Source organism: Bradyrhizobium sp. CCBAU 25338 (assembly GCF_028128965.1).
Taxonomy (GTDB): Bacteria; Pseudomonadota; Alphaproteobacteria; order Rhizobiales; family Xanthobacteraceae; genus Bradyrhizobium; species Bradyrhizobium liaoningense.
Map to the genome: position 1 here is coordinate 278,621 of NZ_LFKY01000040.1, position 56,014 is coordinate 334,634.

Below are 56,014 nucleotides of genomic sequence, written 5' to 3' on the forward strand. Positions count from 1 at the left end.
GTGATGTCGCTGATCTCCTACACCGGCTTCCTGTTCGTGCCGCTCGGCCACGGCAGCGTGATCCAGCCCTCTTGCGCGACGCTGGGCGGACTGCTGCTTGCGGCGGTCGTGCTGAAGGAACGGATCTCCGCCTCGCGGCTTGCCGGCGCGCTCGTCATCGTCGGCGGCCTCGGCGTGATCGGCGCGGAATCGATCGGCCATATCGGGGCCGACGGCGTGCAGGGCGATCTGATCTTCGTGCTCACCGGGTTCATGTTCGCCGGCTTCGGCGCTGCTCTGCGCCGCTGGCGCGTCTCGGCCGTGTCGGCTGCCCTGGTGATCAACGTGCTGTCGCTGCTGCTGTTGCCGGTCTACATCGCGACCGTCGGCTTCGCCCATGTTGCGGCAATCGGCGTGACCGAGAACGCGATCCAGGCGCTGGCGCAGGGCGTGCTCGCCGGCCCCGCCGCGCTCTATCTCTACGCCGTCTCGGTCCAGCGCCTCGGCGTTGCCCGCGCCGCGGTGTTTCCGGCCTGCGTGCCGGCGCTGACGCTGCTCACCGGCTGGCTGCTGCTCGGCGAGCCGCCGACGATGTTGCAGACGGCAGGGCTCGTGACGGTGCTGTGCGGGTTCTATCTGGCACAGCGGCAAAGCTAGCCGACCTTACGCCTTCCGCACGAACTCCGATTTCAGATTCATCGCGCCGATGCCGTCGATCTTGCAGGCGATGTTGTGGCCGTCGCTGGCGTCCTGCAGGCGGATGTTGCGCACCTTGGTGCCGCCTTTGACGACCGAGGACGAGCCCTTGATCTTGAGATCCTTGATCACGATGACGCTGTCACCGTCGGCGAGCACGTTGCCGTTGGCATCGCGCACGCCGGCATCCTGCGCCGTGTCCGCGGCCGCTTCCGCCGTGCCGCTCCATTCATGGCCGCATTCCGGGCAAACCCAGAGATCGCGGTCCTGATAGGCGTGCTCGGAGTTGCAGGCCGGGCATTTCATCGTGTCGGTCATGTCTGTCTCGTCTCAACGGTTCGTTCGCGGCGCGACCCTAGAGGCGGGAACCGGGAAAGCAAGGAAAAGCTGCGAACCGCGCGGGCAGGGCTTCGCCTGCCGGTGCAATGTCACCGAAACAGCGCAACGAAGATCACGTAGAGCCAGCCCAGGATGCCGTGGATGATCGCCCACAGGATCGAATGGTTGTTGGTGTAGGAGATCGCGATGGCGAGCGCCGAGCCGAATCCCACGCCGTATTTCGCGCCCTCGACGCGGACCCCGTAATAGCGGTTGCCGTTCATGGTGATGCCTCCTGAACCGTTGGATGAGCGCCGAGCCTATGCGGTCGCCGTGATCCTGGCGAGCGGCATGATCAATGAGCCAACGTCGCCCGCGCAGGGTTGAGCTGCGTCAACGGCATTGCGTGTGAGGGGCGTATCCTTTTGATGAAATGACCACCGGAGGCGAGCGATGGACGACACTCTCAGACAGAAAATCCAGACCTTGCTGGACCAGCACCGCACGATGCGGATCGCAACCGTTCGCCCGGATGGCTGGCCGCAGGTGACGACCGTCGGCTACGCCAACGTAGGCTTCACCATCTACTTCCTCTGCGGCATCGACAGCCAGAAGGCGCAGAACCTGTCCCGCGACGACCGCGTCTCGCTGACGATCGACGACGATCCGGCGGAAGTGATGGAGATCACCGGCCTGTCCATGGCGGCGCGGGCAGTGGCCGTGACCGATCCGGCCGAAGCCGAGAAGGCGATCGCGCTGCTGATGGCGCGCTATCCCGAGCAGAAGGCCTCCGGCCTCAGCGTGCCGAAGCCTTCCGAGGTGCGGCTGATCCGCCTCACACCGACGGTGATCTCGCTGCTCGATTACTCCAAGGGCTTCGGTCACACCGATCTTGTGACGTGCTGAGGAGGCGGGGGCAAGCTTGCGAAGACGAGCGGTCATCCGCTCCTTCCTTGACGCAGATCAACTCGGCCTTTCCATGCAAATCTAGGCTTGATCGATGATTCAATCGCGGTGAGGTCTGGCCATGTCGCACACTGTTCGAATCTCCATCGGCATCGTCATCCTGATCGTCTTGTCGCTGCTGTTTCTCTTCAGCGTCGTCCACACCGCCGCGGGGGCCTCCAGGTCCAGCTCGCGCGCGATCGCGGAGGGACATCGCCTGGCGCGGGCCTGGTGCCAGACCTGTCACGCCGTCGAGCCGCACATGATCGGAGTGTTCGACGAGGCCCCGGGCTTCCAGGCCATCGCCGACCGGCAAGGCACCACCGCGCTGTCGCTCAAGGTGTTCTTGAGGACCAGCCACCAGAACATGCCGAACCTGGTGATCTCGCCGGAGCAGGCCGACGCGCTTTCGGCGTATATCCTGAGCCTGAGGGGCGATTGAGGACCCAGGCAGACAATATCTGCGAAAACAACCCCATGCACAGTAGACATCGCCATGGAATCGCTCGGGATTTGATTTTACTTCGGCGATACCGAATTTCGTTTGCGCTGTCGGGCAAAACAGGCGCATGATGTCACGGTGGAGTCCTCTCGACGTCCCGGCGCTTGATGCGTAGCTTCCGCTGATCCGGAAACCTCGCCGACGAGCCCGCCATGACCTTCCTCCTCAACATCGACGTCCCGGACGTCGGGACAGCCACGACCTTCTACACCGAAGCCTTCGGCCTGACGGTCGGCCGCCGCTTCGGCGCCGACTTCGTCGAGCTGCTCGGCTGGCCGGCGCCGGTGTATCTGTTGACCAAGCAGGCCGGCACGGTCGGCGCCGGCGGCGACCGCCGCCGTTACGAACGACACTGGACTCCCGTGCATATCGACGTCGTCGTTGATGACGTCGACACTGCCGTGGCGCGTGCGCTCCGTGCCGGTGCGATCCTGGAGGCGCCCGCGCGCGATGCGCCCTATGGCCGGATCGCGATGCTGGCCGATCCGTTCGGGCACGGGTTCTGCCTGCTGGCCTTCAGCGAGAAGGGGTATGACGCGTTGTTGGGGAGTTCGTAGTTCGCGACCGCGCTCGTAGCCCGGATGAGCGAAGCGACATCCGGGAAATACCTCGGCAGGATGAATCCCGGGTATCGCTGCGCTCACCCGGGCTACGGTCGCCAGCGGAAAGCGACGTCGAAAGCCGGAGCGACATGCCAAAGAAACTCAAGACCTACCAGACCTCGCTCGGCTTCTACGATCAGGCGATCGCCGCCCCCTCGATGAAGGCGGCGCTGCAGGCCTGGGGCGCCAGCTCCAACCTGTTCCATCAGGGCGCCGCAAAGGAGACCGACGATCCCGATATCGTCGCGGCGACCATGGCGAAGCCGGGTGTCGTGCTGAGGCGCCCGGTCGGCTCGGACGGTCCGTTCACCGAGAGCGCGGAGCTGCCGACCGATCTCGGCGATGGCGAGGGCAAGTCCGAACGCAAGCGCAAAAGCAGGTCGAAGAGCAACTCGCGATCGAACAAGCGCACCGTCAAGCCGGCACGGAAAGCATCGCGCAAGATCGACGATCAGGCCGCGCGCAAGGCCGCGGCGGCGTTCGAGAAGGAGGAACGGCGGCGCGAAGCCGAGCGCCGCAAGGAGGAGGCCGCCCGCGCCAGAGAGCGCGCGCGCCGCGACAAGGCGATCGCGACCGCGCAGTCGGCGCTCGACAGAGCGAGGCGGGAGCACGAAGCGCGCACCGAGGAGATCGAGGCGGAGCAGGCTGCGCTGGATGCGCGCGCCGAGGCCGAGCAGGGCCGCTGGGACAAGCAGCGCATGAAGCTGGAGCAGGCGCTACGTCGCGCGCGCGAGTAGGGCTCGCGCAAGGGCTGATCCACCGTGCATCGTTTCGCTCCGGCAGCGAGATCGTGGTTCCATCCCTATATGAGCTGACGTCCCATATAGGTCTGCCATGCCGGAAAAGCCGTCGAAATCCGCAAGTCTGAAATCTGCAAGTCCGAAATCTTCAAGTCCGATGATCGCCAGAGCGCGCAGCGCGGTGCCTGTGCAGCGGTGCGAAAAAATTCCGGTCCGTGCCCCGGACGCAGCGCAGCGCCTCTTCAGCGGTGCGCTGCGGAGCCGGGGCCCACGTTGCAGCGATCCGTGCGGCTTGCTGGGTCCCGGCTCTGCGCCGCATCGCTACGCGTTGCGGCGCGTCCGGGACACGAGAGAGCGTTGCCGCCGCATACGCCGTCATTGCGCCAATGGCGGCGAAAATCGACAAAGCCGGCATCGGTCATTCCCGCAAAGTTCGCGCGCAAATTCGCTTGCCTTGCCGCGCGTCCTTTTGCACTCTGGCGGCATGGAGACCAATGCAATGAAGAAACTGACCATCGCCTATGCGCTCGGAACGGCCCTGGTGCTGAGCCTCGCCACATCGGGTGCCGACGCAAAGCCGCGGAAGCAAGTGGTTCGCGCACCGCAGGAGCGGCTGATCGTCACGGCGCCGGTGCTGCGGCCGACGCCGTGGGATTACAACATCGTTCCCCGCTATCGCTATCGCCCGGAAGACGACAAGGTCGATCCCTACGGTCCGCCGCTGGTGCCGTCTTATGTTCAGTATGAGGGATGGCGGTGGCCGTATTGGTGGTAGAGCCGGCCACTCGCGTGGTCGCGTAGCCCGGATAAGCGAAGCGATATCCGGGGGGCTTCGGCAACAGTAGTCCCGGATGTCGATTCGCTCATCCGGGCTACGCCTATCCGCCCGCATTCGCGGCAAGCCGCAGAAACTGCCGCTTCATCGCGTTGACCCTGGCGAGGTAGCCCGCGACGAGGTGATCACCGCAGCGCTCGCCCGCGATCATCTGAAACTTGCGCCGCGCATAGGCCGCTGCGGGGCCCGCGCCGCAGAGATGGATGAAGGCGGCCAGATCCTGCTTCTGCTGCGCGCTCGCCTTCACATCGCCCGCGAGGGTGAGAACCATGGCCACCTGGCGGTCCAGATACACCGAGGCCAGCTCGGCGGCGTGGCTCGGGAGCGCGCGGATGTAGAGGCTCGTGAACCCGCAGCCGGTCTGCGTGACCGCATTGCCGCGGACACAGAACCGCGCGGCCTCCGCAAAGGCCGGATCGGTCATCTGGAACAGGCCGACGGCGCTGGAGGCGGGCCGGTAGATCGCAAGCGGATTGAAGCTCCATCGCCAGCGCCAATAGGTGCGCGCCACCGGATTCCCTGAAGTCTCGACCTGCGCCAGCGCAGCCAGCAATTCCGGCGTGATCGTCGCGGTGGAGTAGGCGCGGAAGAGGGGCCCGTATCTCGCCCAGGTCTCGGCCGGCTCCTTGTCGAGGGCGTGTCCGACGACGGCAAGGAGTTCGGTCGGCTTGCGGACGACGTGATAGGCGATGTTCAGGAGCGCGAGGGCTGCAAGCAGAATCGCCGCGATGGTCGCGATCCGAACCACCCGCGGCGCTCGGGCGAATGTCTTGCGCACCCAGCGAGCGCCCCGCCGGGCGTTGCGAAGGCTGGGCAGGAGGCTCTTGCTTTTCGTTGCCATGGCGTTGTGAGCGTGGAATTGCGGAAACTGTGGACTTGGTGGCCGCTGTCTACGAACGTGAACCGAAACCGTAGATTCCGCATTTTGAGAGCGGCTCCAGGGCCATCCTTCGGCGCCCGTTTTTGGGCGGGCTCTTCAGGACGAGGCTGTTCTAGAAGAAAACCCGCCGTCGCCGGCGGGTTTTTTGTTCTCTGCGAAAGAGCTCGTTGTGGAAGGGTATCGCTTCGCTTTGCCCCCGGAGCAACCCGCTCAGATGAGGAAGTCGGTCGGGTGCAGGCTCGCGGCCTGGACGCCGTCGAGCGTGATCGAATCGTTGGCCGAGAGATGGATCACGGCATCGCCGGCGGCATTGTCGCTGATCAGGCTCGACAGCGCCGTCCAGTCCGCAAACCCGTAGTCCTGCACATTGATCAGGTCGTGCTCGGTCGCGGTGCTGCCGACCGCCTTGTTGCCCTGGTCAAAGTCGGTGATCAGGTCGTTGCCGGAGCCGGTGTTGAAGACGAAGATGTCGCTGTTCCCTCCGCCCGAAAGCTGGTCGTCGCCGCCGCCGCCGTTGAGAATATCGCGGCCGCCGGTGATCGAGCCCGGCGTTGCGGGGGCATAGACCTTCGCATCGCCATACAGGAAATCACTGGTTGCCGTCCCGGTGAGAATATCGTTGCCGCCATGGGCATTGCCGGACATGGCCGGTGCATCGCCGTAGAGTGTTGGGTGCGTAAGGTGGAGGGTGTCGGGGCCATCGGCCTTGAGCGTTAGAATGTCATCTCCTCCCTGGGCATTGTCGGTCAGTGAGGTCGCCGAATCTCCGTACGCAAACCCGCCGGTCATGACAATTTCGCTGCCGAAGGTGATGGTGATGTTGTCGTTGCCGCCATGCGCATCGCCGCCGATGGAGCCGATGGCATCGCCGCTGGCGTTCGCTGAGCCCTCCCTTGTGTTCACACTGATGTCGAGCGCGTCATTGCCGCCCTGCGCCGTGCCGCTCATGGAACCGCCGGCATCGCCGGCGTAGACATTGTCGTAGCTTCGCCAGCCCACGGCACCGGTGATGGTGTCATTGCCACCATGCGAATTGCCCGACATGTCGCCGGCGACGTCGCCGAAAGCATGCACGTTGGTGTACAGCGAATCGGCCTCGACACTGATCGTGTCGTTGCCGCCCCTGGCGTCGTCGATCATCGCCTGGGCATCGCCGACCACGAGGGCTTCGTTCCAGCCGTAATTGAAATTGACCGTGAGCGTGTCGTTGCCGCCGTGGGACAGGCCATGCAGCGTCGTGTTGTCGTCGCCGAAGACCGTGACCTCCGCTTCGGGCTGGCTGATGGTCGCCGTGACGGTGTCGTTACCGCCCCAGGCGTCCGTGGTGGTCGGGAAGTTCGGATCTCCGTTGACGGTTTCGATTTGACCAAACTGGTCGAGCAGGACGTCGATGGTGTCGTTCGGCAGATGCTGCATGGCGTAACTCCCATTTCATTGTCGGAAGCGGGCCTGACGCCTGCAGAGTTTCTTGCAAGTCGCGTTGTTGACCACGCTTCAGGGAGCAATCTACCTTTGGTAGATGGCGGAGATTTGCAGAAATTCGGGAGAGACTTTGATTGCATGCGTGGAACTGCGGCGGCGATCTGCGAGATCGCCTCCGCAAGTTTGCGCATCCCCATGAAGGTTTGATGATCCACCTGTGACGCGCAGCGTAGGTGGAGTGAAGAAAACCCATCATTCTTCCTCGATCAGGTGATGATGGGTATCGTTTCGCTCCACCCTTCCTACGGGCGGTCACAGGAATTCCTGCTTCCCCGCATCCTCAGCCCGGCTTGCGTCCGCTGATCGCGTGGGCGCGGGCGCTGCAGGTGATGCGGCCGTCCACAGCAGTGGGGAGATGCGCCTTCACGCGCTGCATGAGCGCGGCGACGTCGGCCGCCGCCATGGCCGCGATCACCGGTGCGATGGAGGGGGACTTCGTCTCCACGTTCCAGAACTCGTCGAAATCGCGGAACGTGCGCTGCACGGTGATTTCGCGGGTCTCGATCTGCTGCAGCCCGGCCGCGCGCCAAAGGTCCTGAAGCGCAGCAAGGGTGGACACCTCCATATGCGGCGGACGCGTCGGCGACAGCCCCATCGCGTGCATCTCGTCGACGATCGGATCGAGCGGAAATCCGCCGCCCAGCATGTCCCACATGTAGGTCGCAACCAGGCCGCCGGGACGGACGACCCGCGCCAGTTCCGCGACAGCTTTCGACGGGTCCGGCACGAACACGAGAACCAGTGCCATCACCGCGGCATCGAAGCTCGCGGCGTCAAAGGGCAGTGCCATGGCGTCGCCCGTTTGAAACACGGCGCCGCGCGCACCGGGGCGGGTGCGTGCAAAGGCGAGCTGCCCCTCGGAGGGATCGATGCCCTGCACGTCGCTGGGGGCGCAGCGTGCCACGATGAGCTCGGTAAAGGCGCCGCTGCCGCAGCCGACATCGATCCACCGCAGCCCTTGTGCGGGCTTCAGCCAGTCGAGAAAGACCTCGCCGACCGAACGGCTCCAGACTCCCATCATCTGCTCATAGGCGGCGCCGTCATCGAAGCGAAGCTCGGCCATGGAACGGCTCCCTCGGAGTTTTCAACAGGTACTGCGCGGGCAGCGAGGTTAACACATTGGTCATTTCTTTGCGGTCATTTTCACGACCTCAGTCAGCAAAGAGGCACCATGTCCGACATCACCATTCCCGGCGGCAAGATCCGTTCCTTCGTCGAGCGGATCGAGAACCTCGACAGCGAAATGCAGGAGTTGAGCGAACAGAAGAAGGAAGTCTTCGCGGAAGCCAAGGGCGAGGGTTTTGATGTGAAGATCCTCAAGGAGATCATCAAGCTGCGCAAGGAAGACAAGAACGAGCGCGACGAGCGCGAAAGCCTGCTCGACCTCTACATGCGCGCGATGGAGACGGCCTCGCCGGAGCAGGCGAAGGCGGCTTGAGGGGATCGGGTTGATTGGGGAGGAGAGGTAGCCGCGATCGAAGGATTGCGGCTATCGCTTCGGCGCGACGAGGCGAGAGCGGCCTGGTCGATCGCCTCGGGCGGAACGACGAAAGGGCGGCTATGGGCCGCCCTTTCTGTTTGTGCGTGAGCCGTCGGACGGCGCTTAGCCCTCGATGATATAGACGATCTCGTGGGTGTGCGGACGAAGGATGACGTACCTGCCGTTGACCAGGATGAACTCGTATCCGCGCCACTCCGGATAGATTTCGACGATACGGCTCGGCAACGCATGATAACGGACGCTTGTCGGGACGACCGTGCCGATCGATACGTTGAAGTTCACGTTGGTGACTTCCTCGACCTTCTCCTGCTTGATGGCCGAAGTGATCTGGGTACGCTTTTCCGCCGGAGGCGCGGCGACTGCCCTGGTAGCGGCATTGCCGGTCGTCTTGCCTTCGGGCGCGGCAGACTTGCTATCGGCGGTCGGCGTCTTCAGGTCCTTCGATGTGGTAGCGGAATCGGTCGCCTTTGTCTTCCCATCGGCCTTCATCTCGCCAGTCGTCTTGCTGTCGGAGGTCGACTTGGTCTCGGAAGACGAATTCTTCACGTCCTTCGACGTGGTCGACGGGGCCATTCCTTCCGCGGCCTTCGGCCTGCCATCGGCCTTTGCGTCACCGAGGTGCTTTGCATCGGGCGCGCCCTTTGCTGCGGGCGCATTCATCGGTGCCGCGCTGTCAGCTTTCGGCGAAACGGCGGTGGGGGATTCCGAACCCTTTGCTCCGCCTTGAGCCATCGCAAGACCGGTCGCTGCAAACAAGGCCGCGACGGCGACAGAAGCCATCAAAGTATGTTTCATCTGATTTTTTCCAATTCAATTTGAATATTGATGCCGACGAAGGTCAGCCATGGAGAGCAAACGGTCCCGACCAGCTGAAGTTCCATTTCTATTTCTGGTTTAATCAGGACCGGTGCGTCGCTATCGGAAACGCCAGCAAAACCGGAAAAACCGTGGCGTTCGCGGTCTCGTTTCCGGCGCGGGCTTGGACGCAATCGACATATTCAAACATAAGTTGTGCGCGGAGGAACCGTTGGCGCTTGCACCTGTTGAGCCGATGATCCGGTGCGCAGCGGGATCGAACTTTCGATCCTGAATCCCTGCAGCGATAAAAAATCCGTATTCGCCTTGCTGGGGCCGCTCAGGCACCACGCCTTTATCCTCCGTGCGTGCCAACTGGAAACTGTCCGGACGGCGCGATGCGGCAATGCGATTCAGATCGGCCGCAGACCGGCTTGCGCAGACCCGCCGTCATTCGGACCAAACGATTGAGGTAGCAAAATGCACATGTCCACCGAAAGCCTGTTGGTCATCCTCTTTGTGGGCCTCGTCGCCGGCTGGCTGGCGGGCCAGATTGTCCGCGGCACCGGCTTTGGGATCGTCGGTGATATCATCGTCGGAATCCTCGGCGCGTTTGTCGGCAGCTGGTTGTTGCCTCAGCTCGGCGTGCATCTTGGCAGCGGCATCATCAGCGCGATCGTCAACGCCACCATCGGCGCGGTGCTGCTGCTCCTCCTGGTCCGGCTGCTCCGCGGTGGCGGTGGATGGGGAAGCAGCTGGCGCGGGAGCTGGGGGCGGCGCTGGTGACCCATGTTCACAGCGCCATCGCGTGCCGGCGATACGCGGGCGCGCGGTGACCTCCGGATTGGTGCCACCATGCTAGACTTTTCAAATGCATCATTTTCGCCTGAAACGATCGACGTCATGAAAGCTGCGCTGGAGGCGGCGGTGGCGTCTCTGCCTGCCCCGGTCGGCTCCGCGCATGTTCAGGCGATCGCGGAATCGATCCTCCGCACCGCGAAGGAGGGCGAGCGAGACCCCATGGTCCTGCAGCGCATGGCGTTGATGGAGCTTCAGATCTCGACGCGTTGTGATGCCGGTTCCCGAACTTGAGTGCTGGCACCAAGGGCGAGGGTTTTGACGTCAAGATCCTCAACGAGATCATCAAGCTGCGCAAGGAAGACAAGAACGAGCGCGAAAGCCTGCTCGACCTCTACATGCGCGCGATGGAGACGGCCTCGCCGGAGCAGGCGAAGGCGGCTTGAGACGGCCAGGTTGATCGGTGAGGGAGAGATGGCCGCGATCGAAGGGATTGCGGCCGTCATGCGGTGGCAACCACGCAAGATGGAGCGCAGCGGAACTCACCGTCATTCCGGGGCGCGCGAAGCGCGAGCCCGGAATCCATTGCGCCACGCGTCGTGCCGCCCGATGGATTCCGGGCTCGCGCCCAAGCGGGCGCGCCCCGGAATGACGGCGCAAAGGGTGTCTTCGTCGGAACGGCGGCGCGTAGGATGGGTTTGGCTCCGCTCTACCCATCACCCAACCGGAGCCCGCCATCAATAGCGGCCGCCGCTGCCCTTTTGCTGCGTGATCCAGTCCGACAATGTTTTCGGTGTCGATTTCACAGTCCGGCCCGTTGATGCCTTCGGATTGTCGCGGACGCCTTTCGCCGGACGGCTGCGCGGCGCTTGCGTTGCGCCAGCGCCCTTCAAGGCAGCCGTCGATGCCTCTGCGGCTTCCCTCTCGAGGCGCAGCTGTTTCAATCGCGCCATCTTGATGCGCTCGGCCTCGACCTCGGGTCGTTCGGACAACAGCGGCTTGTGTTGAGCAAGCTCGGCCGGGACCAGGACACCGAGAATGGTTGTCTCGCCGAGCGCCTTGCAGGCTTCGAGCCGATGCAGTCCCTCGACCAGAACGAGGCGGTCTCCCTCGGGCCGAACGGATATGGGGGTCTGTTGCCCGATCTCCAGAATACTTTCCGCGATGTCCCCGACGATCTCGGGCTTGAGGGCCTTCTTCAGTTTCGTGGGAACGAAAATCTTCTCGATCGAGAAGCTTTCCGGTTTGGGCATAACTTCACTCCGCTTCTACCGGGCCCGTCGGAACCGATGCCGGTGGGGTTGGGAGTTTAGGAGGGAAGGGCTCGACCGCAAAGGCAATTCGGCGGCGGGTATTGATGAGCATCGATGCCGGAACCAATCTGGATCACGGCGACTACGTTGACAGTCCACTTAATTCACGCCGTCCGCCAAACGCGAGCCGAAGCCGCAGATCGGAGCGAGTGAATTTAGGGCACTGTCACCGTAATTCCCGATGTCCAGAATACTTTCCGCAATCGTCTCCGACGATCTCGGGCTTGATGGCCTTCTTCATTTTCGTGGGAACGAAAATCTTCTCGATCGAGAAGCTTTCCGGTGTGGGCATAATCTGACTCCGCTTCTACCGGGTCCGTCGGAACTAATGCCGGCGGTGGTCGGAGTTTAGGAGGGAAGAGGCCGACCGCAAAGGCAATTTCGGCGGAGGGTATTGATGAGCATCGAAGCCAGAACTAGCCCTACGATGACGAAGCCGCTGAGGGCAAGATGGAGCGAATGATTTAGTGCAGTCCAGCACTGTCACCGTAAATCTAGCTAAATTCCGCACGTCACGATTGATGAGTGGCAGCAAACTCGTCCAGCGCAGCAAGTATGCGCCGCAGATCGCAGTCGTTTGGCAGAGACAAGGATCGAACGATCTGAGTTGGAGTAATCGACACTCCCATGACTTCTTGCAGGTGCGTGTTTAGCGAAGATAGAAGTTGCTTGCCAGGGACGACAGTTAGCTTGCTCGAAGTTGAAGTCCATTTGGCGTCCAGATACTCAATTGCTTCATTAAATACAGTCGATGGATCGCGACGGGTCCGTCCTTCGAAGAAGCGGGTACGGTTTCCTGCGAGCTGGCTCAAAACCATTGATTTCATGCCGTTCGCGATTTGATCTAAGATCTGCGTCGTCTCTTCAGCGGTTAGATCGGGGCGCGCGCGGTTTGACTGACCTGCCAAGCGCTCGTTTATCGCGCTTGCAATGGCGTGAGGCTCGATCAGATAATTTTCGATCTCCTTTCTCTCTAGAATGAAAAAGGCGGGTATCGATGCCGGAACTGAACGGGCGATCTCCTCGACTTCCTCGGCACAGCGGTAATCGCGATCGAGCAGCGCGGCAATGGATATTTCGGCGCGGAGAACCTTTTCGAAAGTCCAGGCTGCGTCGGCGATCTTTTGCTTGTGAGAGAAGCCACCTAAAGGCACGACTGTTATGCTGGTCTCATTTTCGAAGTTGCGATACCCAAACCGGGCTGCAAACTTCTTCATGAGCTTTATGTCGTCACCCTCGAAAAAGAGTATCTTGCGACCGCGTGAAAGACGGGCCAGATGTATGTTTTGGCCAGAGCCAATTGTGAAGAGCGCCTCTTGAAGGCCATCTATATCGCCAACTCGTTTGGCAGTCCGTCGAGTGCGGTTGATGAGGAGGATTTCGTCGTGCTCGGCCTCATTCACGATTTCCGAGGAGTGCGTGGCCACAAGCAGTTGCTTGTTCATGGATTTGAGCAGCAAAAAAAGACGGCGCTGCAAGTCCGGATGTAGGTATATCTCCGGCTCATCCACGATCATTGTGGTTGCGTCCCTTGCGGCCTGGAGATGGGTAAGCAGTTGAAGCCACACCTGAAAGCCGAAGCCAGCCCAGCATACCTCGCGAGTGACTCTGTTTTCGACGCAAAACATTGTGAGACGAGCGGGGTTAAATCCGTGTCGCTCAGGCGGCGATATTGTCATGCCGGGCCAAGTTTCCTCGACCAAAGACTTGAACTGATCAAAGTTCGATCTGTTCTGGTACCAGATGTTGCGAAAAAGTCGGTTTGATCGCCGCGTGGACTGCCAACGGCGAAGGTAGTCAGGATCGACGGGGCTTTCCTCTTCTTCGAGCGGACCGAGAGTCGGGAATATGGAGATTGTGAGCGGATAGTTCCGCTTGTACGAGGAAGTATTCTGAATTTGGCGTCCCAAATTATCGGCCACAAGAACGCAGCGCGAGTTTTCAAAGAACAAGAGTTGTAGCTTGTTGCCGTTCTCGATTTGGAACGTGACGGAAGTCTCGTGCTCAGAGTGGTAGTCTGTATGAATATTCTCAAGAGAGATAGGAAGTTGGGACTGAGGAATTTCATATCCCGAGATCGTGTCGCGCCCGATCGTTAATGGTGTAGGATTTCTGCGCATTGCGAACGTTTGCGCCGCACCGAGTACACGAAATGCATCTAAGATACTTGATTTACCCGCATTGTTGGGGCCGACCAAAATATTGGTTCGCTTCAAGTGGACAGTATAATCCCGGAGCGACTTGAAGTTGCGAAACTTGACACTGGTAAACATTGCGCGCTTCTTGAACTCGCTATCTTTCGATATTCCCAATTGTTAGAAGAACAGTGTTTCAGTGCAGCTTCTGTTTTATTCGGTGGAATTGAGTTGAGCCACGGCTTGCCGGATTGAATCCAGCGGCTTCTGCTGTCGTAGCTGAAATCTTATCTGAGTTGCCTGCACGCTGACTTTGCAGCACTTGGTCAATTAATTCAACAACACCTAACCTACGCCTTACGCATGCCCGGGATCGGCCGGGCATGCGCTCACTTTTTTGGTGCTCGATCACGAACACCCCGTCGTGCTTCCGCAGGTATCGCACTTCATGCAGGTGCCATTCCGCACCAGTGTGAAGTTGCCGCACTCCGAGCACATCTCGCCCTCGTAGCCCTTGGCCTTGGCTTCGGCGCGGCGCTCGGCCTTGGTGGGGACGAGGGTTTGCGCGGTGCCGGCCTTGCTCCACTGGAGCTGCTCGAGCTTCTCCGTGGGGGAGAGGTCGTGGCTTGCTTCCTGCTTCAGGGCGACTGCCCCTTCCAGGGCGTCGCCGACGCGGGCGCTCGCGCCGTGCGAGGCCATCGCCGTGACCTTGCTGCCACCGGCGGGGGCGCTGTCGTTGCCTTGGGAGACCGCGGTCGAGCCGCCGCGCATCACGAACAGGTTGTCGGTGCGGGAGCGGGTGAGGCCGCGCGAGACCAGCTTGGTTGCGTGGTGGCCGCCGCTTTCATCCGGCTCCTTGCCTTCCTCGACGCCCTTGCCGAGCGCGTCGAAACCCGTCTCGTTGGGATCGACGTGGGCGAGGTCGAAGCGGCTGAGGTAGCTCACCGCCAGCTCGCGGAAGACGTAGTCGAGGATCGAGGTCGCGTACTTGATGCTGTCGTTGCCCTGCACGGGGCCCGCCGGCTCGAAGCGGGTGAAGGTGAAGGCGTCGACATATTCGTCCAGCGGCACGCCGTATTGCAGGCCGAGCGACACCGCGATGGCGAAGTTGTTGATGAAGGAGCGGAGCGCCGCGCCTTCCTTGTGCATGTCGATGAAGATCTCGCCGAGACGGCCGTCGTCATACTCGCCGGTGCGCAAGTAGACCTTGTGGCCGCCGACGACCGCCTTCTGGGTGTAGCCCTTGCGGCGGTCCGGCATCTTCTCGCGCTCGCGCATCACGATGATGCGCTCGACCAGCTTCTCGACGATCTTCTCCGAGACCTGGGCGGCACGCGCCGCCATCGGCTTCTCGTAGAGGGTCTCGACCGCATCGTCCTCGTCCTCATCGTCGCTGATGAGCTGCGAGTTGAGCGGCTGGGAGAGTTTTGAGCCGTCGCGATAGAGCGCGTTGGCCTTCAAGGCGAGCTTCCACGACAGCATGTAGGCGGACTTGCAGTCCTCCACCGTGGCGTCGTTCGGCATGTTGATGGTCTTGGAGATCGCGCCCGAGATGAAGGGCTGCGCCGCCGCCATCATGCGGATGTGGCTCTCGACCGACAGGTAGCGCTTGCCGATCTTGCCGCAGGGATTGGCGCAGTCGAACACCGGATAGTGCTCGGCCTTGAGGTGCGGAGCACCTTCCACCGTCATCGCGCCGCAGATGTGGACGTTGGCCGCCTCGATCTCGCGCTTGGTGAAGCCGACGGCCTGGAGCAGGTCGAAGCCGGGGGCCGCGATCGCCTCGGCGCCGATGCCGAGCTGGTCGCGGATGAAGTCCTCGCCGAAGGTCCACTTGTTGAAGGCGAACTTGATGTCGAAGGCGGTCGGCAGGGCCTTCTCGACCTTGGCGATCGCCTCATCGGTGAAGCCCTTGGACTTCAGCGTGGTGACGTTGATGCCGGGGGCATTCGCCAGCGAGCCGTGGCCGACGGCGTAGGCCTCGATCTCGGCGATCTCGCTCTCGCGATAGCCGAGCGCGCGCAGCGCGGCGGGGACCGCGCGGTTGATGATCTTGAAGTAGCCGCCGCCGGCGAGCTTCTTGAACTTCACCAGCGCGAAGTCGGGCTCGATGCCGGTGGTGTCGCAATCCATGACGAGGCCGATCGTGCCGGTCGGCGCGATCACCGTGGTCTGGGCGTTGCGATAGCCGTGCGTCTCGCCGAGCTCGAGCGCCGCATCCCAGGCCGCCTGCGCGTGGCTGACGAGGTCTCCTTGCGGGCAGGAGACCAGGTCCATCGGCACCGGGTTGACGCTGAGCGCCTCGTAGCCGTTGGACTGGCCATGGGCGGCGCGGCGGTGGTTGCGGATCACGCGCAGCATGTGCGCCGCGTTCTTCTTGTAGCCGGGGAAGGTGCCGAGCTCGGCGGCCATCTCCGCCGAGGTCTTGTAGGTGATGCCGGTCATGATCGCGGTCAGCGCGCCGGCGATTGCACGGCCTTCCTTCGAGTCATAGGGCAGGCCCATGGTCATCAGGAGGCCGCCGATGTTGGCGTAGCCGAGGCCGAGCGTGCGGAACTCGTAGGAGAGCTCGGCGATCGCCTTGGACGGAAACTGCGCCATCATCACGGAGATTTCGAGCACGATGGTCCAGAGCCGGCAGAGGTGCTCGTAGCCCTCGACGTCGAACCGCTTGGTCTCGGTGTTGTAGAACGTCAGCAGGTTCGCCGAGGCGAGGTTGCACGCCGTGTCGTCCAGGAACATGTATTCCGAGCACGGATTGGACGCGCGGATGTCGCCGGACGCCTTGCAGGTGTGCCAGTCGTTCATCGTGGTGTTGAAGTGCAGGCCCGGATCGGCCGAGGCCCAGGCGGCGTAGCCAATTTTTTCCCAGAGGTCGCGCGCCTTCAGCGTCTTCGTCACCTTCTTGGAGGTGCGGGCGGTGAGATTCCAGTCGCCATCGGTTTCGACCGCGCGCAGGAAGTCGTCCCGCAGCGAGACCGAGTTGTTGGAGTTCTGGCCGGAGACCGTGAGATAGGCTTCGCTATCCCAGTCGGTGTCGTAGGTGTCGAACTGGATGTCCTTGTAGCCCTGCTTGGCGAACTGGATGACGCGCTTGATGTAATTGTCGGGCACGAGGCTGCGGCGGGCGAGCTTGATCTCGCGGCGGAGCGCTGGGTTCTTCTCGGGGTCGAAGCAGTCGTCGCCCGAGCCTTCGCAGTTCACGCAGGCCTTCAGCACCGCCTTCAGGTGCTTCTGGTTGATCTTGGATCCCGTGACGAGGGCGGCGACCTTCTGCTCCTCCTTCACCTTCCAGTCGATATAGGTCTCGATGTCGGGGTGATCGACGTCGACGACGACCATCTTGGCCGCGCGGCGCGTGGTGCCGCCGCTCTTGATCGCGCCCGCCGCGCGGTCGCCGATCTTGAGGAAGCTCATCAGGCCGGATGAGCGGCCGCCGCCGGAGAGCTTTTCGCCTTCGCCGCGCAGGCGGGAGAAGTTCGAGCCCGTGCCGGAGCCGTATTTGAACAGGCGCGCTTCGCGCACCCAGAGGTCCATGATGCCGCCTTCGTTGACGAGGTCGTCACCGACGCCCTGGATGAAGCAGGCGTGCGGCTGCGGATGCTCGTAGGCGGACTTCGACTTGGTCAGCTTGCCGGTGAAGGGATCGACGTAATAGTGGCCCTGGCCGGGGCCGTCGATGCCGTAGGCCCAGTGCAGGCCGGTGTTGAACCATTGCGGCGAGTTCGGCGCGACCATCTGCCTGGCGAGCATGTAGCGGAGCTCGTCGTAGAAGGTCTGGGCATCCTCGTCGGAGGAGAAATACTTGCCCTTCCAGCCCCAATAGGTCCAGCAGCCGGCGAGGCGGTCGAACACCTGCTTGGCGCTGAGCTCGCTGACATAGCGCTCCTTCTCGGGGAGTTGGCTGAGGGCATCGGTGTCGGGCACGGAGCGCCACAGGAAGGAGGGGACGGATTCCTCCTCGACCTTCTTCAGGCGCGCGGCAACGCCGGCCTTGCGGAAATATTTCTGGGCGAGCACGTCGGAGGCGACCTGCGACCACTCGGCCGGCACCTCGACATTCTCCAGCTTGAACACGACCGAGCCGTCGGGATTGCGAATCTCCGACGTGGTCAGGCGGAATTCGATTCCCGCATAAGGTGACTGTCCCGAAGTGGTGTGGCGCCGCTCAATCCGCATGGTCTTGCCCCGTCCTTAATCTTTGACCGGTCCCGCCCCCCCGTTGAGGGCGTGCCGGGTCGACATTTCGTTTCGCGGCGCCTTCCGGCCGTCCGGCCTTCGCGCACCGCAGTTCAGCCGGTGGATCCGGCCCTGTTTTTTCCCGGCGCGACGTCGATGCGTGCATCGATCATCCCGCCGGCACGTCCACGCCCATCCGCCCCCAAGGGGATGTGCGCGACATGCGTTCAACGCCCCACAACGCCGCAACTTCTCTCACTTCACGCAGGTGTCACTTCGAAACCGCCGTGAAGTCTGCCTTCCGAGCCTGTTGCCGGCCCGTTCTGGCGCCCCCGGGAGTCCGCATGTCGAGGGCAGACGAGCCCTCATGCCGCTGCCTTTGGCTGGCCGGCGGAGCTGAGATTTGCGAGACCCTTTGGGGGAGTGCCGGCGGGACGCAAACTCACTCGCGCCGAACGGACCGAAAGCTAGGACTCTCCGTTGCGCCCGTCAAGAACTAGTGCGAGTTCCTGAATCAAATACTAAATATGGTGGATTGTGGGGGATAACAGGGGTCTTCGCCGCGCCTGTTGTGGAGCCAAGTATCAGTGAGTCCTCAGGGATTCCCAACCGAAAAAATTCGTATCCGGTGAGCTGCGGAGGCTTCATCCCGCTGTTCACAGGGCAGGTATATTTTTCCGGACCGGGATTGCGCCAGGGGGACTCACGTAGCCCTACGGAAGGCGAGGGCAGGCATGCCCGCCGGGACGGTGGTTTGGCCGGCGAATCCGGGCCAAGCTGACCGCAAGATTTTGCCGGATTGCCCACATGCATGATTCGACCCGCCGGGATGCGCGAGCGCGCATCGCCCCGGCCGGCCTGATGTTCCTCGCGATCACCTCGATCGGCTGGGGCTTCAACTGGCCGGTGACGAAATTCCTGCTGGCCGAGCTGCCGCCGCTGACCCTGCGCGGGGTGACCGGCGTGCTCGGGGCAGTGCTGCTGGCGCTGCTCGCGATCATGCGCCGGCAAAGCTTGCGGGTGGAGGGCGCGATCTGGCCGCGCCTCCTGACCGCGGCCGTGCTCAACGTCACCGGCTGGATGGTGCTGATGGGGCTGGCGCTGCTCTGGCTGCCGGCGAGCGAGGCGGCGCTGATCGCCTACACCATGCCGGTCTGGGCCTCGATCATCGCCTGGCCGGTGCTGGGCGAACGGCCGACGGTCTTGCGCACGCTGGGGCTGGTGATGGCCTTTGCCGGCCTTGCCACGATCATGGGCGGCAACGGCATCGCCGCGAGCGCGGAGAAAGCGCCGGGAATCATCATGGCACTCGCCGGCGCGTTCGGCTTCGCCGTCGGCACGGTGTTCTCGAAGAAGTACCCGATCCATCTGCCGCCGATCACGGCTGCGGCCTGGCAGATCGGGATCGGCTGCCTGCCGATCTCGATCGTCGGCCTGCTGGTCGAGACCACGCATCTGTCGAAGGTGACGCCGCTCGGCTGGTGGCTGCTGGTCTATTCGACCGTGGTGCAGTTCTGCATCGCCTATGTCAGCTGGTTCGCGGCGCTGTCGCGCCTGCCGGCCTCGGTCGCCGCGATCGGGACCATGGCGGTGCCCGTCATCGGCGTCGTCGCCTCGGCGATCGCGCTGGGCGAGCCGCTCGGGGCAGGGCAGATCGCGGCGCTGATCTTCACGCTCGCCGCCGTGGTGCTGGCGACGCGCTAGCCTTCTTGTTTGAGCATGATCTTGTCGGAAAACCGCTGCACACTTTTCCGGATCATGCTTCCGCCCCGCCGCCCAGCGCCTTCCGGATCATCTCGGCGAGCTGGTTGCGGCGGTAGGGCTTGGTCAGCAGCATGACGCCGTCGTCGAGCTTGCCTTGATGGATGATCGCGTTGTCGGTGTAGCCGGAGGTGTAGAGCACCTTCACGCCCGGCCGGCGCCTGGCTACTTCTTCGGCGAGCTCGCGGCCGCTCATGCCGCCGGGGATGACGACGTCGGTAAACAAGAGATCGAACTTCTGGCCGGCCCCGATCAATTCCAGCGCGGCTTTGCTGTCCGGCGCGGCCACCGTCTTGTAGCCGAGGCTCTGGAGCTGGGTGGTGACGAAGTTGCGCACCAGCGGGTCGTCCTCGACCACGAAGATGGTCTCGGCGCCGCCTTCGGCCTGCGGCGCGATGCTGGCTGCCACCTCCGCCGTGCCTTCGCCCGGCGGCAGATAGAGCTTGATCGTGGTGCCGTGGCCTTCCTCGCTGTAGATCTTGATGTGGCCGCCGGATTGCTTGACGAAGCCGTAGACCATGGAGAGGCCGAGGCCGGATCCCTTGCCGACCTCCTTGGTGGTGAAGAAGGGTTCGAACGCCTTCTGCTGAATCTCCACCGACATGCCGGTGCCGGTATCGCTGACCGCGAGCATGATATAGGGGCCGGGCGCCACGTCGGCATTGGCTTGCGCATAGGCCTCGTCCAGCACGACGCGGTGCGTTTCCAGCAGCAGCTTGCCGCCGTTCGGCATGGCGTCGCGGGCGTTGATCGCCATGTTGAGCACCGCATTGGTCAGCCTGGACGGATCGATATGCGTCGTCATCGCCCCCTGTTCCAGCACGGTCTCGATCTGGATCTGCTCGCCGAGGGTGGGGCGCAGAAGCTTTGCGATGTCCGCTATCGCGGCGTTGATCTCGACGTTGCGCGGCTCGAGCGGCTGCCGGCGCGCAAACGCCAAGAGATGCTGGATCAGCTCGGCGCAGCGCTCGGCGGCGTCGTCGATCAGCCGTGCCGTGCGCTGAAGCTCGGGCTGGTCCTTCAGGCTCTCCACCAGCGTCTCGGTGTTGCCGGAGATGACGGTCAGCATGTTGTTGAAGTCGTGCGCGACGCCGCCGGTCAGCTTGCCGATCGCATCCAGCTTCTGTGACTGGTGCAGCTGCCGCTCGGTCTCGCGCGAGGTGGTGGCATCGTGATAGACCAGCACCGCGCCCGAGACATTGCCTTGCCCGTCCCGCATCGGCCGGCCGCTGATCATGAGATGGCGGGGAGTATTGCCGCTGTGCGGGCGGACGATCATCTCCAGCTCTTCGAACTGCTCGCCGCGCAGCACGCGCGCCGATGGCAGCTCGTCGGCCTCGAGCGGCGTGACGCCGTCGCCGTGAAACACATCGGACAGCGCGCGCAGATTGCCCAAATTCATGCCGGCGCGATGCAACAGCATGCGCTCGGCGGCCGGATTGGACAGAAGGACATTGCCCTCGGCGTCGATGACCAGCACCGCCTCCGCCATGCTGCGAAACGTGCTCTGGAGCACGTTGACGGACAGGCGCAGCTCGTCATGTGCGGTGACCAGGTGCTCGGTCCGCTCCGCCACCGCTTCCTCGAGCGCCGCCTTGGCGGCCTGTGTTTGCTCGAGCGAGCTCTGGAGCTCACCCGTGGCGCGCCGGCTTTCGCGCATCACCAGCGCGACCAGGAGCAGGATCAGCACGGCGCCGGCGACGTCGATACCGAGCAGTGCGATGCCTGTGCGGCGCGAATCCCGGGATCGCTCGGCGAGCAGGCGCTCTTCCTCGGCGCTCAGATGGTCGAGATTGGCCATCACCGTGTCCATGAGGCCGCGGCCCTCGGCCTTGCTGTTGAGCGCGGCAATACCGGCCTGGTCGTTCTCGGCACGGAGGCGCATCGCTGTGGCGGCGATCTCCATCCGGCGCAGCGCCAGCGGCTCGGTGCCCTCCAGCAGCGCGACCTGATCGGGACTGTCGCGCACGTCGCGCTTGAGGTCGGCGAGGGCCGGCGCGATGCTGGCTTGCACCGCCCGGAACTCATCGCGGAAGCCCGGCGTGCGATAGAGCTCGTAGCCGCGCGCAGCGCTCTCGGCACGGCGCAGCAGCACGCGCAGATCGGAGATCTTCTTCTGGACCTGGACGGTATGGTTGACCCATGCCGCGTCGGAACGCGACTTGACGTCGAGGGCGATCGAGGCCGCGGCGATGATCAGGAGGATGGCAAGTCCAACACCGAAAATGACGCGCTGCGTTGGAATCAAGGGGCTTCTTTCTTGTCCTTCGGCTGCGCGCTCTCGCCCGCGCCGGCGAGGCATTCCCGGATCGTGGTCATCAGCGCTTCCGGCGTGAACGGCTTGCGCAGGCAGCGCGTTGCGCCAAGCTCCAGCGCCATGCGGAGAAAATCGGGAGAGGGCGAGGCGGATGAGGCGAAGGCGTAGCCCGACATCGCGATCAGCGGAGTGGTCGGCGCGCGCTCGTGAAAGATGCGGATGGATTCGAAGCCGCGCATATGCGGCATGAAGATGTCAACCAGCATCACGTCGAAGGCCTGCGATTCCAGCGCAGCCAGTCCTGTTTCGCCGCCGTCGGCCAGCGTGACGTCGAAGCCCTGACGTTGCAGGAGGACCTCGATGGTCGCGCCGACCATCGGATCGTCATCAACCACGAGAATGCGCGGCATGACACTTCCCAGGTGATCGAAGTCCCCACTGCATTTGGTGATATCCGCGAATCGTGTGTCCGGTCAATTTTGGATTGGACCCCCAGGGATATGCACGGCGCAGTGCATATAGGTCCGCTTGCCTCTGACCGTCGGTGTCCCCGGGCGGGCGAGCAGGACGGAAATCGAAGCGGGTGAGAGGATACGCCGGCCGCGAGAAAGGCGCCGCATCGCTGCGGCGCCTTCAACCTCACGCCTTGGCGGTTTGCTTACGGGCAGGGATGCCGCCGGCCGTCGTAACCGAGATAGGTTCCGGAAGCCGGGTCGTACGATTTGAAGCGCTGCGCGCAATAGGCCGCGGAATCGCCGCCGCCGTCCTGCACCACCGCAACCGACGGTTCGTCATAATAGCTGCCGTAATAGTAGGGATCATCGTAATAGCCGTAGCCGCCGCCGTAGCCGCCGTAATAGGCGTACGAGCCGAGGCCGCCGATTGCGGCGCCGGTCGCGAAGCCCGGCCAGAAGCCGCCGCGACGATGATGCCCGTGACGGCCGCTCCAGTTGCTTCCGCCGTGCCAGTTGCCCGCGGTTGCGACGCTACGGGTGCCACCGAAGGCCTGCCGGGGCGTTGCGCCGGCTACGAAGCTGCCGCCGCTCGGACGCATCGCAGTGCGGGCCGCGAAGCTGCCGCCGCTCGGACGCATCGCAGCCCCGGCTGCGAAGCCGCCTCCGCTCGGACGTACCGCGGCACCGGCGCCGAAATTGCCGCCACCGCCACGGAACGCAGCGCCGCCGCCACCGCCGCCGCCACCCATGCGCGCGCCGCCACCGAAGCCGCCGCCACCGCCGCCGACATGGGCGCCACCGCCCCCGCCCACTCCGGGACGCTGGGCAAAGCTCGGTGTCGCAAAGGGAAGAACCAGCGCCACCGCTGCGGCGGCACTCAAGATTTTCAGACTGTTCATAGTTAAACTCCTTTCCCGGAAAGCAAACCCTATGAAAGCGCGGGGGTTCCTTGGGATCACGCCGGTTTGCGCGCAAATGGAGCCTCACGCGCGGCCGCTGTACCGGGCATGAATGAATCGCGACCGCTTTGCGGCAGGGTCCTGCTCGGTACCCGGATTGCGGAGGGAGACCCGCGCACCTGCCGAACTGGACATTTCGCCGCCCGGATGGCATCAGGACCCAACGAAGCAGGGCCCTTGCCGCATGAAACAATTCTTCCTCAAGTTCTTCACCTGGTGGAATGGCCAGACTTTTGGCACCCAGCTCTGGACCAAGCGGTACGGGGAGCTGGTCGGCCAGGACGAGCAGGGCAACCGTTACTACCGCACCCGCGGCGGGGCGATCGATCCGGCCCTCGGTTTCGAGCGGCGCTGGGTCATTTATAACGGCTACGCGGAAGCGAGCCGGATCCCGCCGTCCTGGCATGGCTGGATTCATCACGTCGTCGACGCGCCGCCGACCGAGGCCAATTACCAGCCGCGCGAGTGGGAAAAGCCGCACCAGCCGAATCTCACCGGCACGGCGAAGGCGTATCGTCCCTCCGGCTCGACGCTTGCCAGCGGGCGGCGTCCGAAGGCGACCGGCGACTACCAGCCCTGGACGCCCGGTTAACCTTTTCACCGGCGAACTGCCGTCGTTCGAAGCGGATGCACATGCATCCGCTTCGCACTGCTGTGGACAACGGGAACAGCGGGGATGCCGCTTGCGCCGGCGTTGCATTGACGCGGGCGATGCGGCTCAATGATCCCATCTTACGGTGATGGGAGACCATCGCGTTCGGTTCGGGCAACAGTTCGCGACTGTCCCGAGATGCAGCGGCCGCCGACCAGGACTCGATCGGGAGATAGGCCCCCGGTCTGGAAGCTCCGAAATCGCCCGATGTGAATGTGCAGCCGCCGTAAGACAGGAAGGGCCGCTTGGGAAACCGAGCGGCCTTTTTCTTTGGCGCATTCTTCTCCTCGCGTGTCCCGGACGCGGTGTGTAACGCTGCGCCGCTGAGCCGAGAACCCAGAAGGCCACGCAACCCGCTGATTGGTGGGCCCCGGCTCTGCAGCGCACCGCCGAAGAGGCGCTGCGCTGCGTCCGGGGCACGAGAGCTGAGACCGCTCTACATCACCCTTTCAGCCGCACGCTTCACCGCTTCCAGGCGCCGCGCCTGGTTCTGTGCGCCGCGCTCCTTCAGCAACGCCTTTACCTCGGCAGAAGCGCTGTCGGGCGAGCCGGAATTGAACGGCGGGGCCGGATTGTATTCCATCTGGAGCTGGATCGCTTCCGCCGTCCTGCGGTCGACCATGATCGATACCAGCGTCAGCGCGAAATCGATGCCGGCGGTGACGCCGCCGCCGGTGATGCGGTTGCGATCGATGCAGACGCGCGTCTTTGTCGGCGTCGCGCCGAACTGGGCGAGCATGTCCATCGCGCTCCAATGGGTGGCGGCGCGGTAGCCCTTCAACAGGCCTGCGGCGCCAAGCGCCAGCGATCCCGTGCAGACCGAGGTGACGTATTTGGCGCCGTCGGCCTGTCTGCGCAGGAAGTCGAGCACCTCCTCGTCGTTGAGCAGGTCGTTGGTGCCGGCGCCGCCGGGCACGCAGATCACGTCGAGTTGAGGGCAGTCCGCAAACGTCGTGGTCGGCGTCAGCGTCATCACGGAATCGCTCGGCACCGGTTCGATCCGCTTCCAGATCAGGTGCAGTTTTACGCCGGGGACCATGGCGAACACCTGCAGGGGACCGGTGAAGTCCAGCTGGGTGACGCGCGGAAACACCAAGAGACCAATCTGGAGCGGTGACGACATCGGCAGATCCTCCAATTGCGAGCTTGACGCCGGCACGATGTCATGGTGCCCTCTCGTCCGAAATGGCTTAATTCCCTCACTTTCGGACATTTCGATAAGGAGTTGGCCCATGATCGGCATCCTGATCTTCCCGGATTTCCAGCTGCTCGATGCGGCAGGCCCGATCTCGGCGTTCGAGATCGCAGCGCGCTGTACCGGCAAGACGCCGGCTATCCGCGTGCTGGCAGTCAAGCCGGGGCTCGTGCGGAGCTCATCGGGGGTCGAGATGATGGCGCGCGACTTCAAGGCGGCGAACGCGATCACGACGCTGGTGGTGGCCGGCGGCGTGGGCGTTGCCGATGCTGCGCGCTGCGAGGTCACGCGGGCCTTCTTGCAGCGGCTGGCAAAGCGCGGCGTTCGGGTCGCGAGCGTTTGCTCGGGCGCCTATGTGCTCGCCGAAGCGGGACTTCTCGACGGCCGCCGCGCCACCACGCATTGGGGGCGGACGCGCGATTTCGTCGCGCGCTTTCCCAAGGTGAAATTCGAACCGGACCAGATCTTCACGCGGGACGACAATGTCTGGACCTCGGCAGGCATCTCCGCGGGCATCGATCTCGCGCTCGCGATGATCACCGAGGACCACGGCGAGGAGATCGCACGACAGACCGCACGCCAGCTCGTGCTCTATCACCGCCGCAGCGGCGGCCAGTCGCAATTCTCCTCGCTGCTGGAACTGAAGACGCCGAACGGGCGGTTCGGCGCACTGCTGTCCTGGGCGCGTGAAAATCTCGACGCGCCGCTGACGGTGGAAGATCTCGCCGATCGCGCCGGCATGAGCGCGCGGCATTTTGCCCGTGCCTTTGCCGCCGAGACCGGCACGACGCCATCCAAGGCGATCGAGCGCCTGCGGCTGGAAGTTGCGCGCGAGCGCGTTCAGTCCTCGCGCGAGGCGATCGAGCTCGTTGCGGAGACGACTGGATTCCGCGATCCCGAGCGAATGCGGCGCGCCTTCATCCGCGCCTTCGGCCAGCCGCCGCAGGCCCTGCGGCGCGCGGCGCGGGTGGGGTAGGCGCGCTACGGACCTCGTTCGCGACTGGCCTTGGGAGTTCGGTGGGACCGGTCAGATCGCACAAATGTTAGCTCATGCGCGACATCCCATTGCGCAATCGGCTGGCCGGGGCCTGCTGTAGTCAGATCGGGACAAATCGATTTCATCGATTAGTTAGGCCAGAACAATTTGTTGGATCAATTTATTGGATTCTCTGATCCTCGCTGCGTCAGCGTCGATACCCAGAGATACGCCAATGACCATCGTTCAGAATTCGCGCCCATACCCCGCCACGCGTGCCATGCGCGACAACATCCTGTCATATCGGGAAATCGTCCCCGGCGTCGCGCTGGCCGCGACCATTGCCGTGGTCGCCAACACGATGCGCAGTATTCCTGCCGTCGCGACGTTCAGTCCCATGATCCTGGCGATCGCGATCGGAATGGCCGTGCGCAACCTCGCCGGAACGCCAGCTCTCGCCCGCGCTGGAATCAGCTTCAGCATGCGCCGGCTGCTTCGGCTCGCGATCGTGCTCCTGGGCTTCCAGATCACGCTGACCCAGCTTGCCAGCGTCGGCCCCAAGGGGATCCTCATCGTCGCCAGCACGCTCGTTGCCACGTTCGGATTCACGCTCGCAGCCGGGCGTGCGCTGGGCGTCGAACGCAAGCTCGCTCAACTGATCGCCGCGGGCACCTCGATCTGCGGCGCGTCAGCCGTCGTCGCGACCAACAGCATCACCGAAGCCTCCGATGAGGACGTCGCATATGCGATCGCGTGCGTCACGGTCTTCGGCTCGATCGCGATGTTCGTCTATCCCATGCTGCCTCGCCTCCTGCATCTCGATGCCGACGCGTACGGCCTCTGGAGCGGCGCATCCATCCACGAGATCGCCCAGGTGGCTGCCGCCTCCCAGAACAGCCAGCGCGCGGGTGAAATGGCAACCGTTGCCAAGCTTGCCCGTGTCATGCTGCTCGCGCCGGTCGTGCTGACCCTGAGCGTCGTCACCCGGGCTTCGGCGCAGCCGGCCGGCGGCAAGTCGGCAAGGCCTCCTGTCCCCCGGTTCGCGATCGGCTTTGTCGCGATAGCCGCACTCAACAGCGTCGTGTGCATTCCGGCGGGCCTCAGGAGCGCGACGATCACGCTCTCGACGTTCCTGCTCACGATGGCGCTCGCGGCCATGGGTCTTGAGACCGACGTCTCGAAATTGTACGCGAAGGGGCTGCGTCCGGCTATGCTGGGCGGGCTCGCGTTTGTCTTCATCGCAGGCTTCAGCCTGATCCTCATCAAACTCGTTGGATGACCATGACGCTCGAACAGCTCCGGATCTTCGCCGCTGTCGCCGACAAGCAGCACGTCACCCAGGCCGCCCACGAATTGAATTTGACACAATCGGCCACGAGCGCGGCAATCGCCGCGCTCGAAGGGCGCTACGGGGTCAAGCTGTTCGATCGGGTGGGACGCGGCATCGTTCTGACGCATATGGGCCGCACGTTTCTCGGGGAAGCGCGTGCGGTGCTGGCGCGTGCGCACGCCGCCGAGCAGGTCCTGCGCGATTTTGCCGGCCTCAAGGCCGGCCGAGTGGTGATCGCGGCAAGCCAGACGGTCGGGAGCTACTGGCTTCCGATGAGATTGCTGGCGTTTCAGGCCGTCCATCCCGGCATCGAAATCAACGTCAGGATCGCCAACAGCGAGCAGGTCGCAACCGACGTTCGCGACGGCATGGCGGATGTCGGCTTCGTCGAGGGCGACATTGACGACGCCGCATTGTCCGCCCGCCGGGTCGACGGCGATGCGCTGGTCGCCGTCGTGGGTGCGCGGCACCCTCTGGCGAGCCAAAAGAAGCTGCCCGCCGACTGGATCACCAGGACACCGTGGATCCTTCGCGAGCCGGGGTCCGGAACGCGGGCCATGTTCGAGCGTGCCCTGAAGAAGCGCGGGGTGCGCCTTGCCGACCTGACGGTGCAGCTCGAGCTGGCCTCGAACGAGGCGATCCGAACTGCGGTCGAAGCTGGCAGTTGCGCTGCAGCCGTCTCCGATCTCGTGGTCGAAAAGGCGATAACGGCAAAACGGCTCGTCCGGCTCGAGGACGAATTGGCCAAGCGTTCGTTCTACGCGCTCCGTCACAAGGAGCGGCATATCAGCAAGGCGGAAGCCGCCCTGATGTCCAGCATCGCTGCCGGCGCCGCACCGTAGCCAGAGCTGCGCCCGCCCGCAGCACCTATTCCGCAACGATCGAACCCACGTCCGGCCGGCGAGGGCGCCGACGCGCGCGTGCAAGCGCCTGCGGGATTCGATCGCGGTCGACGATCAGAACGATCTGATCATCGCGTTGGATCGCCGATGCGCCGAGGTCTACCTCTTTGGACACAGGCAGGCACTTCGAGCATTGCGTGCCGGAAATACAGAGATGGAGAACGACAATGACTCATTCACGTCGCGCTTTCCTTGCGATCGCCATTTTCGTCGCCGCCGCGTCCACGCTTGGTGCGCCGTCTGCGCTTGCCGGCAGCCCGGTGCACGTGCCGGATCCCAGAGTTGCCGTTCACCCGGAACGAGGCTTTCGCCAGGTCGACAGGCATCTTCCGACCATCCGGCAGGCGCAACCTCGCCAGCCCGTCGAAGATCCGCTCGCGGACTTGCTCCTCGGATGAGCCGCGGGACTGAACCAGCACAAATCCATTCCTGAGGAGCCTTCGATGTCCCAACATTTCGACCATGCACGCTTTCCGGCATTGTCCCGCCGCGCCATGCTTCAAGCCCTCGGGGTTGCCGGCCTCACGCTCGCCGGATCATCGGTCCGCGCCGATCAATCGATCCGGCTGCCGATCGCGGGCGAGCCGCGTGATCGGCCGATCACGCATGACTTTCCGCAAAAGGGGAGCATGATCCTGCAGCGCACGCGACCGCCGCTGCTTGAGACCCCGATGGAGGTGTTCGACCGCGGCGTGTTCACCCCCAACGACCAGTTCTATGTGCGCTGGCACTGGGCGGTGATACCGACCTCGGTGGATGCGGACGCCTTCAGACTGTCCGTGCGCGGTCACGTCAACCAGACCCTCTCGTTGTCCATCGGCGACCTGCTCAAGTTGCCCCGTGTCGAGCTTGCCGCCGTCAACCAATGCTCGGGCAATTCGCGAGGGTTCTTCCTGCCTCGTGTGCCGGGCGCGCAATGGGCGCATGGCGCGATGGGCAATGCGCGGTGGACGGGAGTCCTGCTCAAGGACGTGCTGGACCGCGCCGGCGTCAAGCCGGGCGCAGTTCAGGTCCGCTTCAACGGACTGGACGAGCCGGTCGTGCCCGACGCACCGGACTTTCGCAAGTCGCTCGATATCGATCACGCCCGTGACGGCGAGGTCATGATCGCCTATGCCATGAACGGCGAGCAACTGCCGCTCCTCAACGGCTTCCCGCTGCGGCTGATCGTGCCGGGATGGTACTCGACCTATTGGGTCAAGATGCTCAGCGACATCGAGATTCTCGATCGCCGGGACGATAGTTACTGGATGGCGACTGCCTACACCGTCCCGGATACGCCGCATGCCAACATCAAGCCGGGCCAGACCGGCGTAAAGATGGTTCCGATCAGCCGCATGGTGCCACGGTCATTCTTCACGAACGTCGCGGACGGCGCATCGCTTCCGGCGGGCGTAGTCGCAACAATCCGCGGCATCGCGTTCGGTGGTGATGCCGGCGTCGCCAAGGTCGAGCTATCGATGGATGATGGCCGGACGTGGCAACCCGCGACGCTTGGCGAGGACCACGGCAAGTACAGCTTCCGCCGCTGGCAGGTCGACATTCCACAGCTGATGAAGGGCGGCCATTCGTTGATGGTCCGCTGCACGAACACCGCCGGCGACATTCAGCCGGCAGCATCGAACTGGAACACCAGTGGCTTCATGCGCAACGTCGTCGAGACGGTCCAACTCACCGCGATCTAGGAGCAACACCATGCGTCACCTCATCTTCGTCCTTGGCACCTCGTTCGCCGCTCTGCTGGCATCCGCGCCCGCGTGGCCGGCCCCCGCAATCACCTCCACGACCGTGGAGCTCCCGGCGGGCGACGCGCTTTTTCCCGGCGGACCCGAAGCGGATGCCATCAACAACAACTGCCTGGCCTGCCATTCGGCAGACATGGTGCTGAACCAGCCGGCCTTGCCCAGGTCCACCTGGGAATCCGAGGTGCACAAGATGATCAAGGTCTATGGAGCTCCCCTCGAGGACAGCGACGTGCCCGCGATCGTCGACTATCTTGCCAAGGTCAAAGGAAGCGGCCAGTGAAGCTCGGCGCCGCTGACAAGCGCTGCTGAATGGATGAGATCAGGACGTTCTTCCAAAGCGACCACCGCTGAATCTCCCGCCTGAGAAGCGGAGTTCGGCGATGCTCATCGATCGGGCTTCTCGCGCACGATCGCGCCAGTCTTGGGGTCGGCATGGAATTCCATCTTCTGTCCGTTCTTGACGCCTTCGCCCTCCCACTGGCCATCGTCGGCCTCAAGCTTGGTGACCTCCGAATAGCCCGACTCCATGACTTTGGCTTTCACTTGCTCCATCGGCATCCAGTCGGGTCCGGGTTCATCGGCTCTCGCTGCCGAGCCCACGGCGAGCGAGCCGAGAACCAGAATTGTGGCAAACTTCATCGCGAACCTCCTTTTCGATGAGAGGCTTCAACGGGGGCCATGAATTGATGTTCCTCCACTGCGTCGGTGCGACGCAAACGAGTGAACATCAGCCTTGTTTTCCCCGCTGGACGCATCTGCCCGTGCCGTCAAGCGCCGCGCGATCGGCATCAGCATGTATGGCGCAAGATGAATCGGGAACTGCGTCATCGCGAAATAGAGCCAGGTGGTCGGCGGCAGCGCACCGGCCGTCGCCGCCAGCATCAGGCCGAGATTGCGCTGTGACACCATCAGCCCGAGCGCCAGCGCGCGCTCATAGCCGATGCGACGGAACAGCAGCGTGGTGATGGCGAGCAGTGTAAAATAGATCGCGAAGGACAGCAGCGCGAGGCCGATGGTGAACACCGGCTGGCTCACCAGCTCGCTCGCGACATCTCCCATGACTGCGGACGCGAACACAAACAGGATGATGATGTTGAAGCCATCGATCGGCCGCTTCCGGCGCTGGATCGCCTTCGCGCCGAAGATCCAGCGGATGACGGTCGCGGCCAGCAGCGATGCGGCGAGAATGCCAAGCAGCTTCAGGCCGAGTGCAAGCGGCGAGATGCTGAGCATTCCGTCGAGGAACAGGCCTGCGAACATCGACGCCGTGAAGGGAACGAGCGCGGTCGAGGTCACCAGCGTGACCAGCACCAAGGTGGCATCGAGCCCCATCAGCGCGGCGAGTGCGGGCGAGGCCATCATCGGCGAGGCCATGCCCTGGAGCATCAGCGCGAGAGCAAGGCCGGGCGAGTGGCTCGTCAGTCCCGTTGCATGGGCGACCAATCCGACGATCAGCGGCACGCCGATCGTGGTCCAGGCCGTGGCCGCCGCGACCAACGCCGGCCTGCGGAGATGGCTGTAGAGCGCCGCCAGATCGACCCGCATGAAGGAGATGCAGAGCAGAAGGAAAATCGCCTCGGTGACATAGGGGCGCAGCAGCGCGCCGAGCGGCGGCACCGCGACCGCGATGAAGACGACGGCGGCGACTGCGCGGGTGCCCTGGCTGCCGAGCCATGTCAGTCCGCGCAGGGGGAGAGCGAAGATGGGTTGAAGAACGGAAGGCATGCAGGAGGGGTCAGCCCAATCCCTTCAACCAGACGCCGATCTCGCTCACCGCGACGTTCGCCTGTCGCAACAGCCTTCCCATGGTGAAGAAGCCGTGGAACTGGCCGGGGAAGTGCTTGTAGGTCACGGGCACGCCGGCCTGCCTGAGGCGCTCGGCATATTCGTCGCCCTCGTCGCGCAGGGGATCGGCGCCGGCGGTCAGCACATAGGCCGGCGGCAGGCCGGCAAGGTTTTGCGCGCGCGCCGGCGAGGCGCGCCAGTCGTGGATGTCGGCGGCGCCATTGAGGTAGTGGTCGCGGAACCAGCGGATCACCGAATGCGTCAGCAGCACGCTGGTCTCGGGCTCGCCATGGGAGCCGTGCGTCATGGCGAAATCGGTCGCCGGATAGATCAACACCTGACCCGCGAGCGCGGGGCCGCCAGCGTCACGCGCAGCGAGCGCCACGACCGCGGCGAGATTGCCGCCGGCGCTGTCGCCGCCAATGGACAGGCGCGAGGCGTCGACGCCGAGATCGCGCGCATGCGCGGCGATCCATTTGGTCGCGGCGATCGCGTCGTCGGCGGCGGCAGGAAACTTGTGCTCGGGCGCGAGGCGGTAGTCGACCGAGATCACGATCAGCGCGCCTTCGGCCGCGAGCTGGCGGCAGACGACGTCGTGGGAATCGAGATCGCCGATCACCCAGCCGCCGCCATGGAAGAACACCAGCGCCGGCGACAGGCCGTCGTGCTGGCGCGGTTCCTTGGGCAGGTAGAGGCGGGCTGGGATCGTCCCGTGCGGTGCCGGTATCGCCAGCGGCGCGACGCGCGCGAGCTCCGGCGCGTCAGGGTTGGTGGCAAACCGCGCCTGCGAATAATAGGCGCGTGCTTCGTCCGCGGTCAGGGTCTCGTAGGCGGGGCGGCCGGCCTCCTGGAAGGCCTTGTAGACGGCGACGGCGTCGGGATCGAGCACAACGGGCATGAAAGGGGACCTTGGAGTTTCCTGTGATCGTTGGATGTCATTTCGGCGCAACGCCCGCCTTTGGCCCCGGGGAGGGGCCATGACTATCCCAAAACTATTCTATGACTATCCCATCCGGGAGCTGGCCTGGCCAGAGCGCGCCGGGAAGGGCAGGGATGCCGCCCTTCCCCCGCCGTATTCCCCGTGTTAACCGGAGGCCTGCGAGCGGCGGTATCCCCTGTAAAATGTCCAACGAGCCCGATTCGCTGTTGAAGCCGCGCGAGATGTTCAAAACCTTTTCCCTGACAGGCCTTGCGGCACTGCTGGCCGCCACCGTGCTGACCGTCGCGACGCCGGCCCAGGCGCAGATCGGCACGATCTTTTCGGATCCGCCGCCGCTGCGGCCGCCCGGCAGCATTCCGCGCGGCCAGCCGCAACCGCAGGTCCCCGAGGACGACGAAGAGGTACCGGAGCTGCCGCCGCAGGGCCGCGTGCTGCCGTCTCGCCCGATGCCGCCGCCGCAGGGCCGCCAAGGTAACGTGATGCCGGGGCCGGTCGAGAGCCAGCCGCTGGCGCCACCGCCGGGCTCGACCGTCGCGCCGCCAAGCCAGCTGCCGTCCACGGCGATCGCGCCGCCCAGTCCGCAAGGTGCGCCTGGTCAGCGCCAGCCCCAGCAGAAGGGTGCGCCGGGCACGGTCCCGCAGACCCCTGCGAGCCTCCAGCCGGGCGACGAGGTCGTCACCGAGCCGCCGGCCCAGAAGATCGTGAACAAGAAGGCGACCTTCTCCGGCCTCGACAAGATCACCGGGCGCATCATCAATTTCGACGAGGAGATCGGCGAGACCGTCCAATTCGGTGCGCTGAGGGTCAAGACCGACGCCTGCTATACGCGGCCGGCGACGGAGGCCACCAACACCGACGCCTTCGTCGAGGTCGACGAGATCACCTTGCAGGGCGAGGTGAAGCGCATCTTCTCGGGCTGGATGTATGCGGCAAGCCCGGGCCTGCACGGCGTCGAGCATCCGATCTACGACATCTGGCTGACCGACTGCAAAGAGCCGCAGCAGACCATTGCGACCGCGGCACCGGATCCCGCGACCAAGCCGGCAGCTGCGCCGCCCACGCAGAAGAAGGCTGCGCCCAAGCAGGCCGTGCAGCAGCGTCCGCCGCAGCCCTTGCCGCCACCGCCGCAGCAGCAACCGGCTCCGCCACCCCCGCCGCCGGAGCAGCGGCCAGGTCTGTTCGGTATCCCCGGGTTCGGCCGCTAAAATCGAGCCCGGCTGTCGATCATTGCCGCGAGGCGATGATCTCGAGCGCGCGTGCGCCGGGGATCGCTTCGCCTTCGGAGAGCCTCAGGAAATCGCCCGGCTCGCCTGCCAGCGCCTTGTCGAGCAGCGCCGTATAGCGTCGCCGCGAAATCTCAACCGCGCCGAAGCTCTTCAGATGCTCGGTGACATATTGGGTGTCGAGCAGCTCGAAGCCGCCATAGATGAGCCGCGCGACCAGATGCACCAGCGCGACCTTCGAGGCATCGCGCGCGGTGTGGAACATGCTCTCGCCGAAGAAGGCCCGTCCGAGACTCACGCCGTACAGCCCGCCGACGAGGTCGTCGCCCTGCCAGGCCTCGACGCTGTGGCAGTGGCCGAGCTCGAAGAGGCCGCCATAGAGGTCGCGGATGCGCTTGTTGATCCAGGTGTCCTCGCGTCCGGCCTGCGGCGCGGCGCAGCCGGCGATCGTCGCCTTGAACGCGGTGTTGACGGTCACGCGAAAGGCGTCGGACCGTACGGTACGCGCAAGCCGCGAGGCGACGCGAAATCCGTCGAGCGGGATGACGCCGCGCAATTCCGGCTCGACCCAGAACAGGGTCGGATCGTCGGCGCTTTCCGCCATCGGGAAGATGCCGCAGGCATAAGCGCGCAGCAGCACGGCCGGCGTGATTTCAGACGGGGCAGAGTCGCGCGAAGTCATGGTTTGCCATCATAGCAGGATCGCAATGCGGTTGCGATGGGTGGCGCAATCGGGCGCGAGGTCAGCTCGCGGCGGCGGTGCTGGTCTTGCCGGGGGCTGCGGGCATGCGGCCGAACTTCAGCACGACCCGGGTTCCGGAGTGCGCGGGATCGCGCTCGACCGAGGCGTCGAGCTTGGAGGCCATTGCGGCGACGATGCGCTGGCCCATGCCGGTGGAGCGCGGATCGGCCTTGACGTTGTCGCCGACGCCATCGTCGGTGATCGAGAGCAGGAGATCGTCGCCCATCGAGACCAGCTCGACATGGATCGGGCCGGCGCCGTCGGGATAGGCGTATTTCACCGCGTTCATCACCAGCTCGTTGACGATGATACCGACCGCGACCGCACGGTCCGGATCGATCTCGATCGGCTCGGCCTTCAGCGTCAGGCGCGACATCCGGTTGCCTTCGGCCGAGCGGCGGAGATCCTCGAGCAGCGAGTCCAGATACTGGTTCAGGACCACGCTTTTCAGGTCCTGCGAGGTGTAGAGGCGGCGGTGCACCTGCGCGACCGCGGCGACGCGGCCCATCGCATTGGTCAGTGCCGCCTTGACCTCGTCCTGCGCGGCGGAGCTCGCCTGAAGGTGCAGCAACGAGGCGATGATCTGGAGCGAATTGCCGACACGGTGGTTGACCTCGCGCAGCAGGAGCTCGCGTTCGGCGGCGAGCGCCGCGTAGCGGTCGCGCGAGGCGTGGATCTCGGCTTCGGCTTCCTCGCGCGCCCTCTGCAAGGCGGCCTGGCGCAGCGCGCCCTCGGCGGCGACATGGAGGAGCGGGATGAAGTCGCCCTGGACGTCCTTCACCAGATAGTCGGCCGCACCCGCCTTCAGCGCGGTGACCGCGATGCTCGAATCCTGCGAGGCGGTGACGAATACGACCGGCGGCGCGTCCGGGATCGCCATGATCTGCTCGAGCGTCTCCAGCCCGTCGAGGCCCGGCATGTACTGGTCAAGTGCAACGACGTCGATGCCGCCTTCGGCGCTGGCGCGGCGGATGCGCTCGAGACCTTCCTCGCCGCTCGCGGCATGAACGACCCTGTAGCCGCGCCGCGTCAGGCCGCGGTCGACCAGGCGCGCCAGCGCGTCGTCGTCGTCGATGTAGAGCAGTGTCGGCGTGCGCTGGTTCATGTGGCGGCGGGCGGGACCTGGATGACCGAGAAGAACAGCCCGAGCTGCCGGATGGCATTGGCGAAATTCTCGTAGTTGACGGGCTTGGTGATGTAGACGTTGCAGCCGAGCTCATAGCAGCGCTTGATTTCCTGGGAATCGTCGGTGGTGGTCAGCACCACCACGGGCGAGGCCTTCAGATATTTGTTCTCCTTGATCTGCTTCAGGATGTCGATCCCGGTCATGTCGGGGAGGTTGAGGTCGAGCAGGATTAGGAGCGCGTTGCCCTTCTGCACGAGCCCGGAGCCGTCGGCGCCGAACAGGTGCTTCATCGCGTCGGTGCCGTTGGCAAACGAGACGATCTCGTTGTTGACGCCCGAGCGGCGGATGTTGCGTTCGATCAGGCGGGCGTGGCCCTCGTCGTCCTCGATCATGATGATGGTGACAGGCTGGGTCATCGATCTGTGTTCCGGTTGCTCACATTCCAGGCGATCGGCAGCGTGATCGTGAAGGTGCTGCCCGCGTTCAGTTCCGATGATACCGACATGGTGCCGCCGAGGCGACGCACAAGTGCACGGACATGCGCAAGACCGATGCCCTGGCCGGGCTTGTCCTGGGTTCCCGCGCGGCGGAACAGGTCGAATATCCGCTGGTGATCCTTCGGATCGATCCCGCGGCCGTTGTCGCTGATCTCGAAGATAGCGTAGCCGAGCTTGGTGCGCCCGCGGATTCTGATCTCGCCGGGCACGCCGGGCTTGAGATATTTGATCGCATTGTCGATCAGGTTCGAGAAGATCTGCTCGAGTGCGAGACGGTCGCTCACGAGGTCCGGCAGGGGCTCGAGGTGGATCTCGGCCTGCGCCTCGGCCGCCTGGTGCGCCAGCGTCGAGGCGATGGCCTCGATCAGCTCGCGCGTGTCGATCTTCACCGGCTGGAATTCGCGCCGGCCCTCGCGCGTGAGGTTGAGGATGGCCGAGATCAGCCGGTCCATCTTGGCGATCGACGTCTTGATGAAGACGAGCGCTTCGGAAAAATCCTCCGAGAGCTGCTTGTCGGCGCCTTCGAGCGCGATCTCGCCCGACCCGGCGGGGGCCAGCGGTGCGCCCTCAGCAGAGACATGAGCGAGGCTGCTGATGCGGCGGAAGATGTCGCCGCCGAGCTCCTCAAGTTCGCTGGTGAAGCCCATGATGTTGACGAGCGGCGAGCGCAGATCGTGGCTGACGATATAGGCAAAGCGCTGGATCTCGTCGTTGGCTTCGCGCAGGTCTGCCGTGCGTTCGTCGACGACGGCCTCCAGATTGACGTTGGCATCGCGCAGGCGCGATTCTGCTTCGTCCCGGGCGCGGGCCGACCGCCGCACCAGCCAGATCGAGAGCATCGCCAGCACGACCACGAGGCCGGAGCCGATGCCGGTCATCGACGCGGCGAGGGTCTGGCTGCGGTCGGCGTTGGCGGTGCGGAGGCGGAACAGGCGCTCCTCCTCCTGGATCATCGCGGTGGCTATCTTGGCGATTGCGGCTGTAGCGTCGGTGGACACGACTTCGCGGATGAGCGCGGCGGCCTTATCCGGCTGGCCTTGACGGATGAAGTCCATCTCCTGCACGAACTGGCCGAGTCGTGTCTCGATCGCGGCGCTCAGCTTTTCGACGTTCTCGCGTTGCCCTGGATTGTCGCCGCTCAGGCGCGTGAGCTTGTCGAGGGCGGGGATGATTGCCGCCACGGCCTTTTCGTGGTCGTCCCTGAAGTTCTCCCCCTGCGTCAGGAGAAATCCGCGAGCGCTGCTCTCGGCGCGCCGGACTTCGAGCAGCAGGGCGTTGATCTGGTTCTCCACCTCGATGGTGTGAACCACCCATTTGCTGTCTTCCCGCGCCTTGTTGACGAGGTAGACGGAGCCGGCACTGATCACGGTCAGCACCAAAAGGCCCGCCGCGAACAGCAGGATCTGCCAGAATGCGCGCCGTCGCTGGCCTTCAGCCGTCACGACGGTTCACCTGTCTGCGTTCAATGGAGTTCAAGACGCCCCCTTGGAACTAGCCCCAACCGTCCAGAACGCGATTGGGGCCAAAGGGTTCCACAAGGAGAAGATTATCTCGCTTCGGGTTCCGGCTTGCCGGCGAGGTACTGCTCCAGCCAGTGGATGTGGTAGTCGCCGTTGATGATGTCGTCTTCGCGCACCAGCGCCCGGAACAGCGGCAGCGTGGTCTCGATGCCTTCGACCACCATCTCATCCAGCGCCCGGCGCAGCCGCATCAGGCATTCGGCGCGGGTCTTGCCGTGCACGATCAGCTTGCCGACCAGCGAATCATAATAGGGCGGGATCGTGTAGCCCTGATAGACGGCGGAATCGATCCGGACGCCGAGGCCGCCGGGCGGATGATATTGCAGGATCCGGCCGGGCGAGGGGCGGAAGGTCTGCGGATTCTCGGCGTTGATGCGGCACTCGATCGCGTGGCCGATGACCTGGATTTCGTCCTGCCTGGCGGGCAGGTCGCCGCCGGCGGCGATGCGGATCTGCTCCAGCACGAGGTCGATGTCGGTGATGCTCTCGGTGACGGGATGCTCGACCTGGATGCGGGTGTTCATCTCGATGAAGTAGAACTCGCCGTCCTCGTACAGGAACTCGATGGTGCCGACGCCGAGATATTTCATCTCGCGCATCGCTTTCGCGCAGGTCTCGCCGATCTTGGCCCGCGCCGCGGCGGACAGCACGGGCGAGGGGCCTTCCTCCCAGACCTTCTGGTGCCGGCGCTGCAGCGAGCAGTCGCGCTCGCCGAGGTGGATCGCGCCGCCGCGGCCGTCGCCGAGGATCTGGATCTCGATGTGGCGCGGCTTCTGGAGGTATTTTTCCAGATAGACGGAAGCATCGCCAAAGGCGGACCTGGCCTCGTTGGCCGCGGTCGACAGCGCCAGCTGGAGGTCGGCCTCGCCGTGCGCGACCTTCATGCCGCGGCCGCCACCGCCGGCCGCCGCCTTCACCAGCACCGGGAAGCCGATCTTCCTGGCGATCGCCATCGCGTCGTCATCGGGACCGACCGCACCGTCGGAGCCGGGCACCACGGGAATGCCGAGGCGCTTCGCCGTCTTCTTGGCTTCGATCTTGTCGCCCATCAGGCGGATGTGCTCGGCCTTCGGGCCGATGAAATGCAGATTGTGCTCGGCGAGGATTTCCGCAAAGCGCGCGTTCTCGGAGAGGAAGCCGTAACCGGGATGCACGGCATCGGCGCCCGTGATCTCGCAGGCCGCGAGCAGCGCGGGCACGTTGAGATAGCTGTCCTTGGACGACGGCGGCCCGATGCACACGCTCTCGTCCGACAGCCGCACATGCATGGCATCGGCGTCGGCCGTGGAGTGCACGGCGACGGTCGCGATCCCGAGCTCCTTGCAGGCCCTGAGGATGCGAAGGGCGATCTCGCCGCGATTGGCTATGAGGATCTTGTCGAACATGGTGCCTCAGGGGCGAATGGGGAATAGCGAATGGCGAATAGGGAGGAGTGGCTGTGCGCCACTCGCTCTTCGCCACTCCCTCACTCGATGATGACGAGCGGCTCGCCGTACTCGACCGGCTGGCCATCCTCGACCAGGATCTGCGTCACCGTGCCGGCGCGCGGCGAAGGAATCTGGTTCATCGTCTTCATGGCCTCGATGATCAGCAGCGTCTGGCCGACCGAGACCTTGGTGCCGACCTCGATGAACGGCTTTGCGCCCGGCTCCGGCGCCCAATAGGCGGTGCCGACCATCGGCGAGGTCACGGCGCCGGGATGCTTCGACAGATCGGAAGCGGCAGTGGCGGTCGCGCTTGCAGCCGCCGTCATGGCGGCAGGAGCGGCCGCCATCGGCATCGGCATGGTCGCGGCCACGCTGATGTTGCGGGCGACGCGCAGGCGCAGCCCCGCCCGCTCGATCTCGATCTCGGTAAGGCTGGTCTCATCGAGCAGCAAGGCAAGCTCGCGGATGAGCGCCGAATCCTCGCTGGAAAACTTTGCGGCTGCTTTGTCGTCTGGCTGGCGCGCCATGTTGTTTGATCCGAATGTTCTGTTGGAAGGGAGCGTCAGGCGTTGGGCTTGATGCCGAGCTTGGCGGCAAGGCCCTGAATGGCGAGGCGGTAGCCCTCGATGCCGAAACCGCAGAGCGAGGCGAAGGCCGCGCGTGCGGTGTAGGAATGGTGACGAAAGCTCTCGCGGGCATGGATGTTGGTCACGTGCACCTCGACCGTCGGGATCTGCACCGCGAGCAGTGCGTCGTGCAGCGCGATGGAGGTGTGGGAATAGCCGCCGGCATTGATGACGATGCCCTTCATCTTGCGCCGGTGCGCCTCATGGATGAAGTCGATCAGCTCGCCTTCGCGGTTGGACTGCCGGCAGTCGGCCTTCAGGCCGAAGGTCGCCGCTGTCTCCCGGCACAGCGCCTCGACGTCGGCCAGCGTCGCATGACCATACTTTTCGGGCTCGCGCGTCCCCAGCATGTTGAGGTTCGGCCCGTTCAGGACGAGGATCGTGTCGGTTGCAGGTTCGGCCATTCCAATCCCGGAAGAGGTGCTTCGGCGTGGCGGGGTTATAGGTAACAAAGCGCGTGAGGGGAAGCCTCGAAGGGCCTCAGGGGCGGGTTCAGGCACCTCACCCAGTGCGCAAAAATCTGTGCGGAAACTACGGAAATTGCTTGTTAACCAGTCCGAAGCGTGGCTGCGGGCCGAATGCAAAGGGGGCGGGCATTGCTGCCCGCCCCCGAAGTTGCCGCTGTCCTGCCTTAGACGTTCAGGACCGCGACGATCTCGTAGGTGTCCGGATCGATGATCACGATCTCATCGCGGACCAGGACGTACCTGTAGGACCGCCACTCCGGATAAATGGTCACGACCCGCGACGGCAGGGCGTGCAGCGTAATGCCCTCCCGCGGGATGCGGGTGCCGACCGAGATCGAGAAGTTCACGTTCGTTACCGGAGCGACGCGCTGCTCGCGGATCACCGACGTGATCTGCGTCCGCTGCTCAGTCGAAAGCTTTGCAGCGGCACCGGCCTGGCCGACCGTGGTCGAACTCTGGCCCTGCGCGTTCTGGGTCGTGCTGGTGCCGGTGCCCGGCCGGTTCTCGGCGTTGTTGGTCGAGGTGCCGCTCTTGCTGCCCTCAGCCTTCATGTCCTTCTGGTCCTTGCTGCCGGACTTGCTGGTGTCCTGGCTCATGCTCTTGGACTTGTCCTGCTGGGACTTGTCCATTTGACCCTGCGCGCGATCATCGGTGCGCTGGCCCTTGGTGGCGCCGGCCTTGTCCTCGGCCGCGTTCTTGTTCATCGCGCCGCCCGGGCGCTCTTCCTTCATCGCACCGGACTTGTCTTCGGAGGCGCGATCGGACTTCATCGTGCTGGAGCCGCCGGCCTGGCCGACAGTACCCTTGTCATGGCTCATGGAATCGCGACCCATCGAGCCACCGCGCTCTGCGGCGCCGCCGGAAGGCTGCGATTGCTGCATCTGCTGCGAGCCACCGGCGCTGCCGCCGCTGTCGCGGCCCATGGTGCCCTGTGCGTTTGCCAGACCGGTCCCCGCGACGAGTGCGACTGCGGCAACCGAGATCATAAAGCGGTTCAACATCGAAATTCTCCTCACGTGTCTCTTGCGTCATTGCCCGCGCCGACAACGAAAGGAGATTTGAGTTGTTCCGGAACTTCGTCTGTTCCGCGTCATTTGTTTGTTGAACGCCAGATGAACGACTTCGCACGAAGACGCCAACGTTTGGCGCGCGAAAGAAAAGGCCGGCTCTTCAGCCGGCCCTTTGCATGCACGAGTTGTGCAAGGCGCGATCAGCAAGTCGCCTCTAGCAAGTCGCCTTGCCGCAGCGGGCAATGCCGATCTTTTCCCTGAGGCCTTCGACGCCGACGGCGCCGATCACGATCTGCTTGCCGATGACGTAGCTCGGCGTGCCGTTCATGCCCATCGCTTCGGCAAGCTTGAAGTTCTCCTCGATGGTGGCGCGCACCTCGGGGCTGGCGATGTCCTTCTCGATTCGAGCCGTGTCGAGGCCGGCTTCCTTCGCCGCCTGAATCGCGCGCGCCTTGTCGGCGGCGCCCCGGCCGCCGAGCAGTCTCTGGTGGAAGTCGAGATATTTCTTGCCCGAGGGATCCTGCATCCGCACCGCGACTGCGACCTGGGCCGCTTCGACCGAACCCTGGCTCAGCACCGGAAACTCCTTCAGCACGACCTTCAGCTTCGGATCGCTCTTCATGAGAGTGAGCATGTCGTCCATGGCGCGCTTGCAGTAGCCGCAATTGTAGTCGAAGAACTCGACGAAGGTGACGTCGCCGTCCTTGTTGCCGAGCACGACCTGGCGCGGCGAGTTGAAGATCGCTTCGGCATTCTGCGCAATGCTGGCTTCGTGCTTCTGCGTTTCGGCCGCGGCCTGGCGCTTGCTGAGCTCGGCCATGGCCTCCTCGAGCACCTCGGGATGGCTGACGAGGTACTTCTTGATGATGGCCTCGATGTCGGTGCGCTGGGCATCGGAGAAGCTGTCGGCCGACGCGGGCACGGCTGCGCCGAACATGGCGAGCGCGAACAATGCGGGAGCAAGCAGGCGCAACGAAGGCATAGGTAAATCCTCTTATCCAAAGCAGGTTTCGATGAACGTCCCGGCGGACTTAAGCTCGGTGTCGTGACGTCGTGGTATCGGGCGTCGTTCGAGTTGCGTCAGTTGCGCGGCGGCTTCGCCGCCACGATGTCGTCGGCCTTGACCCATCCGGGCGTGCCGATGGCGAAACGGGTTTTCGCGCGCGTTGCAAGCTCGCGGGCGGTCTTGTTGTCGCCGCGCAAGTAAGCGGCCTGGGCCGAGGCGAGATCTGCCTCGGCGTAGTCTCCCTTCCGGCCATAGGCCATTGCGAGCTGGGTATAACCGAGCGCCGCCTCGGGCTCTCGAGCCACCGCAGCGCGGAGAATCCGAACGGCGTCGTCGGTGTAGGCCTTATTATCTGCTCCAACCAGAGCCTGCCCAAGTAACATCTCGATGAGGGGGGCGTTGTTCGAGAGCTGCGCTGCCTTGCGCAGGGGAGCGATCGCTTCGGCCGGCTTGCCGCTCTCCAAAAGCGCCTGGCCGCGCACTTCGTAGAAGTACGGGTTGTTCGGCTGAACCTGGATCAGCGCATCGATCTGGGTGAGCGCGCTGCGCAAATCCCCATGCAGATAGGTGCTGATGGCGCGGGCATAGCGCGCCGGCAGGCTGTCGTTGGTCTGGGGATAGCGGCGGTACACCGTCTCCGGCCGCTCCATGAAGGCTGATATCTTGGCGCGGACCATGTCGTGCCGGAGCTGAAGCGCGGGATCGTCCTTCTTGTTCCAGTATGGGCTGGTGCCTGCGAATTCCTGGAGTGCGGCGACGCGCTCGGCCGGCATCGGATGCGACTGGAGATAGGGATCGGCGCCGCGCGACGCGAACAGGCTCTCGCTGGTGAAGCGCTTGAAGGTCTCGTACATGCCCTTCGGCGATTGCTGGGTCGCCGTCAGGAATTTCACGCCGGCGCGGTCGGCGTTCTCCTCCTGCTGGCGCTGGTAGGATAGCAGCGTACGGCGGATCATCTCCTGCGGAGCGGCGATCGCGGCTGCGCCGGCATTGGCCAGCCCGTTGTTGCCGGCGCTCGAGCTGCGGGTGCTGCCGGCGGCGATCGCGCCGGCGCCGAGCAGCATCGCGATGATCATCTGGGTCTGGGCCGTGGCGAGCTGCTCGCGCAGCTTGGACAGGTGACCGCCGGCCAGATGTCCGGTCTCGTGCGCGAGCACGCCGATGATCTGGTTCGGCGTCTCCGACTGGAGGATCGCGCCCCAATTGACGAAGATGCGGCGGCCGTCCGCGACGAACGCGTTGAACGAGCCGTCGTTGATGATCACCATCTGGATGTTCTGCTTCTCCAGACCCGCGACGCGCAGGATCGGGCGGGTGTATTCGCGCAGCAGCTGCTCGGTCTCGGTGTCGCGCAGGACCGGCGGCCCCTTGGCCTGTGCCCGCGCGGCCGAGAACGGCGTCAGCGCGATGGCCGCGGCCGTGACGAGGGCGGTGAGAGCGGAGGCCTTCTGGCGCAATGCGATCCTGAGCAACATCGAGCGGTCTGGGTCAAACGGTCTTGGTCAGCAGTTTCGTGATTGGTTTGGCGATTGGCGGCGGACCGGATCCGCGATATGCCCCTTGTGAGCCGTGCCCTTTATGAGCCGTACAATACGGCCAGTCTGGGGCGCAAGCGCCCTGTTTTCCGGACCGGACGGATCCGGTCGGCCAGCGAAATAGCAGAAATCGATGCAGGATGCGACATTGAGGAACCGGTTGGGGCAGTGGCTCGAGCCCTCCCGCCGCAGCGATGTTCCCCCGTTCATGGTGATGGACGTCATGGCGGCGGCGGCCCGAATCGAGGCCGCCGGCGGTCATGTCATCCATATGGAGGTCGGCCAGCCCGCGGCCGGCGCGCCCAGGACCGCGATCGCAGCCGCTCATGCGGCGCTGGAGGCCGGTCGGATCGACTATACCTCCGCGCTCGGCATCCCCAGCCTGCGGGAGCGCATCGCGCGCCATTATCGCGACACCTATGGCTGCGACGTCAGCCCCGAGCGGATCGTGGTGACCACAGGCTCCTCCGGCGGCTTCATCCTGGCTTTCCTGTCGATGTTCGAGCCCGGCGATCGCGTCGCCGTGACCGTGCCGGGCTATCCACCGTACCGTCACATCCTCACCGCGCTCGGCTGCGAGCCGGTGCTGATCGAGACCACGAACGAGACGCGCCACGCGCTCACCGGTGAGGCGCTCATCGCCGCCCACGGCAAGGCGCCGCTGAAGGGCGTGCTGGTCGGCAGTCCCGCCAATCCGACGGGCACGATGATGTCCCGCGAAGCGCTCGCCGGTCTCATCGCGGCCGCGGAAGACGCTGGCATCCGCTTCATCTCGGATGAGATCTATCACGGGCTCGATTACGCGTTTCCGGCCGTGACGGCGGCGGCACTGTCCGAGCACGCACTCGTGATCAACTCGTTCTCGAAGTATTTTTGCATGACGGGCTGGCGCGTCGGCTGGATGGTCGTGCCAGAGATCCTGGTGCGGCCGATCGAGCGGCTCCAGCAGAACCTCTCGATCTCGGTGCCGTCGCTGTCGCAGATCGCGGCAGAGGCTGCCTTCGACGGCGCGGCAGAGATGGAGGAGATCAAGCACGGCTATCAGGAAAACCGGCGTATCCTGATCGATGGATTGCCCAAGGCCGGACTGACGAGATTCCTGCCGGCCGATGGCGCCTTCTATCTTTACGCCGACGTCTCGGATTTCACCTCGGACAGTTTCGAGTTCGCCAAGCAGATGCTGGAGCAGGCGCGCGTGGCGGCAACGCCCGGCCTCGATTTCGATCCGATCCATGGCCGTTCATTCGTACGGTTTTCCTATGCCCGCTCGCCCGATGAGATGCGCGAGGCAGTTGACCGGATTGCTGAGTGGCTTAAATAACTGCGCCAGTTTTCTTCAGCTTTCCGGAGTTCAACTTGTCAGACCGATCCGTCCCGTCCGCCGCTGCGCCACATTCCTCTCTCGCCGCTTTGATGTGGCCGACCCGGCCGGGCGAAGCCGTCGGCGCGCTGCGTGCCGTCGTGCTGATTGCGCTCGGCACCGCGCTGATGGCGCTGTCAGCCAAGGTGAACCTGCCGCTGCCCTATGTGCCGATGACCCTGCAGACGCTGGTGGTGCTGATGATCGGCGCCGCCTATGGCTGGCGCCTTGGCAGCGCAACCATGATTGCCTACCTCGCCGAGGGCGCGATCGGGCTGCCGGTGTTCGCCGGTCCCGTGGGTGGGATTGCGCCGCTGGTCGGCCCGACCGCGGGCTATCTGTTCGGTTTCGTGCTGGCCGCCTTCGTGACCGGCTGGCTCGCCGAGCGCGGCTGGGATCGCAGCGTGATGCTGCTGTTTGCGGCGATGGCCGTTGGCCATATCGTCATTCTGGCCACCGGCTTCGGCTGGCTGGCTTTTGGCCTGGGTCTCGGCGCCGCCAAGGCCTGGCAGGTCGGCATCGTGCCGTTCATTGCGGCCTCGCTGGTCAAGAATGCGCTCGGCGCGGCCCTGATGCCGGCGGCACGCCGGATCGTCGAGCGCCGCGGGTAAGGCGCGCTACAACCAGCAGTTCCAATTGACAGGGCCGGCCAAGTTGATCTTGGCTGGCCAGATGTTTTGAGGGGGAGTGAAACCATGACGACGACAACGATGGCGGGAGCGCCGGTCGCGCCGCCCGTCGCCAAGCCGTGGTACAAGGTCCTCTACGTCCAGGTGCTGATCGCGATCGTGCTCGGCGCCATCGTCGGCTGGCTGTGGCCTCAGTTCGCCACCAACGAATGGATCAAGGCGCTCGGCGACGGCTTCATCAAGCTGATCAAGATGGTGATCGCCCCGATCATCTTCTGCACCGTGGTCTCCGGCATCGCCCATATCCAGGACGCCAAGAAGGTCGGCCGCATCGGCGTCAAGGCGCTGGTCTATTTCGAGGTCGTCTCGACCTTCGCACTGGTGATCGGTCTCATCGTCGGCAATCTCGTCAAGCCGGGCTCCGGCTTCGGCAATGCGGCGGCGAACGAGGCGGCCGTTGCAGGCTACGCCAAGCAGGCGGCCGGCCAGAGGTCCGTCGACTTCGTGCTGCACATCATTCCCGACACCGTGGTCGGCGCCTTCGCACAAGGCGAAATTCTGCAGGTGCTGCTGTTCGCGGTGCTGTTCGGCTTTGCTTTGATGAGCCTCGGCGAGCGCGGCCATACGATTCGCAGCTTCATCGACGATGCTGCGCACGCGGTGTTCGGCGTCATCTCGATCGTCATGCGCGCGGCGCCGATCGGTGCGTTCGGTGCGATGGCCTATACGATCGGCAAGTTCGGTACCGGCGCCATCCTTAACCTGCTCGGCCTGATCGCCACGTTCTATGTCACCGCGGCACTGTTCGTGTTCGTCGTGCTCGGCCTCATCGCGCGCATGGCCGGCTTCTCGATCTTCAAGTTCCTGGCCTACATCAAGGACGAGCTGCTGATCGTGCTCGGCACCTCGTCCTCGGAAAGCGCGCTGCCGTCCCTCATGGAGAAGCTGGAGCGGCTCGGCTGCTCCAAGTCGGTGGTCGGCCTCGTGGTGCCCACGGGCTACTCGTTCAACCTCGACGGCACCAACATCTACATGACGTTGGCGACCCTGTTCATCGCGCAGGCGCTCGGCGTCGATCTTTCCTTCGGCCAGCAACTCACGATCCTGGTCGTGGCGATGCTGACCTCGAAGGGCGCCTCCGGCATCACCGGCGCGGGCTTCATCACGCTGGCGGCGACGCTCGCCGTGGTCGATCCACGCCTCGTGCCGGGCATGGCGATCGTGCTCGGCATCGACAAGTTCATGAGCGAGTGCCGTGCGCTGACCAATCTGTGCGGCAACGGCGTCGCCTGCGTGATCGTGGCCTGGTGGGAAGGCGAGCTCGACCGCGACAAGCTCAACGCCAACCTCGCCAAGCAGATCGATCCGACCGACATGGAGACGGCGATCACGACGGACTGATCCGGCGATCGCCTGCGGCGGCGCATGCGCCGTCAGGTCCTGAAGTAACCGGGCTGGTCGATATCCTCGATCAGCCCTTTTTCTTTGGGCGCTTGCCCCGGCGATTTCGATATTGCGCCGTGCGCGCGGACTGACGGAATTTTCGACCTCGCGCGTTCAACCTGCATCTCGGATCTCGAAAGGGTGGGGGTATCGTGGGCAATGCGGCTGTGAATCCGATCATGGTGCAGGCGGCGGAGCATTTTGCGGCGGGCCGGCCGGAGCAGGCGGATGCCTTGTGCGAGGAGGTCCTGAGGGCCGAGCCGGATCACCTCCCGGCGCTGCATCTGGCCGCCGTCGCCGCCTTCGTCACGGATCGTGCCGCCGACGGCGCCGCGCTGCTCGGCCGCCTCTTCGACATCGATCCCGACCACGCGCCAGCGCTGGTCACGCTGGGCGATGCGCTGGCGGTGAAGGGCGAGCATGAGGGGGCCGTGGCCGCGTTCGAGCGGGCGCTCCGCCGGCGCCCGGACGACGCCGGCCTTCACAACAAGCTTGGCGTGGCGCTCGGCGAGCTCGCGCGTTTCGGCGAGGCCGAGGTCGCCTATCGCCGTGCGATGATGCTCGATACGCATCTGACGCGGGCGTGTTTCAACCTCGCCGTCGCGCTGGCCGAGCAGGGACGGCTGACCGAAGCGGAAGAGGCCTATCGCGCGCTGATTGCGCGCGAGCCCGCTTATCGCGGCGCCTGGCTCAATCTCGGCAACGTCCTTGCGGACCAGGACAGGCTGGACGAGGCCGCGGCCGCCTATCGTCGCGCCCTCGACGCCGATCCGGACAATCCGGGGCTGCTCTGCAATCTTGGCGCGGCGCTCTATCGGCAGGGATTGCTCGGGGACGCCATCGAGCAGTACCGCCGCGCCGTCGCGCTTGGGCCGGACAACATCGCGGCGCTGCGCCTGCTCGGCCTCGTCCTGCACGAGGATGGTCAGCTGCGCGAGGCTGCCGAGGTCTACAGACGGACATTTGCGCTCGATCCGGCGGACCATGTGATCGCAACCAATCTCGGCGCCTGCTACTCCGAGCTCGGCGCGCTCGATGAGGCGATCGCATGCTGTGAAAGCGCTCTGCTGCTCAAGCCCGATCACGCGCCGGCCTACACCAATGTCGGCATCATCTTCGAAAAGCAGGAGCGCGTCGCCGACGCGGTTGCCGCCCATCGCTGCGCGGTTGCCGCCGATCCGGGCTATGCCAAGGGCCACGCCAATCTGGCGGTGGCGCTGCGCAATGCCGGAGAGATCGACGAGGCGCTCGCGGTCTCGCGCCATGCGGTTGCGCTCGATCCCGAGCAGCCGCTCGCCCAGTACAATCACGCACACTTGCTGCTGATGAACGGTGACTTCGCCAATGGCTTCGAAGCGTATCGGTGGCGGCACAAATCCAAGGCGCTCTCGGACGGTGACCCCACATTCAGCGAGCCGGAATGGCAGGGGGAGCCGCTCGATGGCCGCACATTGCTGCTGTTTGCCGAATACGGGCTCGGCGACGCGCTGCATTTCGTGCGCTATCTGCCGATGGTGACGGCGAGGGGCGGAAATATCGTCCTCCAGGTGCAGCCCGCACTCGCCTCCCTGCTGCGAACGCTGCCCGATGTGACCGTGATCCCGCGCGGCGAACCGCTGCCGCCGTTCGACCTGCAACTGCCGCTGATGAGCCTGCCGCGCGTGTTCGGCACCACGCTCGACACCATTCCGGCCGACGTTCCGTATCTGCATGCCGATCCCGCAAGACTTTTGCGCTGGCGGGCTGCGCTCGCCGGCGTGACGGCCCTGAAGGTCGGCGTGGCCTGGGCCGGGAATATCAGGCACAAGGGCGACCGGCAGCGCTCGCTGTCGGCCGAGGCCGTGCTGCCGCGCCTGGTGATGCCGGGCGTGCAGCTCTACAGTCTGCAAAAGGAGCCGCGCCCCGACGATGGTCCGGTCCTCGCGGCTCTCAACCGCGATATCGTCGATCTTGCCCCCGCCCTCGGCGATTTCGCCGATACGGCGGCGGCCGTCGCGTCGCTTGATCTCGTCATCGCCGTCGACACGTCGGTCGCGCATCTTGCCGGCGCGCTCGGCCGTCCGGTGTGGATGCTCACGCCTTACGCGCTCGACTGGCGCTGGCTGCGCGATCGCGAGGACACTCCCTGGTATCCGACCATGCGGCTGTTCCGCCAGCGCAGGCCGCGCGAATGGGACGACCCGCTGATGCGCCTGTCGGCCGCGCTCGCAGTCCTCGCCGCGAAAGCAGGGAGTTAGAACCGCTCGGGCCGGTATGGCGTGGGATCGACCGCCGGCGTCTCGCCGCTCATGATCTCGGCGAGCAGGCGTCCGGTCGCGGGTCCCAGCGTAAAGCCCTGATGACCATGGCCGAAGTTCATCCAGAGGCCGGGGTGGCGCGGGGCGCGGCCGAGCACCGGGAGCATGTCGGGCGTGCAGGGCCGAGTGCCGAACCACGGGTCCGGCTCGACCCGCTTGCCGAGGTCGATCAGCTCGCGTGCCGAGGCTTCGGCGCTGGCGAGTTGCACCGGTGTTGCCAGCGCATCCGGCCCCGTCAGCTCCGCTCCCGTCGTGATGCGAATGCCCTTGGCCATCGGACCCATGGCATAGCCGCCGGTCTTGTCGATCAGCGGCAGGTCGAGCGAAGCGCCGCCGCTGTAATGCATGTGGTAGCCGCGCTTGCGCACCAGCGGGATGCGATAGCCGAATTTGTGGAGGAGGTCGGGCGACCACGGCCCGAGCGTCACGACGGCGTCGGGAGCATCGAGGCGTCCGCCGTCGGTACCGACCGACCAGCCGGTCGCGGTCTGTTGCAGCGACTGCGCATCACCGAGCACGATCGTGCCGCCGAGGCGCTCGAACAACTCGGCATAGGCGGTGACCAGTGCGCCGGGATCCGACACGGTCCAGGTGTCGAGCCAATGGATCGCGCCGGGGAGATCGTCGCGCAGGATCGGCTCGGCCTTGGCAAGCTCGCTGCCCGACAGCACGCGAAAGTTCACGCCGAATTCGCGCTGATCCTCTTCCGCGGCCTTGATCGAGAGATCCAATGAAGCGGGATCGCGAAACAACGCTCGATAGCCGGCACGGCGGATGAAATTATCGGCATGGGCCTCGCGGATCAGGATGTCGTGCTCGGCCGTCGCGTAGGCGATCAGCCGTGCCCATGCCTCGATCGCCTCGCGATGCCGCTTCGGCGCCGAATGCCACCAGTAGCGGAGCAGGGGCTCGATGTGGAGATGGAGGGAGGAGAGGCTGTAGCGCACGTCGTTGGTGCGGCCGGTCGCGATCTTCAAGAGCGAAGCGAAGTCGCGCGGCATGGGATAGGGGCGTACCGCTTCCGCCTGGATCATCCCGGCATTGCCGTAGCTGGTCTCGCGACCCGGCTCCCTGCGGTCGACGAGCGTGATGGACCAGCCGCGCTGCTGCAGGTGCAGCGCCGCACTCACACCGATCATGCCACCGCCGAGAACTATTGCACGTCGCATCGAAACTGACCTCGTCAACCAAAAACCGCCCGGTTTGGCCGGGCGGTTTCATCTGGATGTCCCTGTTATTCGCCGCCGCCGAAGCGGCGCGACCACCAGCCGGCGCGGCGTGGGGCCGCCGGCGTTTCGCTCGTGGGCTCCGGCGCAGGCTCGGGTGCCGGCGCAGCGACCGGCTCGTTTACCTGCGCGACCGGCGTTGCCGGCTCGGGCTGGCTGTTCACCAGGAAGCTCACCTTTTCCCGGACCGTGGAGCGGCGCCGCGCGGCCTTGTCGCCGGCGGACTCTTCTTCTGACGTTGCCGTCGTCGTGGCGGAAGCCGGCTCCGGCTGGGTCGGCGCCTCGGCGCGCGGTTCGGGCTGCTCGATTTGCGGCTCGGTGGTGTGCTCGGCCTGGATGTGCTCGGCCTGTGCGATGGAGGGCGCAGCCTCGCTGCCGAAGCCGTCGAAATCGGCAACCGCGTCGGTCGCCTCCGACGGCTGACTGGCGCCGAGCTCGTCACCGATGGAGCCGGCGAGACCTTCCTCGCCGCCACCGCGACGGCGACGTCCGCCGCGGCGACCACGCCGACGCCGGCGCTCGCCGCTGCCCTGCTGCTCGCCACGGGCTGCCTGTTCCTCGCCTTCCTCGCCGTCCTGCTCGGACTCGGTATCGTCTTCACCTTCACCGGCCATCACGGCCGCTTCGGGGAGCGTGGGGGCGGTATCCTCGCGCAACTCCCCCTCGCGCTGGCTACCGCGGCCGCGCCGGCGGCGACGGCGCTTGCGGCGCTGGCCGTCCTGCTCGGAGGCTGCCTCGCCGGCAGCCTGCTCGTCAGCAAGACCTTCGGTCTCGTCGGTCTCGACCTCGGATTCAGTCTCAAGGTCGAAGCCATCCTCGTCGTCATAGGCTTCTTCGACCTGTGGCGGCGGGCTCGCAGCCACTTGCGCAGCGAGCAGCGCCTTGGCGGCTTCGAGCGTGTGCACCTGCTCGCCGCGGTCGATCACATATGCCTGCGGTCCGCTGACGGTGGGATCGGCGATGACCGACAGCGTGACTTTGAAGCTGTTCTCGAGGTCGCGCAGATGGCCACGCTTGTGATTCAGCACATAGAGCGCGACGTCGGTGCGGGTGCGGACCACGAGATTGTGGGTCGCGCCCTTCATCAGGATCTCTTCGAGGCCGCGCAGCAGCTGCAGCGCCACCGAAGACACCGAACGGACGTGACCGGTGCCGCCGCAATGCGGGCACGGATCGGTCGAGCTCTCCAGCACGCTGGCGCGGATGCGCTGGCGCGACATCTCGAGCAGGCCGAAATGCGAGATGCGGCCGACCTGGATGCGCGCGCGATCCTGCCGGAGGCAATCGGACAGCTTGCGCTCGACCGCGCGGTTGTTGCGCTTCTCGTCCATGTCGATGAAGTCGATGACGATCAGGCCCGCGAGGTCGCGCAGCCGGAGCTGGCGGGCGACCTCTTCGGCCGCCTCCAGATTGGTCTTGAGCGCGGTGTCCTCGATATGGTGCTCCCGCGTCGATCGTCCGGAGTTGACGTCGATCGAGACCAGCGCTTCGGTCTGGTTGATCACGATGTAGCCGCCGGAGCGCAGCTGCACGGTCGGCGAGAACATCGCGTCCAGCTGGCTCTCGACGCCCATGCGCGAGAACAGCGGCTGGCCGTCGCGATACTGCTTCACCGCGCCGACATTGGCGGGCATCAGCATCTTCATGAAATCGCGGGCTTCGCGGTAGCCGGATTCGCCGGCGACCTGAATCTCGTCGATCTCCTTGTTGTAGAGGTCGCGCAGCGAGCGCTTGATCAGCGAGCCTTCCTCGTAGACGAGGGTCGGGGCCTGCGACTTCAGCGTGAGGTCGCGTACCGTTTCCCACATCCGGATCAGATATTCGAAGTCGCGCTTGATCTCGGGCTTGGTGCGGGAAGCGCCTGCCGTGCGCAGGATGATGCCCATGCCCTCGGGCACGTCGAGATCCTGCACCACTTCCTTCAGGCGCGAACGATCCTGCGCGCTGGTGATCTTGCGGCTGATGCCGCCGCCGCGCGCGGTGTTGGGCATCAGCACGGCATAGCGGCCGGCGAGCGAGAGGTAGGTCGTCAGCGCCGCGCCCTTGTTGCCGCGCTCTTCCTTGACCACCTGCACCAGCATCACCTGGCGGCGCTTGATGACTTCCTGGATCTTGTACTGACGGCGCGGACGGAAGGTGCGCTCCGGCACTTCCTCCAGCACATCGTCGCCGCCGACGGATTCGACGACTTCCTCTTCGGCTTCCTCGCCGTCCTCGTCCTCGTCTTCGTCGTCTTCGGTGGTTGCTTCCGCAGCCTCGGCGGACGTCTCGGCATTCTCGCCGTCGGCGTACATCGCATCGGCCGGCTCGGCGGCCGATGTCACGGCCTCAGCCAGAGCTTCCGCATGGGCTTCAGGAACGTGAGCTTCGAAGGTCTGGGCATCCTGCGGCTCGGCACCGGCCTCGGCCGCGACCACGGGCTCGGCGCCGACGGCCGCGACAGGCGCGGGCGTCTCGTCGGCATGATCATGGTCGTGATGATCATGGTGGTGATCGTGGTCGTGATGATCGCGCTGGTGATCGTGACCGGGGTCGCGCTCCCCGGCGTGCTCGTCATCATGGGCATGATGATCGTCGTGATCATGCTCGCCATGAGCATGTTCGCCCTGATCGTGGTCGTGGTGATCGTGGCTTTCGTGCTCGCCGCGGTGCTCCGCATCGGCGTGCAGATGCTCGCCCTCGTACGGCGCGCCTTCCGTGTGCGGGGCCTCGCCCTCCGAGGGCTGGGCTGCGGGATCGGCGCCGACCTCGAGGCCTTCGACGATGTCGCTGCGCACGCGCTCGCCATGACCGCGGCGGCGGGCGTTGCGGTGGCGCGAACGGCGGCGGCCGTGCGAGCGGTTCTCGCTCTCTTCCTCGGCCTCGCGATGGGCCTGCTCCTCGGCCTCGATCAGCGCCTGCCGGTCGGCGACCGGGATCTGATAATAGTCGGGATGGATTTCGCTGAAGGCGAGGAAGCCGTGGCGATTGCCGCCATATTCGACGAAGGCGGCCTGGAGCGAGGGTTCGACCCTTGTGACCTTGGCGAGGTAGATGTTCCCGCGCAGTTGCTTGCGTTGCGCGGTTTCGAAATCAAACTCTTCGACGCGATTGCCGCGGACCACGACGACCCGGGTCTCTTCCGGGTGGGTGGCATCGATCAACATCTTGTTGGGCATGTCTTAACTCTTGGCGGCGGCGGACGCGATAAACCGTGGGCGCGTATCGCGCCGCCGGGTGACGCGACGGTCCACCTGATTCGGGGGTGAGGGGAAGGCCGAAACGCCGTCTCTCGCGCCTTGCCGAACCGGAAGCTTCAGGACCGTTGCGACGCGCGGGATTGTCACTCCGCAGCGTCGCGAATGGTCCTTCAGATTTCGTCGGCACAGTCTGGCGCATCAAGCGTCGGCCCGTATGAAACATTGGGCGACGAGGCCGCCCTTTCAGTTGCTGCTGGCCAGGCACGGCGCAAGCGCGCTCGCCTTGGGGATCACGAACCGCCCCCTTGGGATCAAGGGACCGGGTAATGGGTTACGCCGCCGTCAGAACCGTCCCGGTAACATGAGTGGTAACCCGAGACCGTCCGCCGCCGGTGCCTGACCCGCTCCACCTCGCTGCCGCGCACCGCGCTGGTCTTAGAGGGAAGCGGAAAACGCTGGAATCCCCAAAACTTGGGAGTTCCGGCGCAGCGCCGGGAGGCTGAATGCGACACAACCTGAAATATCGGCCGTCAGCATTCCGTACATACGAGGAATGAGCCATCCGTGCAAGGGAAGCGTCGCACGGCGGTCACAGTCGCCGAGTTTCGCGCTTCTGTCATTAAAGAGCGATTAACCCTGTGGTTCTATTGCGTTAAGAGGGCTGCTCGGAGGCACGGAATCGGTGGCGAGCCGCACAAATCGACGGGTTTTGCTGGGAGGCGTGTTGCTGTGCATCGCAGCGCTGCCGTGTGCTGATTCCTCGCGCCTCATTGCTGCGGAAAGCCAGCCGCAGCCCGTTGTTGCCGCAGCGAATTTTCCGGTGGCCTCGGCCGCCCGGCTGGCCGGAGATGGCAAGCAGACCCGCTTCGTCCTCGACCTCGACCGGACCGTTACCTTCCGCACCGCCACGCTGGCCGACCCCTTCCGCGTGGTGGTGGACGTGCCGCAAGTCAATTTCCAGCTGCCTGCCGGCACCGGGAGCGGGGGGCGGGGGCTGATCAAGGCTTTCCGCTACGGTCTGGTCATGCCCGGCGGCTCGCGAATCGTGTTCGACCTGACGGGGCCGGCAAAGATCGCCAATTCCTACGTGGTCGAAGCCGCCAACGGCCAGCCGGCCCGGCTCGTGCTCGAGCTGGAGGAGATCGAGCGCGCCGCCTTCGTGGCATCGCTCAGCCCTGAAAACCGTCCCGAGCTGCGGCCCGCGATCGCCGAGGCGCCGCCGGCCACGGTTCCCGCCAAGGCAACCGCGGATGCCGCGCAGCACAAGGCCGACGACCGGCCGGTGGTCGTGATCGATCCCGGCCATGGCGGCATCGACAACGGCACGCAGTCGGGAGGCGAGAGCGAGAAGAACCTGGTGCTCGCTTTTGGCCTGGCGCTCCGGGACAAGCTGGAAAAGGGCGGCAAATACCGCGTGGTGATGACGCGGGACGACGACACCTTCATCCCCCTCAATGACCGGACCAAGATCGCCCGCAACCACAAGGCGGCTTTGTTCGTCTCGATTCATGCCGATGCGCTGCCTCGTGCCGAGGGCGATGCGCAGGGCGCGACCATCTATACGCTCTCAGATAAGGCGTCCGACGCCGAGGCCCAGCGGCTGGCGGACGCCGAGAACCGGGCCGATGCGATCGCCGGCTTCAACCTCGCCGAGGAGCCCAACGACGTCGCCGATATCCTGATCGACCTCACGCAGAGGGAAACCCGCACATTTTCAAACCGTTTCGCCCGCCTCTTGATGGGTGAAATGAAGGCGACGGTGCGGATGCACAAGCATCCCCTGAAGTCCGCCGGCTTCCGGGTGCTGAAGGCGCCCGACGTGCCCTCGGTGCTGGTCGAGATCGGTTATGTCTCCAACAAGGGGGATCTCGAGCACCTGGTCTCCGAGGGGTGGCGGTCGCGTGCCGTGGGCTCGATGGCACAGGCAATCGACGGATTTTTGACCAAGCGGATGGCCACGGCCGGGACTCCGAACTGAATGGGTTGATCCCTCCCGATCCAAAGGCCCTAGTTTGGCCACAGCGGACGCTCTATAAAAACCCCG

General features: G+C 64.8%; 52 protein-coding genes and 1 pseudogene (1 of these 53 only partly in view). 23 read left to right on the forward strand and 30 right to left on the reverse strand.

All coding sequences use genetic code 11. From position 1 onward, the window contains the following. Positions 1-636: the 3' portion of a DMT family transporter gene (locus ACM42_RS25770; RefSeq protein WP_271530510.1), read on the forward strand. Its footprint begins 285 nt before the window's first position; the window shows 636 of its 921 coding nt (coding positions 286-921); the start codon falls outside the window, past its left edge; it ends in the stop codon at positions 634-636. 6 nt (positions 637-642) lie between these two features. Here ACM42_RS25770 and ACM42_RS25775 read toward each other — a convergent pair whose 3' ends face one another. Together ACM42_RS25775 and ACM42_RS25780 are read right to left on the reverse strand one after the other, a co-directional pair. After that, on the reverse strand, positions 643-993 hold the full coding sequence (locus tag ACM42_RS25775; RefSeq protein WP_239623355.1) for a zinc ribbon domain-containing protein YjdM: 351 nt from the start codon (positions 991-993) through the stop codon (positions 643-645). Positions 994-1,103: 110 nt separating this feature from the next. Beyond that, positions 1,104-1,277 (reverse strand): hypothetical protein, encoded by a 174-nt coding sequence (locus ACM42_RS25780; protein ID WP_018644642.1) that lies wholly within the window; start codon positions 1,275-1,277, stop codon positions 1,104-1,106. A 169-nt stretch (positions 1,278-1,446) separates the two neighbouring features. On the opposite strand from ACM42_RS25780, the gene ACM42_RS25785 reads away from it, so the two are divergent. From ACM42_RS25785 to ACM42_RS25805, 5 genes are all read left to right on the forward strand, one after another. Further along, a complete protein-coding gene (locus ACM42_RS25785) occupies positions 1,447-1,899 on the forward strand; it encodes a pyridoxamine 5'-phosphate oxidase family protein (protein WP_271530511.1) in 453 nt (150 codons plus the stop codon). Between the two features lie 121 nt (positions 1,900-2,020). Continuing rightward, positions 2,021-2,380: a c-type cytochrome gene (locus ACM42_RS25790; protein WP_271530512.1), complete on the forward strand. Its 360-nt coding sequence runs from the start codon at positions 2,021-2,023 to the stop codon at positions 2,378-2,380. Positions 2,381-2,592: 212 nt separating this feature from the next. Next, positions 2,593-2,997: a VOC family protein gene (locus ACM42_RS25795; protein WP_271530513.1), complete on the forward strand. Its 405-nt coding sequence runs from the start codon at positions 2,593-2,595 to the stop codon at positions 2,995-2,997. Between the two features lie 134 nt (positions 2,998-3,131). Then, positions 3,132-3,779: a cell envelope biogenesis protein TolA gene (locus ACM42_RS25800; RefSeq protein ID WP_271530514.1), complete on the forward strand. Its 648-nt coding sequence runs from the start codon at positions 3,132-3,134 to the stop codon at positions 3,777-3,779. Between the two features lie 502 nt (positions 3,780-4,281). Beyond that, positions 4,282-4,557, forward strand: a complete 276-nt coding sequence (locus tag ACM42_RS25805) for a hypothetical protein (RefSeq protein ID WP_271530515.1) — start codon at positions 4,282-4,284, stop codon at positions 4,555-4,557. Positions 4,558-4,660: 103 nt separating this feature from the next. Here the strand turns inward: ACM42_RS25805 and ACM42_RS25810 are convergent, their stop codons facing one another. The 3 genes from ACM42_RS25810 to ACM42_RS25820 all read right to left on the reverse strand — a co-directional run bounded on the left by ACM42_RS25810 (position 4,661) and on the right by ACM42_RS25820 (position 8,042). Next, positions 4,661-5,458, reverse strand: a complete 798-nt coding sequence (locus ACM42_RS25810) for a lytic transglycosylase domain-containing protein (RefSeq protein WP_271530516.1) — start codon at positions 5,456-5,458, stop codon at positions 4,661-4,663. A gap of 249 nt (positions 5,459-5,707) precedes the next feature. Then, a complete protein-coding gene (locus ACM42_RS25815; RefSeq protein WP_271530517.1) occupies positions 5,708-6,913 on the reverse strand; it encodes a calcium-binding protein in 1,206 nt (401 codons plus the stop codon). Between the two features lie 346 nt (positions 6,914-7,259). Beyond that, the gene (locus ACM42_RS25820) at positions 7,260-8,042 is read right to left on the reverse strand and encodes a class I SAM-dependent methyltransferase (protein WP_271530518.1); all 783 of its coding nucleotides are present in this window, start codon (positions 8,040-8,042) and stop codon (positions 7,260-7,262) included. 108 nt (positions 8,043-8,150) lie between these two features. On the opposite strand from ACM42_RS25820, the gene ACM42_RS25825 reads away from it, so the two are divergent. Continuing rightward, positions 8,151-8,417, forward strand: a complete 267-nt coding sequence (locus ACM42_RS25825; protein WP_025575662.1) for a DUF2312 domain-containing protein — start codon at positions 8,151-8,153, stop codon at positions 8,415-8,417. Between the two features lie 165 nt (positions 8,418-8,582). On the opposite strand, the gene ACM42_RS25830 is transcribed toward ACM42_RS25825, so the two are convergent. Further along, on the reverse strand, positions 8,583-9,275 hold the full coding sequence (locus tag ACM42_RS25830; RefSeq protein WP_271530519.1) for a DUF1236 domain-containing protein: 693 nt from the start codon (positions 9,273-9,275) through the stop codon (positions 8,583-8,585). Then, complete coding sequence (locus ACM42_RS25835; RefSeq protein ID WP_271530520.1) at positions 9,272-9,469, reverse strand: hypothetical protein; 198 nt, start codon at positions 9,467-9,469, stop codon at positions 9,272-9,274. Before ACM42_RS25835 ends, ACM42_RS25830 begins: the two co-directional genes overlap by 4 nt. Before the next feature lie 286 nt (positions 9,470-9,755). Here ACM42_RS25835 and ACM42_RS25840 point away from each other — a divergent pair, with 286 nt between their 5' ends. The 3 genes and pseudogenes from ACM42_RS25840 to ACM42_RS25850 form a co-directional block, all read left to right on the forward strand. Continuing rightward, positions 9,756-10,061 (forward strand): GlsB/YeaQ/YmgE family stress response membrane protein, encoded by a 306-nt coding sequence (locus tag ACM42_RS25840; RefSeq protein ID WP_271530521.1) that lies wholly within the window; start codon positions 9,756-9,758, stop codon positions 10,059-10,061. Positions 10,062-10,130: 69 nt separating this feature from the next. Continuing rightward, positions 10,131-10,367, forward strand: coding sequence for a hypothetical protein (locus ACM42_RS25845; RefSeq protein WP_271530522.1), 237 nt, complete (start codon positions 10,131-10,133; stop codon positions 10,365-10,367). Positions 10,368-10,369: 2 nt separating this feature from the next. After that, positions 10,370-10,519, forward strand: a pseudogene (locus tag ACM42_RS25850) (GapR family DNA-binding domain-containing protein); the annotation flags it as partial. A 291-nt stretch (positions 10,520-10,810) separates the two neighbouring features. Here ACM42_RS25850 and ACM42_RS25855 read toward each other — a convergent pair. From ACM42_RS25855 to ACM42_RS25865, 3 genes are all read right to left on the reverse strand, one after another. Continuing rightward, on the reverse strand, positions 10,811-11,326 hold the full coding sequence (locus ACM42_RS25855; protein WP_271530523.1) for a ParB N-terminal domain-containing protein: 516 nt from the start codon (positions 11,324-11,326) through the stop codon (positions 10,811-10,813). 572 nt (positions 11,327-11,898) lie between these two features. Then, positions 11,899-13,659, reverse strand: a complete 1,761-nt coding sequence (locus ACM42_RS25860) for an ATP-dependent nuclease (protein ID WP_271530524.1) — start codon at positions 13,657-13,659, stop codon at positions 11,899-11,901. A gap of 270 nt (positions 13,660-13,929) precedes the next feature. Next, positions 13,930-17,700, reverse strand: a complete 3,771-nt coding sequence (locus ACM42_RS25865; protein ID WP_271530525.1) for a vitamin B12-dependent ribonucleotide reductase — start codon at positions 17,698-17,700, stop codon at positions 13,930-13,932. A gap of 807 nt (positions 17,701-18,507) precedes the next feature. Between ACM42_RS25865 and ACM42_RS25870 the strand changes: the two genes are divergently transcribed. Next, positions 18,508-19,404 carry a DMT family transporter gene (locus ACM42_RS25870; RefSeq protein WP_271530526.1) on the forward strand — a complete coding sequence of 299 codons (897 nt, stop codon included), beginning with the start codon at positions 18,508-18,510 and terminating at the stop codon, positions 19,402-19,404. A gap of 52 nt (positions 19,405-19,456) precedes the next feature. Here the strand turns inward: ACM42_RS25870 and ACM42_RS25875 are convergent, their stop codons facing one another. From ACM42_RS25875 to ACM42_RS25885, 3 genes are all read right to left on the reverse strand, one after another. Next, positions 19,457-21,709, reverse strand: coding sequence for a CHASE3 domain-containing protein (locus tag ACM42_RS25875; protein ID WP_271530527.1), 2,253 nt, complete (start codon positions 21,707-21,709; stop codon positions 19,457-19,459). Further along, entirely contained in the window at positions 21,706-22,128 is a 423-nt protein-coding gene (locus ACM42_RS25880) for a response regulator (protein WP_028181350.1), read from the reverse strand. The genes ACM42_RS25875 and ACM42_RS25880 overlap by 4 nt, the downstream gene beginning before the upstream one ends. A 248-nt stretch (positions 22,129-22,376) precedes the next feature. Continuing rightward, positions 22,377-23,072 carry a BA14K family protein gene (locus tag ACM42_RS25885; protein WP_271530528.1) on the reverse strand — a complete coding sequence of 232 codons (696 nt, stop codon included), beginning with the start codon at positions 23,070-23,072 and terminating at the stop codon, positions 22,377-22,379. 244 nt (positions 23,073-23,316) lie between these two features. Here ACM42_RS25885 and ACM42_RS25890 point away from each other — a divergent pair, with 244 nt between their 5' ends. Continuing rightward, entirely contained in the window at positions 23,317-23,724 is a 408-nt protein-coding gene (locus tag ACM42_RS25890; protein ID WP_271530529.1) for an NADH:ubiquinone oxidoreductase subunit NDUFA12, read from the forward strand. Between the two features lie 496 nt (positions 23,725-24,220). On the opposite strand, the gene ACM42_RS25895 is transcribed toward ACM42_RS25890, so the two are convergent. After that, positions 24,221-24,907, reverse strand: coding sequence for a DJ-1/PfpI family protein (locus tag ACM42_RS25895; RefSeq protein ID WP_271530530.1), 687 nt, complete (start codon positions 24,905-24,907; stop codon positions 24,221-24,223). Between the two features lie 109 nt (positions 24,908-25,016). Between ACM42_RS25895 and ACM42_RS25900 the strand changes: the two genes are divergently transcribed. The 3 genes from ACM42_RS25900 to ACM42_RS25910 all read left to right on the forward strand — a co-directional run bounded on the left by ACM42_RS25900 (position 25,017) and on the right by ACM42_RS25910 (position 28,127). Beyond that, positions 25,017-25,955: a GlxA family transcriptional regulator gene (locus ACM42_RS25900; RefSeq protein ID WP_271530531.1), complete on the forward strand. Its 939-nt coding sequence runs from the start codon at positions 25,017-25,019 to the stop codon at positions 25,953-25,955. Positions 25,956-26,190: 235 nt separating this feature from the next. Next, a complete protein-coding gene (locus tag ACM42_RS25905) occupies positions 26,191-27,234 on the forward strand; it encodes a YeiH family protein (protein WP_271530532.1) in 1,044 nt (347 codons plus the stop codon). Positions 27,235-27,236: 2 nt separating this feature from the next. Beyond that, the gene (locus ACM42_RS25910) at positions 27,237-28,127 is read left to right on the forward strand and encodes a LysR family transcriptional regulator (protein ID WP_271530533.1); all 891 of its coding nucleotides are present in this window, start codon (positions 27,237-27,239) and stop codon (positions 28,125-28,127) included. A gap of 236 nt (positions 28,128-28,363) precedes the next feature. Here ACM42_RS25910 and ACM42_RS25915 read toward each other — a convergent pair whose 3' ends face one another. Next, positions 28,364-28,651: a hypothetical protein gene (locus ACM42_RS25915; RefSeq protein ID WP_271530534.1), complete on the reverse strand. Its 288-nt coding sequence runs from the start codon at positions 28,649-28,651 to the stop codon at positions 28,364-28,366. Here ACM42_RS25915 and ACM42_RS25920 point away from each other — a divergent pair. Then, the gene (locus ACM42_RS25920) at positions 28,631-29,872 is read left to right on the forward strand and encodes a molybdopterin-dependent oxidoreductase (protein ID WP_271530535.1); all 1,242 of its coding nucleotides are present in this window, start codon (positions 28,631-28,633) and stop codon (positions 29,870-29,872) included. The two genes, ACM42_RS25915 and ACM42_RS25920, sit on opposite strands and share 21 nt — an antisense overlap. A gap of 10 nt (positions 29,873-29,882) precedes the next feature. Further along, positions 29,883-30,212, forward strand: coding sequence for a cytochrome c (locus ACM42_RS25925; protein ID WP_271530536.1), 330 nt, complete (start codon positions 29,883-29,885; stop codon positions 30,210-30,212). Between the two features lie 104 nt (positions 30,213-30,316). On the opposite strand, the gene ACM42_RS25930 is transcribed toward ACM42_RS25925, so the two are convergent. From ACM42_RS25930 to ACM42_RS25940, 3 genes are read right to left on the reverse strand one after another with little or no spacing between them, the layout of a single operon-like run. Beyond that, positions 30,317-30,571: a PepSY domain-containing protein gene (locus ACM42_RS25930; protein WP_271530537.1), complete on the reverse strand. Its 255-nt coding sequence runs from the start codon at positions 30,569-30,571 to the stop codon at positions 30,317-30,319. Positions 30,572-30,598: 27 nt separating this feature from the next. Then, positions 30,599-31,657, reverse strand: a complete 1,059-nt coding sequence (locus ACM42_RS25935; RefSeq protein WP_271530538.1) for a Na+-dependent transporter — start codon at positions 31,655-31,657, stop codon at positions 30,599-30,601. A gap of 10 nt (positions 31,658-31,667) precedes the next feature. Continuing rightward, positions 31,668-32,615, reverse strand: coding sequence for an alpha/beta hydrolase (locus tag ACM42_RS25940; RefSeq protein ID WP_271530539.1), 948 nt, complete (start codon positions 32,613-32,615; stop codon positions 31,668-31,670). A gap of 224 nt (positions 32,616-32,839) precedes the next feature. Between ACM42_RS25940 and ACM42_RS25945 the strand changes: the two genes are divergently transcribed. Then, a complete protein-coding gene (locus ACM42_RS25945) occupies positions 32,840-33,862 on the forward strand; it encodes a DUF2155 domain-containing protein (RefSeq protein WP_271530540.1) in 1,023 nt (340 codons plus the stop codon). Positions 33,863-33,881: 19 nt separating this feature from the next. On the opposite strand, the gene aat is transcribed toward ACM42_RS25945, so the two are convergent. From aat to ACM42_RS25995, 10 genes are all read right to left on the reverse strand, one after another. Further along, the gene (gene aat / locus ACM42_RS25950) at positions 33,882-34,562 is read right to left on the reverse strand and encodes a leucyl/phenylalanyl-tRNA--protein transferase (RefSeq protein WP_271530541.1); all 681 of its coding nucleotides are present in this window, start codon (positions 34,560-34,562) and stop codon (positions 33,882-33,884) included. Positions 34,563-34,623: 61 nt separating this feature from the next. Continuing rightward, positions 34,624-35,727 carry a sensor histidine kinase gene (locus ACM42_RS25955; protein ID WP_271530542.1) on the reverse strand — a complete coding sequence of 368 codons (1,104 nt, stop codon included), beginning with the start codon at positions 35,725-35,727 and terminating at the stop codon, positions 34,624-34,626. Continuing rightward, positions 35,724-36,164, reverse strand: a complete 441-nt coding sequence (locus ACM42_RS25960) for a response regulator (protein WP_035703796.1) — start codon at positions 36,162-36,164, stop codon at positions 35,724-35,726. Before ACM42_RS25960 ends, ACM42_RS25955 begins: the two co-directional genes overlap by 4 nt. Then, positions 36,161-37,687 (reverse strand): sensor histidine kinase, encoded by a 1,527-nt coding sequence (locus ACM42_RS25965; RefSeq protein ID WP_271530543.1) that lies wholly within the window; start codon positions 37,685-37,687, stop codon positions 36,161-36,163. The genes ACM42_RS25960 and ACM42_RS25965 overlap by 4 nt, the downstream gene beginning before the upstream one ends. A gap of 104 nt (positions 37,688-37,791) precedes the next feature. Next, entirely contained in the window at positions 37,792-39,150 is a 1,359-nt protein-coding gene (gene accC, locus ACM42_RS25970) for an acetyl-CoA carboxylase biotin carboxylase subunit (RefSeq protein ID WP_271530544.1), read from the reverse strand. An 80-nt stretch (positions 39,151-39,230) separates the two neighbouring features. Continuing rightward, positions 39,231-39,719, reverse strand: coding sequence for an acetyl-CoA carboxylase biotin carboxyl carrier protein (accB, locus tag ACM42_RS25975; RefSeq protein WP_271530545.1), 489 nt, complete (start codon positions 39,717-39,719; stop codon positions 39,231-39,233). 35 nt (positions 39,720-39,754) lie between these two features. Further along, entirely contained in the window at positions 39,755-40,222 is a 468-nt protein-coding gene (gene aroQ, locus ACM42_RS25980) for a type II 3-dehydroquinate dehydratase (protein ID WP_028177213.1), read from the reverse strand. 227 nt (positions 40,223-40,449) lie between these two features. Beyond that, positions 40,450-41,286 (reverse strand): DUF1236 domain-containing protein, encoded by an 837-nt coding sequence (locus tag ACM42_RS25985; protein ID WP_271530546.1) that lies wholly within the window; start codon positions 41,284-41,286, stop codon positions 40,450-40,452. Positions 41,287-41,509: 223 nt separating this feature from the next. Then, positions 41,510-42,277: a DsbA family protein gene (locus ACM42_RS25990; protein WP_271530547.1), complete on the reverse strand. Its 768-nt coding sequence runs from the start codon at positions 42,275-42,277 to the stop codon at positions 41,510-41,512. 98 nt (positions 42,278-42,375) lie between these two features. Continuing rightward, positions 42,376-43,776 (reverse strand): M48 family metalloprotease, encoded by a 1,401-nt coding sequence (locus ACM42_RS25995; protein ID WP_271530548.1) that lies wholly within the window; start codon positions 43,774-43,776, stop codon positions 42,376-42,378. A 193-nt stretch (positions 43,777-43,969) separates the two neighbouring features. Between ACM42_RS25995 and ACM42_RS26000 the strand changes: the two genes are divergently transcribed. From ACM42_RS26000 to ACM42_RS26015, 4 genes are all read left to right on the forward strand, one after another. Next, the gene (locus tag ACM42_RS26000) at positions 43,970-45,157 is read left to right on the forward strand and encodes a pyridoxal phosphate-dependent aminotransferase (RefSeq protein ID WP_271530549.1); all 1,188 of its coding nucleotides are present in this window, start codon (positions 43,970-43,972) and stop codon (positions 45,155-45,157) included. 92 nt (positions 45,158-45,249) lie between these two features. Beyond that, positions 45,250-45,807 carry a biotin transporter BioY gene (locus tag ACM42_RS26005; RefSeq protein ID WP_271530734.1) on the forward strand — a complete coding sequence of 186 codons (558 nt, stop codon included), beginning with the start codon at positions 45,250-45,252 and terminating at the stop codon, positions 45,805-45,807. Between the two features lie 84 nt (positions 45,808-45,891). Continuing rightward, a complete protein-coding gene (locus ACM42_RS26010; RefSeq protein WP_271530550.1) occupies positions 45,892-47,226 on the forward strand; it encodes a dicarboxylate/amino acid:cation symporter in 1,335 nt (444 codons plus the stop codon). A gap of 221 nt (positions 47,227-47,447) precedes the next feature. Continuing rightward, positions 47,448-49,505 carry a tetratricopeptide repeat protein gene (locus ACM42_RS26015; protein WP_271530735.1) on the forward strand — a complete coding sequence of 686 codons (2,058 nt, stop codon included), beginning with the start codon at positions 47,448-47,450 and terminating at the stop codon, positions 49,503-49,505. Here ACM42_RS26015 and ACM42_RS26020 read toward each other — a convergent pair. After that, the gene (locus tag ACM42_RS26020) at positions 49,502-50,734 is read right to left on the reverse strand and encodes an NAD(P)/FAD-dependent oxidoreductase (RefSeq protein WP_271530551.1); all 1,233 of its coding nucleotides are present in this window, start codon (positions 50,732-50,734) and stop codon (positions 49,502-49,504) included. The two genes, ACM42_RS26015 and ACM42_RS26020, sit on opposite strands and share 4 nt — an antisense overlap. A gap of 65 nt (positions 50,735-50,799) precedes the next feature. Then, the gene (locus ACM42_RS26025) at positions 50,800-53,949 is read right to left on the reverse strand and encodes an Rne/Rng family ribonuclease (RefSeq protein ID WP_442868947.1); all 3,150 of its coding nucleotides are present in this window, start codon (positions 53,947-53,949) and stop codon (positions 50,800-50,802) included. 703 nt (positions 53,950-54,652) lie between these two features. Here ACM42_RS26025 and ACM42_RS26035 point away from each other — a divergent pair. After that, positions 54,653-55,948, forward strand: a complete 1,296-nt coding sequence (locus ACM42_RS26035) for an N-acetylmuramoyl-L-alanine amidase (protein WP_271530554.1) — start codon at positions 54,653-54,655, stop codon at positions 55,946-55,948. The last annotated feature ends 66 nt before the right edge of the window (positions 55,949-56,014 follow it).

Coding starts and splice junctions, on each gene's coding strand:
- ACM42_RS25775 (WP_239623355.1), bottom strand. CDS start 993: ATGACCGACACGATGAAATGCCCGGCCTGCAACTCCGAGCACGCCTAT.
- ACM42_RS25780 (WP_018644642.1), bottom strand. CDS start 1,277: ATGAACGGCAACCGCTATTACGGGGTCCGCGTCGAGGGCGCGAAATAC.
- ACM42_RS25785 (WP_271530511.1), top strand. CDS start 1,447: ATGGACGACACTCTCAGACAGAAAATCCAGACCTTGCTGGACCAGCAC.
- ACM42_RS25790 (WP_271530512.1), top strand. CDS start 2,021: ATGTCGCACACTGTTCGAATCTCCATCGGCATCGTCATCCTGATCGTC.
- ACM42_RS25795 (WP_271530513.1), top strand. CDS start 2,593: ATGACCTTCCTCCTCAACATCGACGTCCCGGACGTCGGGACAGCCACG.
- ACM42_RS25800 (WP_271530514.1), top strand. CDS start 3,132: ATGCCAAAGAAACTCAAGACCTACCAGACCTCGCTCGGCTTCTACGAT.
- ACM42_RS25805 (WP_271530515.1), top strand. CDS start 4,282: ATGAAGAAACTGACCATCGCCTATGCGCTCGGAACGGCCCTGGTGCTG.
- ACM42_RS25810 (WP_271530516.1), bottom strand. CDS start 5,458: ATGGCAACGAAAAGCAAGAGCCTCCTGCCCAGCCTTCGCAACGCCCGG.
- ACM42_RS25815 (WP_271530517.1), bottom strand. CDS start 6,913: ATGCAGCATCTGCCGAACGACACCATCGACGTCCTGCTCGACCAGTTT.
- ACM42_RS25820 (WP_271530518.1), bottom strand. CDS start 8,042: ATGGCCGAGCTTCGCTTCGATGACGGCGCCGCCTATGAGCAGATGATG.
- ACM42_RS25825 (WP_025575662.1), top strand. CDS start 8,151: ATGTCCGACATCACCATTCCCGGCGGCAAGATCCGTTCCTTCGTCGAG.
- ACM42_RS25830 (WP_271530519.1), bottom strand. CDS start 9,275: ATGAAACATACTTTGATGGCTTCTGTCGCCGTCGCGGCCTTGTTTGCA.
- ACM42_RS25840 (WP_271530521.1), top strand. CDS start 9,756: ATGCACATGTCCACCGAAAGCCTGTTGGTCATCCTCTTTGTGGGCCTC.
- ACM42_RS25845 (WP_271530522.1), top strand. CDS start 10,131: ATGCTAGACTTTTCAAATGCATCATTTTCGCCTGAAACGATCGACGTC.
- ACM42_RS25855 (WP_271530523.1), bottom strand. CDS start 11,326: ATGCCCAAACCGGAAAGCTTCTCGATCGAGAAGATTTTCGTTCCCACG.
- ACM42_RS25860 (WP_271530524.1), bottom strand. CDS start 13,659: ATGTTTACCAGTGTCAAGTTTCGCAACTTCAAGTCGCTCCGGGATTAT.
- ACM42_RS25865 (WP_271530525.1), bottom strand. CDS start 17,700: ATGCGGATTGAGCGGCGCCACACCACTTCGGGACAGTCACCTTATGCG.
- ACM42_RS25870 (WP_271530526.1), top strand. CDS start 18,508: ATGCATGATTCGACCCGCCGGGATGCGCGAGCGCGCATCGCCCCGGCC.
- ACM42_RS25880 (WP_028181350.1), bottom strand. CDS start 22,128: ATGCCGCGCATTCTCGTGGTTGATGACGATCCGATGGTCGGCGCGACC.
- ACM42_RS25885 (WP_271530528.1), bottom strand. CDS start 23,072: ATGAACAGTCTGAAAATCTTGAGTGCCGCCGCAGCGGTGGCGCTGGTT.
- ACM42_RS25890 (WP_271530529.1), top strand. CDS start 23,317: ATGAAACAATTCTTCCTCAAGTTCTTCACCTGGTGGAATGGCCAGACT.
- ACM42_RS25895 (WP_271530530.1), bottom strand. CDS start 24,907: ATGTCGTCACCGCTCCAGATTGGTCTCTTGGTGTTTCCGCGCGTCACC.
- ACM42_RS25900 (WP_271530531.1), top strand. CDS start 25,017: ATGATCGGCATCCTGATCTTCCCGGATTTCCAGCTGCTCGATGCGGCA.
- ACM42_RS25905 (WP_271530532.1), top strand. CDS start 26,191: ATGACCATCGTTCAGAATTCGCGCCCATACCCCGCCACGCGTGCCATG.
- ACM42_RS25910 (WP_271530533.1), top strand. CDS start 27,237: ATGACGCTCGAACAGCTCCGGATCTTCGCCGCTGTCGCCGACAAGCAG.
- ACM42_RS25920 (WP_271530535.1), top strand. CDS start 28,631: ATGTCCCAACATTTCGACCATGCACGCTTTCCGGCATTGTCCCGCCGC.
- ACM42_RS25915 (WP_271530534.1), bottom strand. CDS start 28,651: ATGGTCGAAATGTTGGGACATCGAAGGCTCCTCAGGAATGGATTTGTG.
- ACM42_RS25925 (WP_271530536.1), top strand. CDS start 29,883: ATGCGTCACCTCATCTTCGTCCTTGGCACCTCGTTCGCCGCTCTGCTG.
- ACM42_RS25930 (WP_271530537.1), bottom strand. CDS start 30,571: ATGAAGTTTGCCACAATTCTGGTTCTCGGCTCGCTCGCCGTGGGCTCG.
- ACM42_RS25935 (WP_271530538.1), bottom strand. CDS start 31,657: ATGCCTTCCGTTCTTCAACCCATCTTCGCTCTCCCCCTGCGCGGACTG.
- ACM42_RS25940 (WP_271530539.1), bottom strand. CDS start 32,615: ATGCCCGTTGTGCTCGATCCCGACGCCGTCGCCGTCTACAAGGCCTTC.
- ACM42_RS25945 (WP_271530540.1), top strand. CDS start 32,840: ATGTCCAACGAGCCCGATTCGCTGTTGAAGCCGCGCGAGATGTTCAAA.
- aat (WP_271530541.1), bottom strand. CDS start 34,562: ATGACTTCGCGCGACTCTGCCCCGTCTGAAATCACGCCGGCCGTGCTG.
- ACM42_RS25955 (WP_271530542.1), bottom strand. CDS start 35,727: ATGAACCAGCGCACGCCGACACTGCTCTACATCGACGACGACGACGCG.
- ACM42_RS25960 (WP_035703796.1), bottom strand. CDS start 36,164: ATGACCCAGCCTGTCACCATCATCATGATCGAGGACGACGAGGGCCAC.
- accC (WP_271530544.1), bottom strand. CDS start 39,150: ATGTTCGACAAGATCCTCATAGCCAATCGCGGCGAGATCGCCCTTCGC.
- accB (WP_271530545.1), bottom strand. CDS start 39,719: ATGGCGCGCCAGCCAGACGACAAAGCAGCCGCAAAGTTTTCCAGCGAG.
- aroQ (WP_028177213.1), bottom strand. CDS start 40,222: ATGGCCGAACCTGCAACCGACACGATCCTCGTCCTGAACGGGCCGAAC.
- ACM42_RS25985 (WP_271530546.1), bottom strand. CDS start 41,286: ATGTTGAACCGCTTTATGATCTCGGTTGCCGCAGTCGCACTCGTCGCG.
- ACM42_RS25990 (WP_271530547.1), bottom strand. CDS start 42,277: ATGCCTTCGTTGCGCCTGCTTGCTCCCGCATTGTTCGCGCTCGCCATG.
- ACM42_RS25995 (WP_271530548.1), bottom strand. CDS start 43,776: ATGTTGCTCAGGATCGCATTGCGCCAGAAGGCCTCCGCTCTCACCGCC.
- ACM42_RS26000 (WP_271530549.1), top strand. CDS start 43,970: ATGCAGGATGCGACATTGAGGAACCGGTTGGGGCAGTGGCTCGAGCCC.
- ACM42_RS26005 (WP_271530734.1), top strand. CDS start 45,250: ATGTGGCCGACCCGGCCGGGCGAAGCCGTCGGCGCGCTGCGTGCCGTC.
- ACM42_RS26010 (WP_271530550.1), top strand. CDS start 45,892: ATGACGACGACAACGATGGCGGGAGCGCCGGTCGCGCCGCCCGTCGCC.
- ACM42_RS26015 (WP_271530735.1), top strand. CDS start 47,448: ATGGTGCAGGCGGCGGAGCATTTTGCGGCGGGCCGGCCGGAGCAGGCG.
- ACM42_RS26020 (WP_271530551.1), bottom strand. CDS start 50,734: ATGCGACGTGCAATAGTTCTCGGCGGTGGCATGATCGGTGTGAGTGCG.
- ACM42_RS26025 (WP_442868947.1), bottom strand. CDS start 53,949: ATGCCCAACAAGATGTTGATCGATGCCACCCACCCGGAAGAGACCCGG.